Annotated in this window: 45 protein-coding genes (1 of these 45 running past the window's edge); 6 read left to right on the forward strand and 39 right to left on the reverse strand. The window is 48.6% G+C overall.

Annotated features, from left to right (window positions below; genetic code table 11):
* Positions 1-338: 338 nt before the first annotated feature.
* Positions 339-1,340, reverse strand: coding sequence for a LacI family DNA-binding transcriptional regulator (locus A7K91_RS10130; protein WP_068682270.1), 1,002 nt, complete (start codon positions 1,338-1,340; stop codon positions 339-341).
* A gap of 237 nt (positions 1,341-1,577) precedes the next feature.
* Here A7K91_RS10130 and A7K91_RS10135 point away from each other — a divergent pair, with 237 nt between their 5' ends.
* Positions 1,578-3,731: an EAL domain-containing protein gene (locus A7K91_RS10135; protein ID WP_068682272.1), complete on the forward strand. Its 2,154-nt coding sequence runs from the start codon at positions 1,578-1,580 to the stop codon at positions 3,729-3,731.
* A 104-nt stretch (positions 3,732-3,835) separates the two neighbouring features.
* Here the strand turns inward: A7K91_RS10135 and A7K91_RS10140 are convergent, their stop codons facing one another.
* From A7K91_RS10140 to A7K91_RS10160, 5 genes are all read right to left on the reverse strand, one after another.
* A complete protein-coding gene (locus A7K91_RS10140) occupies positions 3,836-4,717 on the reverse strand; it encodes an alpha/beta fold hydrolase (protein WP_068682274.1) in 882 nt (293 codons plus the stop codon).
* A 38-nt stretch (positions 4,718-4,755) separates the two neighbouring features.
* Positions 4,756-5,448, reverse strand: a complete 693-nt coding sequence (locus A7K91_RS10145; RefSeq protein WP_068682276.1) for an aspartate/glutamate racemase family protein — start codon at positions 5,446-5,448, stop codon at positions 4,756-4,758.
* A 72-nt stretch (positions 5,449-5,520) separates the two neighbouring features.
* A complete protein-coding gene (locus A7K91_RS10150; protein WP_068682278.1) occupies positions 5,521-6,507 on the reverse strand; it encodes a phosphotransferase enzyme family protein in 987 nt (328 codons plus the stop codon).
* Between the two features lie 214 nt (positions 6,508-6,721).
* Positions 6,722-7,594 (reverse strand): DegV family protein, encoded by an 873-nt coding sequence (locus tag A7K91_RS10155; protein ID WP_169833392.1) that lies wholly within the window; start codon positions 7,592-7,594, stop codon positions 6,722-6,724.
* A gap of 211 nt (positions 7,595-7,805) precedes the next feature.
* A complete protein-coding gene (locus A7K91_RS10160) occupies positions 7,806-8,672 on the reverse strand; it encodes a helix-turn-helix transcriptional regulator (RefSeq protein WP_068682282.1) in 867 nt (288 codons plus the stop codon).
* A gap of 200 nt (positions 8,673-8,872) precedes the next feature.
* Here A7K91_RS10160 and A7K91_RS10165 point away from each other — a divergent pair, with 200 nt between their 5' ends.
* Together A7K91_RS10165 and A7K91_RS10170 are read left to right on the forward strand one after the other, a co-directional pair.
* The gene (locus tag A7K91_RS10165; protein WP_068682434.1) at positions 8,873-10,891 is read left to right on the forward strand and encodes a beta-galactosidase; all 2,019 of its coding nucleotides are present in this window, start codon (positions 8,873-8,875) and stop codon (positions 10,889-10,891) included.
* Positions 10,892-11,813: 922 nt separating this feature from the next.
* Positions 11,814-12,623 carry an alpha/beta fold hydrolase gene (locus tag A7K91_RS10170; protein ID WP_068682284.1) on the forward strand — a complete coding sequence of 270 codons (810 nt, stop codon included), beginning with the start codon at positions 11,814-11,816 and terminating at the stop codon, positions 12,621-12,623.
* Positions 12,624-12,770: 147 nt separating this feature from the next.
* On the opposite strand, the gene A7K91_RS27270 is transcribed toward A7K91_RS10170, so the two are convergent.
* From A7K91_RS27270 to A7K91_RS26405, 15 genes are all read right to left on the reverse strand, one after another.
* On the reverse strand, positions 12,771-12,899 hold the full coding sequence (locus A7K91_RS27270) for a hypothetical protein (RefSeq protein ID WP_281198614.1): 129 nt from the start codon (positions 12,897-12,899) through the stop codon (positions 12,771-12,773).
* A 71-nt stretch (positions 12,900-12,970) separates the two neighbouring features.
* On the reverse strand, positions 12,971-14,794 hold the full coding sequence (locus A7K91_RS10175) for a family 43 glycosylhydrolase (RefSeq protein WP_068682286.1): 1,824 nt from the start codon (positions 14,792-14,794) through the stop codon (positions 12,971-12,973).
* Between the two features lie 148 nt (positions 14,795-14,942).
* Complete coding sequence (locus tag A7K91_RS10180) at positions 14,943-16,223, reverse strand: glycoside hydrolase family 27 protein (RefSeq protein WP_068682288.1); 1,281 nt, start codon at positions 16,221-16,223, stop codon at positions 14,943-14,945.
* 147 nt (positions 16,224-16,370) lie between these two features.
* On the reverse strand, positions 16,371-17,252 hold the full coding sequence (locus tag A7K91_RS10185; RefSeq protein ID WP_068682290.1) for an AraC family transcriptional regulator: 882 nt from the start codon (positions 17,250-17,252) through the stop codon (positions 16,371-16,373).
* A 293-nt stretch (positions 17,253-17,545) separates the two neighbouring features.
* On the reverse strand, positions 17,546-19,015 hold the full coding sequence (gtfA, locus tag A7K91_RS10190) for a sucrose phosphorylase (protein WP_068682292.1): 1,470 nt from the start codon (positions 19,013-19,015) through the stop codon (positions 17,546-17,548).
* 12 nt (positions 19,016-19,027) lie between these two features.
* Positions 19,028-19,984, reverse strand: a complete 957-nt coding sequence (locus A7K91_RS10195; protein WP_068682294.1) for a carbohydrate kinase family protein — start codon at positions 19,982-19,984, stop codon at positions 19,028-19,030.
* A 32-nt stretch (positions 19,985-20,016) separates the two neighbouring features.
* Positions 20,017-20,991 (reverse strand): LacI family DNA-binding transcriptional regulator, encoded by a 975-nt coding sequence (locus A7K91_RS10200; protein ID WP_068682296.1) that lies wholly within the window; start codon positions 20,989-20,991, stop codon positions 20,017-20,019.
* 135 nt (positions 20,992-21,126) lie between these two features.
* The gene (locus A7K91_RS10205) at positions 21,127-21,945 is read right to left on the reverse strand and encodes a carbohydrate ABC transporter permease (protein ID WP_068682298.1); all 819 of its coding nucleotides are present in this window, start codon (positions 21,943-21,945) and stop codon (positions 21,127-21,129) included.
* The gene (locus A7K91_RS10210) at positions 21,945-22,823 is read right to left on the reverse strand and encodes a carbohydrate ABC transporter permease (protein WP_068682300.1); all 879 of its coding nucleotides are present in this window, start codon (positions 22,821-22,823) and stop codon (positions 21,945-21,947) included. Before A7K91_RS10210 ends, A7K91_RS10205 begins: the two co-directional genes overlap by 1 nt.
* A 111-nt stretch (positions 22,824-22,934) precedes the next feature.
* Positions 22,935-24,296: an ABC transporter substrate-binding protein gene (locus tag A7K91_RS10215; RefSeq protein ID WP_245697388.1), complete on the reverse strand. Its 1,362-nt coding sequence runs from the start codon at positions 24,294-24,296 to the stop codon at positions 22,935-22,937.
* Between the two features lie 247 nt (positions 24,297-24,543).
* Complete coding sequence (locus tag A7K91_RS26400) at positions 24,544-24,720, reverse strand: hypothetical protein (RefSeq protein ID WP_156739453.1); 177 nt, start codon at positions 24,718-24,720, stop codon at positions 24,544-24,546.
* Between the two features lie 87 nt (positions 24,721-24,807).
* Entirely contained in the window at positions 24,808-25,614 is an 807-nt protein-coding gene (locus A7K91_RS10220) for a DUF2268 domain-containing putative Zn-dependent protease (protein ID WP_169833393.1), read from the reverse strand.
* A gap of 582 nt (positions 25,615-26,196) precedes the next feature.
* Positions 26,197-27,609, reverse strand: coding sequence for an MFS transporter (locus A7K91_RS10225; protein ID WP_169833394.1), 1,413 nt, complete (start codon positions 27,607-27,609; stop codon positions 26,197-26,199).
* On the reverse strand, positions 27,602-28,087 hold the full coding sequence (locus tag A7K91_RS10230) for a MarR family winged helix-turn-helix transcriptional regulator (protein WP_068682304.1): 486 nt from the start codon (positions 28,085-28,087) through the stop codon (positions 27,602-27,604). Before A7K91_RS10230 ends, A7K91_RS10225 begins: the two co-directional genes overlap by 8 nt.
* A 108-nt stretch (positions 28,088-28,195) precedes the next feature.
* The gene (locus A7K91_RS26405) at positions 28,196-28,471 is read right to left on the reverse strand and encodes an amidase family protein (protein WP_169833395.1); all 276 of its coding nucleotides are present in this window, start codon (positions 28,469-28,471) and stop codon (positions 28,196-28,198) included.
* Between the two features lie 398 nt (positions 28,472-28,869).
* Between A7K91_RS26405 and A7K91_RS10240 the strand changes: the two genes are divergently transcribed.
* Positions 28,870-30,573 carry an RICIN domain-containing protein gene (locus A7K91_RS10240; protein ID WP_245697390.1) on the forward strand — a complete coding sequence of 568 codons (1,704 nt, stop codon included), beginning with the start codon at positions 28,870-28,872 and terminating at the stop codon, positions 30,571-30,573.
* A gap of 152 nt (positions 30,574-30,725) precedes the next feature.
* Here the strand turns inward: A7K91_RS10240 and A7K91_RS10245 are convergent, their stop codons facing one another.
* The 3 genes from A7K91_RS10245 to A7K91_RS10255 form a co-directional block, all read right to left on the reverse strand.
* Positions 30,726-31,535 (reverse strand): alpha/beta hydrolase, encoded by an 810-nt coding sequence (locus A7K91_RS10245; RefSeq protein WP_068682309.1) that lies wholly within the window; start codon positions 31,533-31,535, stop codon positions 30,726-30,728.
* A 108-nt stretch (positions 31,536-31,643) separates the two neighbouring features.
* The gene (locus A7K91_RS10250) at positions 31,644-33,161 is read right to left on the reverse strand and encodes a glycoside hydrolase family 43 protein (RefSeq protein WP_068682310.1); all 1,518 of its coding nucleotides are present in this window, start codon (positions 33,159-33,161) and stop codon (positions 31,644-31,646) included.
* Between the two features lie 20 nt (positions 33,162-33,181).
* The gene (locus tag A7K91_RS10255; protein WP_068682312.1) at positions 33,182-34,180 is read right to left on the reverse strand and encodes an endo-1,4-beta-xylanase; all 999 of its coding nucleotides are present in this window, start codon (positions 34,178-34,180) and stop codon (positions 33,182-33,184) included.
* 212 nt (positions 34,181-34,392) lie between these two features.
* Between A7K91_RS10255 and A7K91_RS10260 the strand changes: the two genes are divergently transcribed.
* Positions 34,393-36,105, forward strand: a complete 1,713-nt coding sequence (locus tag A7K91_RS10260) for an SGNH/GDSL hydrolase family protein (RefSeq protein ID WP_245697391.1) — start codon at positions 34,393-34,395, stop codon at positions 36,103-36,105.
* A 229-nt stretch (positions 36,106-36,334) separates the two neighbouring features.
* On the opposite strand, the gene A7K91_RS10265 is transcribed toward A7K91_RS10260, so the two are convergent.
* The 11 genes from A7K91_RS10265 to A7K91_RS10315 form a co-directional block, all read right to left on the reverse strand.
* A complete protein-coding gene (locus tag A7K91_RS10265) occupies positions 36,335-38,632 on the reverse strand; it encodes a glycoside hydrolase family 95 protein (protein WP_068682314.1) in 2,298 nt (765 codons plus the stop codon).
* Between the two features lie 145 nt (positions 38,633-38,777).
* Positions 38,778-40,079 (reverse strand): glycoside hydrolase family 10 protein, encoded by a 1,302-nt coding sequence (locus A7K91_RS10270; protein WP_245697393.1) that lies wholly within the window; start codon positions 40,077-40,079, stop codon positions 38,778-38,780.
* Between the two features lie 88 nt (positions 40,080-40,167).
* Entirely contained in the window at positions 40,168-41,112 is a 945-nt protein-coding gene (locus A7K91_RS10275; protein ID WP_068682315.1) for a carbohydrate ABC transporter permease, read from the reverse strand.
* Between the two features lie 16 nt (positions 41,113-41,128).
* Positions 41,129-42,076 carry a carbohydrate ABC transporter permease gene (locus A7K91_RS10280; RefSeq protein WP_082967359.1) on the reverse strand — a complete coding sequence of 316 codons (948 nt, stop codon included), beginning with the start codon at positions 42,074-42,076 and terminating at the stop codon, positions 41,129-41,131.
* Entirely contained in the window at positions 42,073-44,628 is a 2,556-nt protein-coding gene (locus A7K91_RS10285) for a DUF5696 domain-containing protein (RefSeq protein ID WP_068682319.1), read from the reverse strand. Before A7K91_RS10285 ends, A7K91_RS10280 begins: the two co-directional genes overlap by 4 nt.
* Before the next feature lie 16 nt (positions 44,629-44,644).
* Positions 44,645-45,271: a YIP1 family protein gene (locus tag A7K91_RS10290; protein ID WP_068682322.1), complete on the reverse strand. Its 627-nt coding sequence runs from the start codon at positions 45,269-45,271 to the stop codon at positions 44,645-44,647.
* Complete coding sequence (locus tag A7K91_RS10295) at positions 45,268-46,725, reverse strand: NHL repeat-containing protein (RefSeq protein WP_068682324.1); 1,458 nt, start codon at positions 46,723-46,725, stop codon at positions 45,268-45,270. Before A7K91_RS10295 ends, A7K91_RS10290 begins: the two co-directional genes overlap by 4 nt.
* Before the next feature lie 12 nt (positions 46,726-46,737).
* Positions 46,738-47,613 carry a carbohydrate ABC transporter permease gene (locus A7K91_RS10300; protein WP_425415655.1) on the reverse strand — a complete coding sequence of 292 codons (876 nt, stop codon included), beginning with the start codon at positions 47,611-47,613 and terminating at the stop codon, positions 46,738-46,740.
* Between the two features lie 2 nt (positions 47,614-47,615).
* Positions 47,616-48,572, reverse strand: a complete 957-nt coding sequence (locus A7K91_RS10305) for a carbohydrate ABC transporter permease (RefSeq protein WP_068682326.1) — start codon at positions 48,570-48,572, stop codon at positions 47,616-47,618.
* Between the two features lie 17 nt (positions 48,573-48,589).
* The gene (locus A7K91_RS10310) at positions 48,590-51,478 is read right to left on the reverse strand and encodes an extracellular solute-binding protein (protein WP_156739459.1); all 2,889 of its coding nucleotides are present in this window, start codon (positions 51,476-51,478) and stop codon (positions 48,590-48,592) included.
* 167 nt (positions 51,479-51,645) lie between these two features.
* A complete protein-coding gene (locus A7K91_RS10315) occupies positions 51,646-53,022 on the reverse strand; it encodes an ABC transporter substrate-binding protein (RefSeq protein ID WP_068682328.1) in 1,377 nt (458 codons plus the stop codon).
* 277 nt (positions 53,023-53,299) lie between these two features.
* On the opposite strand from A7K91_RS10315, the gene A7K91_RS10320 reads away from it, so the two are divergent.
* Positions 53,300-54,118, forward strand: coding sequence for a helix-turn-helix domain-containing protein (locus A7K91_RS10320; protein ID WP_169833396.1), 819 nt, complete (start codon positions 53,300-53,302; stop codon positions 54,116-54,118).
* An 89-nt stretch (positions 54,119-54,207) separates the two neighbouring features.
* On the opposite strand, the gene A7K91_RS10325 is transcribed toward A7K91_RS10320, so the two are convergent.
* The 4 genes from A7K91_RS10325 to A7K91_RS10340 form a co-directional block, all read right to left on the reverse strand.
* Positions 54,208-55,056 (reverse strand): MauE/DoxX family redox-associated membrane protein, encoded by an 849-nt coding sequence (locus A7K91_RS10325; RefSeq protein WP_068682330.1) that lies wholly within the window; start codon positions 55,054-55,056, stop codon positions 54,208-54,210.
* A gap of 10 nt (positions 55,057-55,066) precedes the next feature.
* Positions 55,067-55,297, reverse strand: a complete 231-nt coding sequence (locus A7K91_RS27440; protein ID WP_068682332.1) for a helix-turn-helix transcriptional regulator — start codon at positions 55,295-55,297, stop codon at positions 55,067-55,069.
* A 221-nt stretch (positions 55,298-55,518) separates the two neighbouring features.
* Complete coding sequence (locus A7K91_RS10335; RefSeq protein ID WP_068682334.1) at positions 55,519-56,829, reverse strand: ABC transporter substrate-binding protein; 1,311 nt, start codon at positions 56,827-56,829, stop codon at positions 55,519-55,521.
* A gap of 1 nt (position 56,830) precedes the next feature.
* Positions 56,831-57,671: the 3' portion of an extracellular solute-binding protein gene (locus A7K91_RS10340; protein WP_169833397.1), read on the reverse strand. It continues 548 nt past the right edge of the window; only the last 841 of its 1,389 coding nucleotides appear in the window; the start codon falls outside the window, past its right edge; it ends in the stop codon at positions 56,831-56,833.

The following is a 57,671-nucleotide window of genomic DNA, read 5'->3' on the forward strand; positions in this document are numbered from 1 at the left end:
CATAACGGAGAGAACCTTCGTTGGGTAGCTATGTTTTCAACATCCAGTTTTTTGGAAGCATTGTGGGTCAAGCATAGTCACCGGTGTCCTTTAGCGTTCCAATGTGGTGCATACGGGCAGGGTTTTAGCAGGGTAACGGACGTCAATGTCCACTACCCATTTAGTTTCCGCCGAAAATAGCTCCTAACGGTCATTTTTGTCCGCAGGAATGAATCTGCCGCAACACAAACAAATTTACACGTGTAAATTTCTAGCGAAAGAAATATCTATATAAGCTGAACTTATTAAGTTGAGCTTATATAGTAAAAGAATAGCCCGCCGGCTCCGGGCAGATGCCATTATACGGAGCCGCGAACCATAAGCTCGGCGTCGAGCTCGCCGTCAGGGGGCTTTATTGTTGAATCGCCGGATATCATGCCAATGAACAAAGCCGTTCCCCGGCTGCCCAACTCTTCGCGCGGATAGAGAAGCGTCGTGAGCGGAGGCGACGTTTCCCCCGACATTAAGATGCCTTCACACCCCGCTACAGCAAGCTGCACTGGAACGTTAACGCCCATTTTGCGGCAAGCGGACAATATGCCCAAAGCCATCAAGTCGTTGACGGCAACAATAGCCGTGTAGGGAAGCGCCGCTCCCTGGTCGTATTTCTTTAACTCTTCAGCCATAGCAGCGCTTGCGTGCTCGAAGGTCCCGCCTCCAAACAGCGTCATTTCGTCGCTGCAGATCAAGCCTTCGGCTTCTGCGGCAGCCTGGAAGGCGTTTGCGCGGGAGCTGGCATAATGACGCAGCGAGCCGTGGGTCATCAGCGCTACCCTCTGATGTCCTCGTTCCTTAAGATGCGCGGCCAGCTTAATCATCGCTTTACTCCAGTCCAAATCCAAGGAACCTACATCCTGATGATGGAGCGCGGGCGCCATCAGCGAAAAAATCGGAGTGCCTGTAGACAGAAAATGCTGAATGGTATCCTCTCGCAACGATTGCCCCAGAAGCATAATACCGTCTACCCGCCCATGGAGCAGCTCCTTCAGCTCTTCCTCGCTTTGTTCGCTATAGGAGTGAAAAAATACGGCATATCCATGCCGCTGAGCCGTTTGCTCCACATGCAGCAGAACTCCCGCTTCAAAAGGGTTGCCGAGTGAACCAACAAGCACGGCGATTTGCCTGCTTTGCTTCATCTTCAGGCCGCGGGCCATCATATTAGGCCTATATCCAAGCTGCTGAATAGCCTCCAGCACTTTAAGGCGGGTCGCCTCCTTGACGATCGGCTTGTTGTGCAGTACATAAGATACAACCGCCTCCGATACTCCAGCCAGCTCAGCTACCTGTTTTCGTGTTGCCATACATCGCCTCCTCCATATAATTTACTCGTGTAAATTGATTATATGACGCAATCTCCCCTTTTGCAACCGTTTTTTTCCGTATTTAATAAGATGCTTGCTTGCGAAAGTGTCTGTCGGATGTTTGAACCTTTTTTGACATGATGAAAATAGGAGGAAAACTATGTAATTGGCAATAGCGTTTCATTCGCTGGAAGAGTATGATAGAAGTGATAAATTTAGGACAACCGGGAGCAGCTTATGACGAAAGTGACAGGTTTTAAAGGTTTATTCGCAAAACTACATCAACACCTGCAAAACAACTTGGCCTTGACCGCAATACGGCACGGCTTGCTTTATTTGATCCCCATTTTGTTCATCGGATCAATTGCCCTTGTGCTGGCCGGATTGCCTATACCCATCTATCAGCATTTGATAGGGAGGGGACTCGGCGAGGACTGGCAAAACGCGCTGCTGGCCATCAGCAACGGCACCTTTGGCATACTTGCAATCCTTATGCTGCTTGGCATCAGCTATGCCTTTACCGTAGAATTTAATGCCCGTAATAATAAAACCGTCAGCCCCATCATCGTTTGCGTGGTTGCGCTGGCTTCTTTAATAACGCTAACGGGGCAAACCTCACCTGATATGACCTTTTCCAAGTTCGGAGCCATGAATGTTTTTTTCGCGGTAACCACTGCCCTGATTTCCAGCTATATGTTTCTGAAGCTTTCAGGGATGCCTCTTTTTTTGTTAAAAACGTTCAGCCAAGGCGCCAACGCCCAATACATAGAAGCTTTATCCTGGCTGTTTCCCACCGTCATAACCATTGGATTTTTCGGCGCAACCAACGCCGCTTTGGCTTCATGGTGGGATATTACCAATATTTCCTTATGGTTTTCCGATATGCTGGTCTCCATGTTCTCCTGGATTCAATCCAAAGAGATTGCTTCCTTGCTGTTTGTCCTTCTTATCCATGCCTTCTGGCTGCTCGGCATCCACGGAAACAAGATTCTGGAGCCGGTCAATCAACAGCTGTTCGGACACGATTCCATTGCTGGCCAGCAATTACTGCTTGCTAGCCAGGACGGAGCCGAAATTTTTTCCCGCTCCTTTTTTAATGTATTTTTGTTCATGGGAGGCTGCGGCTGCGCCATGTCGCTGATGCTTGCCATCTTATTGTTCAGCAGGCAAAAAACGGACAAAAACGTTGCCAGGCTCTCCATGCTGCCGACCACCTTCAACATGAACGAGCTTTTATTGTTTGGCCTTCCCATTGTCCTCAATCCGATCTATGCCATTCCTTTTGTGGCTGTGCCGCTCATTATCGGTCTTATTTCTTATGCCGCCACCATCGCAGGCTGGGTCCCGATAGCCAGTAATTATGTGGGGTGGACCACGCCTATATTTTTGAGCGGATACGCGGCGACGGGCTCCATAAGGGGAAGCTTTCTTCAGCTGTTCAACCTGATCGTCGGCATTATCATTTATATGCCGTTTGTGCGCTGGTCGGATGCCATCTCCAAAGAACGTATGAAGAGCAGCCTCGAAAAGCTATACATTTTGTTTAAACCGTTCGAGCGGCAAGGTTCGATATCCCTGCTTACACGCTCCGACGAGGTAGGGATTTTGGCCAGAAAGCTGGCGGATGATCTGAGGGATGATCTTCAGCAGGGAAAACTGACCTTGTTTTATCAGCCGCAGGTGAATGCCCGAAAAGAGGTTTTTGGCATGGAGGCGCTGCTGAGATGGAGACATCCTGAGTTTGGCTTGATTTATCCCCCGCTTGTCATCGCGCTTGCGGAGGAGGCGGGATTAATGGAGAAGCTGGGTTATTGGATTACGGACACCGCATGCGGAGAGCTAAAACGGCTGGAAACGCTCAGCAGCAAAAAACTGACGATGTCCGTCAATATTTCCGGCATCCAGCTGGAGAACAAGGAGCTTCTGCAGGAGCTGGATGAAATTCTGGCGCGTTATCGCCTGTCCCCTTGCCAGCTCGAAATTGAAATGACGGAGCAAATTGCACTCACCTCCAGTCAAGCCATTACGGATCGGATTCAGGAGCTGAAAAAACGTGGCGTCAAGCTGGCGATGGATGATTTTGGAATGGGACGCAGCTCTCTGCTTTATTTAAAGGAATATGATTTTGATACGGTCAAGCTGGACGGCTCGCTCGTTCGTGAAATTCTGGATAATCAGAATTGCAGAGAAATTATTTCATCTATTGTTTATTTAAGCTCGTCGTTAGGCTTTTCCGTTCTTGCGGAGTTTGTGGAATACGAGGCTCAAGCCAGCATCCTGGAGGAAATCGGATGCACCCGGTATCAAGGGTATCTGTACAGCAAACCGCTGCCCCCGGAGGAGCTGCATCAATATTTGGAGGCGATGGAAGCAGAAGCGCCTGCGTCCTGACTGAACAATCCCCCTCTTCAAAAAAAAGACCGCAGCCCAGGATTTTAATCCAGGCAAGCGGACCCTGATCTTTTGCTATGCTCCTGTGGTCAAGCTTGGTTTCATTATACGTTATGCGCACTCCCAGCCATTCGCAGCACTTCATCAACGATAAGCCCAGGCTCGGTGAACATGACCATATGTCCGGATTCCCGCGCGTCGATAAAACGCCCATTTTCCAGAGTAGAAATCATTTTTCGATGCGCTTCGCCGATGGCGATTCGAATTTTTTTCTCCATAAAGGCTGGTTTGGAGCCCGAGATAAGGCTTACCTCAAGCTTTCCCAATTGAATTGGATTTTTGCGCAGCTCTGCCAGATCATTCAGAAACGGAGTCATTTCCGCAACTGCGGTCCGTGCCGCCCGGACGCTAAAATCCTCCCTGACATGATCCTCCGCAACATCCTTTGGCTGAACCATACCCGGCTTGGCGCCCAACAAACGGGTTAAGCCCAGCTTTGCCATGCCGGGAGCCAGCTTGCGGGACATGTCAAACTGAAACGCCACGGAGCGTGTAAAATACAGATCGGCATTTTCGTCGGAAGGGTCGACTAAAATAATCCCTCTCAAGCATGACGGCTCGGTCTCCAGCAGCTTTTCCGCCGCTTTGCGGACAATCGGTCCTCCCCAGCTATGGCCAACCAATATGAAAGGCCCCGGTCCCAAAGCATTCAATAATAATAAAAGGTCCTCCACCATTCTTGCCAGCGTGCGCGGCGCGGCATCATCATCGCTGAGACCCATTCCTGCACGGTCGTATACGACAGCGCACATCTTATCTGCAACGACTGGCTGCACCAACCCCCAGGAAGAGCGCGAGCGGCCCATGCCGGATTCAAACACAACAGTTGGCGAACCCGTCCCCTTGACCATGTAATGAAGCCTTCGCCCATTTCCAGCGTCCACATATTTGCTTATTCCATATGAATGAGCGTTCGGCTGTTTCATCCTGATCTCCTCTCCAAAAATCCCTTCAAAATAATGCTTTACTCCGCAAGCGCCAGCTTGACTGCGCTCTCCGCATGGATACGGGCCGTATCAAATACAGGCAGCGCGCACGTGGCGGGATCGATCAGCAAAGCAATTTCCGTGCATCCAAAAATAACGCCTTCCGCTCCCCGAGCCGCCAAACCGTTAACGATATCCATCATGGCCGCATGGGAATCCTCCTTGATTACATCCCTGCACAATTCCTCAAAAATAATGCTGTTTACAGAATTTCTGTCCTCTGCCTCCGGCACGATAATATCCAGCCCATGTTGAACCAGCCGTTCCTTCAGGAAATCCTGCTCCATCGTATAACGAGTGCCGAGCAAGCCGATTTTGGTCAAGCCTTGGCTCTTGATCGCTTCGGCGGTAACGTCGGCAATATGAATGAGGGGCGCATTCAGGTCGCGCGCGACCCTGTCCGCAACCTTATGCATCGTATTGGTGCAAATCAAAATCATGTCCGCTCCCGCCCGCTCCAGGCTTTGCGCCGCTTCCGCAAGCAATTGTCCTGCCGTTTCCCAGTCGCCTTGCTTCTGCAGCTTCTCAACCTCGGCGAAATTCAGACTTTGCAGCAAAATTTTACCGGAATTCAGACCTCCCAGCGATTCTGCCACCTTTTCATTGATAATGCGGTAATATTCAACCGTTGAAGTCCAGCTCATGCCGCCCAATAGTCCAATCGTTTTCATTATGTCAAACATCCCTTATGCCAGATTGAGATTCCCTATGGACACTCTTCCTTAAAGCTAACATAGCCCGTCCTATAATTCAATGCTGCCGTTTCTTTCATGCTCATTCAACCAGTTGACACGTTCAATCAACTGGTCGGCAATATAGGAAAAAGGGATGGATATATCCTTGCCCGCTGCATGCTGCCCAATATAGATATGGAGAACAGCGACATGATATAAACGGGTTAACGCCTGCAGCTGGCCCCATTCCTCAGCCGAAAAGGTGCGGAAGGTCTGATAGCCTTTAATGAATGCCGCGGCCATTTCGCTGGAACCGCCGGACATCTGGAGAACATGATTAAAGCTGATAACGAACTCCAGAAAGGAAATGTCCATGGCAAGGAAATCAAAATCCAGAACCGCTGTTATGTTTCCATTAACAGACAACAGATTGTAGATCAGAATATCGTGATGCACCAATTGCCGCGGCAGCGCCAATAGGACTTCACGCTTTGCTGTAACATGAGCCAACGCTTCATCATAGGATCGTTTTTGTTCATCAGTAACGTGAAAAGGCTGATTTTCCCAAAATAAAGCTATCTGTTCCGCGTCAGCAAGAGGATGCAGTCGAAACAAATCGGTAAATGGAATGCCGGCATTTTGTATCGTAGCTGAAGGCTTGTATGAACTTAGTTTTGCGCCAAGCTCGCCAACAACACGACCTAATGCAAAGGCATCATCAGGGTCTTGAAGGGAAGGAGCTGTTCCCGGAATATAGGACATAAGTGCGCCTATCGTGCCATCAGGCAAGGTTACAAACGGCTCGCCTGCTTGTGTTGGCAGAAAAGCCGGGATTGTAAAGGATAGTCCGGAGGCAAGCAGATAGGAGGACACCTCCAGCTCTAGCTGCAAGCTTTCTTGAGATTTCGTATAGCGGTTGTAGTGGCGCACCACATACCTGTCACCGTTAACGGTAACGAAGCAGGTTGTGTTCGTAAGCCCAAAGGGAACGGGCGAAATGACAGTATTCTCTGAAAAAAAATAGTGGCTGATAATTTCCTGCAATTCATTTGCCATAAAATAGACCTCACCTCTCCCCCTACATTATATTAGACACCGTACAGAATCAAAAAGCCACATCACAAAAAAATAATCGTTGCAGAAGCAGGCGATAGCAAAAAAACTCCAATCCTGTACGTACAAGGAGTGGAGTTTTACGTAAATAGAATTTTTTAAGCCTTATTTTTAGGCCTCGATAGCTTATAGTGGACTGTCCCAAGGGCTTTATTGGTTAAGCCTCCTTCACTTCACAGCCTGGCTTGACGAAATAGGCAACCCCTAGCGCATGGGGTCCGGTATGAGAGCAAATGACGCAGCCTGCGTCGATAATCGCAACCTCTTTGACAGAAGCACGCTCCATCAAACCGTTGCGCAGCGACTCCGCATTGCTGGTGGACATAGTCTGGACGATAATAACCAGCTCCGCATCAATGCTGCTTATGTTCTCCACCATTTTTTCCAAAATGTTGCCAACCGCTTTGTCCATCTTCCCTCTGTGTTTCCGGCTCGCCAGGATCATACCATCCTTTACGATAAGCTGGGGACGTATATTCAGAAGGCTTCCCAGCATATTTTGGAGGCCGCTTACTCTGCCGCCTTTATGCAAATAGTCCATCTTGTTTACTACCACGTCAAAATGAATATGCGGAATGCTTTCCTTCACATCCTCAACAATACGAGCCAATGGCTCGCCGTGCTGAATGGCCCTGGCTGCCTGGATAAGCAGCATGGACGCTCCCGCCGACAGATTTTTGGAATCAATGACGGTTATGCGGTCTGCTGGAATATCATCAGCTGCAATAACGGCATTTTGATAAGAGGAAGAAATCAATGAAGAAATACTGATATGCAATATATTGTAGCCTTGTTCGATGTAAGGCGCGTAAGCTAAGCTGTAATCGGAAGGAGCAGGCGCGGCCGTCCTCGGGTATCCGCCCTTTTCTTCAACCTTTTTATACATCATCTCGGGCGTAATTTCAGCCTGATCCTTTAGTGTTTCTTCGCCAATGGTAACATACGCATGAACGACGCCGATATCGTATTCTTTTATCCAGGTTTGCGAGGGGTCGGCGATACTATCCGTAAACAATTTGATGGGGCGCAAGGTCATCACTCCTGTATCTGGGTGTTATTGCCCCCATTATACCGTCAGGATAAAATACGCGATATTTACACTTGTCATATCTTTTGCATGAAAATTCGCCATTCCTGGGATGATTCACATTTTAGCCATTTTTTACGACAGCTTCAAAATGGACGCAGCAGGGGGCGGAAAGGCGGTGCAAGATGACCTCAAGCGGGTTTTCAGACACGCCCTAGTCGATTTTTTGCTGTTTGACATATTGCTTGGGTGTTTGTCCGTAGGTTCGTTTGAACATGCGGATAAAATAACTCGCGTCCATACCAAGCTGCTGCGCGACTTTTTCCACGCTTACGCCCGGCTGCTCTCCGAATAGCTGAATGCTCCGCCGCATGCGCAGATCAAGCAAATATTGCTGCGGCGTTACCCCATAGGCAGCAACGAACAGCCGGTGAAAATGCTGAACCGAATACCCCGCTGCCCTCGCTACATTAGCAAGCAGCAAACGATCCTGGTAGTGATCGTGAATGAGCTGCACCGCCATGGCGAGCGCCGCCTGCGGCGTTTGCGGAGCCGGACTTCTGCCGCCTGACAGACTTCTTCGCTCAGAGCGCCCAACCCCCGAAATATCCTGCAGCGTAAACAGCAGCATGTCATACATCAGCCGCGATGCTTCCCAATAAGCCTGATCGCTATTGCGGTTAATGAGATGCCAGATCGTCTCAAGCTGCTCCCAAAGCCGGGAAAACTGCGGTGCCTTGACGGGCTTCAGCAAAGCAGCCTCCAGCGACTCCGCCATGGCAAGCGCCGCCTTCCCTTGAAAAGCAACAAAACCAAGATCCCATAATTGTTGAGATTGCTCGGGATAATAGGAATGCGGCGTATTGGCGGGAAGCACCAGCAGGCTGCCCTCAGACAACACGATGGTATGATTGTCCTCAAAGCGGAAAATGCCCGAGCCTGAGCGGCACAAAAAAATCTGGTGGGCGGGAAAGCCCTGCGGCCGCTCCAGCTCCTTCTGCTCATGGCTTCCAACACAATAAACATATAGCGGAATCCGATTTTCGAGACTGGCTATTTGCGCTATCAGAAAAGGCATCATGGCGGGCGTAGCTCCTTCATGTTAAGATCCGACGATTTTTCGCTGTGTCTGTTCTATGATTATAAATTAAAGTTAAGCTATGATCAAAGCATGGATAGAGAAGGTTCATTTAGTCGAAAAAAGAACTTACGAATAATAAACAGGAGTGATTAATCGTGGCAAAAAAACATTTACCCGTTAGCCCCAAGCTGCCCGTTCTGATGCACGGCGCCGATTATAATCCGGAGCAATGGCTCAAATATCCGGAGGTTTTAAAAGAGGATATTCGCCTAATGAAGCTGGCTGGCTGCAATGTTATGGCAGTGGGCATTTTCTCCTGGGCAGCTCTTGAGCCTGCCGAAGGCGTATTTAATTTTGAATGGATGGACAACCTGTTGAACACGTTTGCCGAAAACGGTATTTATGCCTGGCTGGCAACGCCAAGCGGCGCGCGTCCGGCATGGATGTCGCAAAAATACAAGGAAGTATTGCGGGTAGAATATAACCGTGTTCGCAATCTGCACGGCATGCGCCATAACCATTGCTACACCTCTCCGGTTTACCGCGAAAAAATTACGATCATGAACAACAAGCTGGCGGAACGCTACGCAAGCCACCCTGCCGTCATCGGCTGGCATATCTCCAATGAATTCGGCGGCGACTGCCATTGCGATCTTTGTCAGGACGCTTTCCGCGCTTGGGTCAAAAACAAATACAAAACGCTGGATGAGCTGAACCATGCCTGGTGGACGCATTTCTGGGCGCATACCTACACCGATTGGAGCCAGGTAGAATCTCCCGCTCCGCATGGCGAAAACGCCGTGCACGGCCACAATCTGGACTGGCGCCGTTTCGTTTCGGAGCAAATCATCGATTACATCAACGTGGAGGTTGCTGCCGTTCGCGATGCCAACCCGGAATTGCCTGTAACAACAAATATGCACGCAATTGATGGACTGGATTATCGCAAAATGGCAAAAGCGCTGGACGTTATCTCGTGGGATTCTTATCCGACCTGGCATGACCAGAAGGACGACAGCCAGCAAGCGGCAATGGTTGCCTTCTATCATGACCTGTACCGCTCGCTGCAAAAGAAACCTTTTGTCCTGATGGAAAGCACGCCAAGCAGCACAAACTGGCAAGCCGCAAGCAAGCTGAAGCAGCCGGGCATGCACAAGCTTTCCTCGCTGCAGGCCGTTGCCCATGGCGCGGATTCCGTGCAGTATTTCCAATGGCGGAAAAGTAGGGGCTCCAGCGAAAAGCTGCATGGCGCGGTCGTTGACCATGCAGGCCATGAAAACACCCGCGTTTTCCAGGATGTAGCAGAGCTTGGCCGCACGTTGTCCAGCCTGCCTCAATTGGTTGGTACGGATACGCCTTCGGAGGCGGCTATCATTTTTGATTGGGATAACCGTTGGGCTGTCAAGGACTCCCAAGGACCGCGCAACTGCGGCATCGGCTATGAATCCACCGTTTACGCTCATCATCGCGCGTTCTGGGAGCAAGGGGTTCCCGTCGATATTATCGGCTCCGAGGATTCCTTCGACGGCTACAAGCTGATTGTTGCCCCGATGCTGTATCTGTGCAGCGAAGAAACAGGCAAAAAGCTGGAGCAGTTTGTGAAAAAAGGAGGCACATTAGTGACGACTTATTGGTCCGGCATCGTTGGTGAAACCGACAATGCTCACCTGGGCGGCTTCCCTGGCCCGCTTCGCAAGACGCTTGGCATCTGGGCCGAGGAAATCGATGGCCTGTTTGATTACGAGCGCAACGGACTGGCGCTTGAGGGCGGCAACCGTCTGGGCCTCAAAGGGACCTATGAAGCACGCGAGCTTTGCGAGCTGGTCCATCTCGAAGGCGCGGAGTCGCTAGGCGTTTACACTGACGATTTCTACGCCGGACGTCCAGCTTTGACGGTTAACAGCTTGGGCAAAGGCCGCGCATACCATATGGCAACCCGCCTTGGCGCGGATTTCCTGCTGGACTTCTATAGCAGCCTGTTTGCCGAAACCGGCGTGTACAAGGCCCTCGACAGCGAGCTTCCTGCAGGCGTAACCGCGCAGGTGCGCACCGATGGCGAACACGACTACCTGTTCGTTATGAACTTCAGCGGCCAGGCTGCCGAGCTGGAGCTGGACGGCGCTGTATACACCGATCTGGAAAGCGGCGAAGCCGGAGTAACCAAGCTGGCTTTGCCGGTTAACGGCATCCGCCTGCTCAGCCGGCCTGCACAGGCTTAATACGCCCCGTGAGGCGCGCGCTCATGCAGATGGCTATGCCTGTGCCATGCAATGGCCGCCCAATGGGGTGCGCCATCACAAGGACTATGCAGTGCCGCGCAATAGGTGCGCCATCGCAAGGACTGTGCAAATGAAGTACTGCTTGCTAGCTGATTCTTTATAACGGTCACAAATGGCCGTCAGAGTCGAATAAACGTGGAATTCGTATAGCTAGTGGACAAAAATGGCCGTTGTAGATGATTTTCGTTAAATTTTCTATGATTTTTGACCTGTAACGGTCATCCGCGTCCACTAGAATATGGTATTACTTAATTTTTGAGGTCTAACGGACATTTTTGTCCGGAAGGCCTCTTTTTTTTGCCTGACAGTTTCCGGGAAACCTCTTTTTTTGTCTGGCAGGTTACGGGAAACCTCTTTTTTGTCTGGCACTCTGGCAGGCCAAGAGCAATGTGCCAGGGTAACCAATAAAACACACATGTTCCACACTCCGGCAAGATATAAATGATATATGGAAAGCAATTTGCATAGCTCGGAGCGAGTATGAGTAAGTAGTAAGTATATGTAGAAGAAACAAAAACAAATGAGCAAGTTTTGAATAAGTGGAGTGAACTGTGTGCGTCCAGCAGTCCAGTCAGTTGAGGGCGTTGTGTAAGTGGAATACTTATGTGTTCAATAAATTCAGCCAGTTGAGTGAGTTCAGTAATTAGAGTAGTTATGTCCGCTAAGTGATTTGAGTAAGTTGGAGTAAGAAGAGTGTGCTATATGCGTTCAGTGAGCTAAGTCAGTTTGAGTAAGTGGAGTGTGTGCTGTATGGCATTCAGTAGGTTGAGCAAGTGGAGTAAGTGGAGTAGTTGTGTGCGTCAGTAAGTTGTGCGTGTGCAGCAAATAGGAATCGGTATCAACCATTGAGGAGGGATTGGCTGTGGAATATTGGGTCAGAGTAGCGCCGGATGTGAGGATTTACGTTAACGATATAAACCCGGGAGGCCGTAATCCGATTTTATTTATTCATGGCTGGCCTGCTAATCACAGGATGTTTGAGTACCAATACAATGCCCTGCTTGGAGCAGGCATTCGGTGTATCGGCATCGATATGAGGGGGTACGGCCTGTCCGACAAACCAGTGTGGGGATATGACTATAACACGCTCGCCGATGACGTCAGAGGAGTTATCGATGCTTTAGGCTTGCGGGGCATTACTCTTTCCGGCCATTCCACAGGCGGAGCCGTTGCGATACGCTATATGGCGCGGCATCAAGGACATGGCGTCTCCAAGCTGGCTCTTTTTGCGGCTGCGGCGCCAAGCCTTATCCAGCGCCCCAACTTTCCCTATGGATTAAAGCTAAGCGATGTGGAGGAAATTATTAATGCCGCTCATGCCGATAGGCCGCAGATGTTATGGGATTTTGGCGAAAAGCTCTTTTACAAAAAGGTTACTGCTCCTTTTTCGGAATGGTTTTTCCAATTAGGCCTTCAGGCGGCCAGCTGGTCAACCATAGCTATTGCGCATTCTTGGATTTCCGAGCAGCTATTTCAGGATTTGGGGCAAATCCGGGTGCCAACGCTGATTCTGCATGGCATTCACGATCAGGTATGCCTCTACCCGCTGGCGCTTGCCCAAAACCAGGGCATCGCCCACTCCAAGCTAGTGCCGATGGAGGAAAGCGGGCACGGTTTATTCTACGACCAGCGAGAAGACTTCAACCGTGAGCTGCTTGGCTTTATCCGTTAGAGAATTAACAATGTGGAAATTATTCTGCCATCTAGGGCGTGTCTGAATCCTCCGTGTGGAAACAGCGAGTTTTCAGACACGCCCAAAAAAAAGCAAACACGAGGAACTCCGATTATTTGGCATTCCTCCAAGTTTGCTTTTTGTCCGCTACTTCTGAAGCCTCAGCTGGAATTGAAACGAATCCCGATAATCCCATCCGTCCCGGTCGCGGTAACAATAAAAAGCTGAAATATCTTCGTCACTCAATACCAACATAGATCCTTCAACGACTTTCATCCGTATACCTCCCCGTTTGCTGTCTGGAGCAGGTAAGTAAGTATAAAAGTACAGTAAGTATCGGCCTGTTTTTACCGATAGTCCGGCTTAATGGTAACCGTGGCGGTAACCTCGGCCAGCTCTTTGTTTAAATCACGCTCCGGCGTCATGTCAAGGACAGGATATCCCTCTGCATCAAAATGAACTCGCCGCAGCCCAGAGCTGCGCGGAGCGTCCAAGCCTGCTTTGGCATGGTACACATTCCAAACCACTCCGTCATCATCCGTAACATAGGAGTTATGCCCCGGTCCGAATTCTCCCGGCACATTCCGTGAGGTGAGCAGCGGATAGTTGCCTTTAACCCAGTTGGCGGGATTCAGCATATCGGCGCCATTTTCGATTGTGAGCAGTCCCACGCAATAAGTGGCATCCGTCGCCGCGCTGGAAAAGGTCAGGAACAGCTTGTGTTCTCCATACAGAGGAAAAGGTCCTTCATCCACAAAGGTTTTGTTGTTGGCCCAGCCATAATCCGGCTTGGAGAGGAGAATAGGTTCGCTTGCCAGCCTCCACGGCTCCTTTGTATCCAGCTTGGCCAGATATAGCCATGCTCCGAGATCGTCCGGGAGGAACTGGCGCTCCGACCATGCCGCATAGATGTCGCCTTCCCAATGGATAACCGTCATATCCAGGGATATCGTTTTTCCCGCTTCGCACAGGTCCGAGCCGTCCATCCGCACCACGCGCCTCGGCTCCGACCAGTCTCCGGCGTTTAACGGATTCCCGTCTTTTTTCAGCTTCATGACATGGGCTTCCTCTTCAAAAAACTCCTTTGGCGTCGCCGCATGAAAAATATACAGCTCATCTTCTATAATATGGAATTCCGGGGCCCATAACAATCCGCCGATATGACTATAGGTTTCCGAATCCAGAATTTGCACCTCTGGAGCAGAAACAAGCTCATCCAAGGTTTCGGCCTCGCGAACGGAGAAGGATTTTTGCCCGTCGGCATCGTTTGTAGCTATAAAATAATACTTGCCCTTCCATCTGGCAATGTTGGGATCGGCCCGATGGGATGCAAAAGGAAAGTCAAAAAACGTCTGGCGCAGCGTTCCCTTTATTTCATAGGTTCCTTCGCCTGACCAGTCCAAGCCTTCCAAATCCCAATCCACATCCTTCGGCGAAGACGTGCCGTCGCTATATAAAGCTATGGCCTTTACCTTACGCAGCTGCTCCTTGCCGGAAACCGTAATCGCTCCCGGCCCTTGGCTTTCTGTGTGATGAGGCGAGGTCAGCTTACTGACAACACGATCAGCGAGCTCCTTCGGCACGGCTATAAAATTCCGTGCTTGAATCCCTTCAATCTCCGCCGAAACGGGGCTCAGAGCCGAAGTTTTCGCCGGTACGGGCTCCGAAACTTCGGACAACCCCAACATATCCCCAATAATATTTTCATAACTATTACCCGATTCATCCGTCCATATGATCACGTATCCGTTATGCTCCTCGCTGTAACGACAGGCCACATCCTGTACAAAAGCATTGCCTTTTAAATTCAGAAGGCCGATTTCCCGATACTGAAGCAAATCCTGCGTAACGGCCAAAAGAACGCTGCCTTTGCTTGACTCGTCATTTGCGCCATCCGCTTCCGTACGGATTGCCAATACGCCAAAGCCGCCTTCCTTCATCGCAAACAGAAAAGGCTGCTTCAAGCTTTTAGCAGTAAGCGTGCCATTGGCGTTGTCCGTGGCCTTGGCAAAAAATACGCCGGAGTTGTTGTTAAGCGCCCGGAAAGCACAGCCGTCCTCGCTATATGCCAGATGCATGCTGTACGCCAGCTTTGGCGCATATATCAATTCCTCTTGCGGCAAGCGTGTATAACAAAGAATATGGCCCTGCTTGAACTCATTCGTCGACATTATATTTCATCCCTTCTTCTCAATTATGGAAATCTCTATTATGGAATGGATGATGAACGCGTGGTGTAAAAAGCGCCTTGCTCAGCCTTCGGGCTAAAACAAGGCGCAGTCACTGCAGCCAGCGGCCGTTTCTTATTAGAGCACGTTATCAGCCCAAACGATACAAGGCTGCTCCATGCGGCGGCACAGTTGCTTGCAGCTTGCCGCCTGCGATCTTCTCGGATGCTCCGCTCCACAATTCCTTGGTTTCAACGCCGGCCGTTCCGGCAAGGCCCAGCTCCGACAGCGAAACCGTCACTTCTCCCGGCTCGTCATTTGTATTAAACAACGCAGCGTACACTTCGCCGTCCGGCCCTTGCGCCGTCCATACGACCTTGCCCTCCGCGCGGCTGACCTTTCTCGCCCCGGAGCTATAGCGATGCATGTGAAGCACATCCTTATTGGTCAAAAGCGACAGCGTCCACTCGTCATTGTCGCGCATTTCTCCGCCAAACATCAGCGGTGAACGGAAAATGCTCCACAACGTCATCATCGTAAGCTGCTCATCCTTGGTAAATCGGGTCCAGCGGTCTCCGGAATGACTCCGAACGCCGATTCGTCCAAGCGGAAGCATGTCGCAATCCGGCCAGCACCCTGGCTTTGGCCTGCCCTCCCATGTTTCGCACCGGTCGAACATGTCCAACAGAAGCGGCCATTTGTCCCAGAAGTCGTCCGTCATTCTCCACAGGTTGGCGTTGGCCTCAAAAAAGTCTGCATGCTTGATGGGAGCAGGTCCCGGCGACAAGCTGAGCACCATGGGCCGTCCGGCATGATCTATTGCTTTTCGGATCAGTTCAATTTCGCCCAGATGCGTTCCGCCATGCAGCCAGGAATCCGCTATATCATCAACCTTGATGTAATCGACGCCCCATTCCGCATACATTTCAAATAACGAGTTGTAATAGTCCTGAGCGCCTGCCTTGAAGGCGTCTACACCGTACATATCCGTATTCCAGCCGCAGAAGGAGCAGGTATGCGCGATATCGCGCGCGGTCCGGTTCGTTCCTTTAATCGGCGTATTGTCATGAACGGCTTGACGCGGAATACCCCGCATAATGTGAATGCCAAACTTCAGGCCAAGTCCATGGATGTAATCGCCAAGCGGCTTAAAGCCCTGACCGCCCTCAGCCGATGGAAAGCGGTTTACTGCAGGAATCAACCGGGAATAATCATCCATCTCCAGCCGGACGAATGGCCGATAGGCATCTGAAACCGCTCCCGGCTCGGACCATTGAATATCAACGACAATATATTCCCAGCCGTGCTCCTTCAGGTTTTGAGCCATATAATCGGCATTGCCGCGAACCTCGGACTCCGTCACGCTGGCCCCGTAGCAGTCCCAGCTATTCCAGCCAAGCGGCGGAGTAGGAGCAAACTGATGATGATTCATGAAAAAAACCTCCCTATGTACGTTGAATAGTCATTTATTGCAGATATACCCTAATCATATATCCTTAAAAAAGGCTATTCCACCGTAATTTTTTCTCATGAATAGCACTAAATTGCTGTATCGCATATCACTTTTCCGCGCCGCTTTCTAATCAAAAAAAAGCCTGCTGTAAGGAAGCTCTCTCGACGAGCGGAAACGGGCCGGCGTCTGGCCCGTCAGCTTGCGAAACACCTTAATGAAATAGCTGCCGCTGGAATACCCGACCGAAGCGGCCACCTCATCAATGCTGAGATTGCTTTGCCGCAGCAGCGATATCGCTTTTTCAATGCGGACCCGGCTTAAATATTCGCCCGGAGTCATTCCCGTAAACGCAGCAAAGGTACGCAAAAAATGATATTTGGACACGCCAAGCTCCTGCGCGAGCTGCTCCTGTCCCACCATCCCGCTGTAGTTGCTCTCCATATATTGAACCGCGGCTTTAACGGTTGGCGGCCATGCGGCCCCTGATGCTCCTTTGTTCAATGAAAACCGGGCAAGCTCCATCATAAAACGGTAGGTATGCGCAGATGCCGTGTAGAGGTCCGTGATTTTTCCTGTAAGCGCTTCCCGATAAATGTCGTTCAAAGCTGCAATCGGCCCGCTTCCTAGCGGCAAAAAGGGGGTTTCGCCAATTCTGTCCTTGATCTCCTCCCATATGCCCATAACGGGGTGAGGCCTCAGCAATATATATAGAAACTCCCACTCTTCCGTATCGTCCGGCAGCCAATAGCGATGAGCTCCGGGTATTTCAACAAGAAAGGCTTGTCCGCGCTCCATCCGGTAATGTCTACCCTCTACCTCCAGCTCGCCGCAGCCCTCCAGCGTATACTGAAATAACAGAAGCGGTCCGTCGCTTCTCGTTAGGCCATTCCAATTGTATGTATGACTGCGTTCCTGTTCAAAGCCGATCGCAAACAAACCGCAAAGAGGGAGGCCGGGCTGCTCGGCAAAGCGGAATCCGTAGGTGCCTCTATGCTGCTCTAGCGACATCTCTCATCGCCTCTTTCCAGCTTACTTTTTATTGAAAACAAGATATATATCACTCCGCAAACCAGATCCTATTCCCATGGAAGGTCATTTATAGAATACTCAAAGCTTGTGTTCTAAACAAGTTTCGCGGGTCATTCCAATAAAAAAACGGGGCTGTCCGAAAAGTCAAGTAGAACGAATAATTACTATTCAGCAAAGGGAACCGGGAGGAACCGGTTTCGCTGAATAATGATTCACCGTTACAGACTTTTCGGACAGTCCCAGTTCGACTGATGATATCTGTCCTTCTTTTATTAAATCAAAAAGCTATCGACATTCCCGTTCATATCCGTGTAAGTAATCATAGAGATTGATGATTTCAGGTTAATAAACAACAGGCAATATTGCTCGTCCTTGCGCCAGATCAGCTTCACCTCATCGTCATCAGAAGCCACCACTTCAAAGCGTCCCTGAAAAGCAATGTGCTCGTTACGGAACGCGATCAATTTCAATAGACGTTTAACCACTGCTTTCTCCAGCGATTGTTCAATTTCTTCAAAGCTGTAGTTATGTCTATTAATTTCTCTTCCGTCTCCATTTTTTTTCACAGCTTGGAAGTCGTTTTCACCAGCCAGCAATCCGACGTAATAAACTTGGGGAATCCCAGGTGTGAAAAACTGAATAGCTCGCGCAGCCAAATAGTCATCGTCATTGTGATTCAGCGCCGAATAATAGGTGCATCTGATTTGATGAACGTCAAAGCCATCATCCGATTTATGATCATCGGACAGAATCAAGCTGAGATTGGCTCCCCGCTCTACACAAAGGTCAGTTAATTGCTTCGCTTTTTTGGTATTAATCAGCCCGTCCAGATCCGGTTTGACCGGGATGCCGTCATGGCAATCCAGCATCGTAAACTGGTTATGTGGACGAGTTTTCAAATAATACAGAAGCTCTTTGCTATTTTTGTTCACTAAGGTATCAAGGATTCGATAAGGCAAGATGAAGTCATATATCCAAAAGCCGCGTTCAGCGAGCTTATATTGCGTTGTATAATGAGCATGCACTTCTGGTAAAAGCTCAATTTCCATTGACTTCGCCATCTCCATCACCCAGTCAAGAAACGGATAGATGTCAGGCTCAACAAAGAAACAACTGGTGCCCAGCTTTTTAATCACATAACCAACGGCATCCAGGCGTACAATTTTTACATTGTTATTTTTAAAGTTGGTAAAAAATGCGGTTAAAAGCTCCTTGACTTTATCGGAATGAATATCCAGATCAATTTGTTCCGAAGGATCTGTTTTGCCAAAAGTTGTCCACACCGTTTCTTGCTTCCCTGTTTCTTCGATTGTAAAGGTCGAGTACGGAAGCGGGCGTCGTAAAAACATCTTATCGATATCACCTTGCTGGGGCTGCCCGTCCGGCCAGAGCTTATCTAATGTAATAAAAAGATCCGCATATTCCGATTCCCGCCCCTTAGCCAAAAAATCCTGAAAATAAGGAGAACGTTGAGAGATGTGGTTTACCATTAAGTCAACCAAAACATCATATTTGGACCCGATTGCTTTTAAATCTTCCCATGTGCCAAATTCAGGCTCTATCTCAAGGTAGGTCAAGGGCGCAAAGCCCCGATCTCCGGAAGAGGGAAATGGCGGCAGGATATGTACCCCGCCCTTGAATATATCACCAAAGTAATAATCCATAACATGAAGAAGAGACTTGAGATCTCCACCAAGAGAGTCAGGGTATGTGATTAATTGAACTTGGTTTTTCAATCCCATTCCAGCAGCCTCCTAAATACCATATATTTTTTTGATGTTATCTAATATCGGAAGGTCTACAACAGCCCCCGTATGTTTAAGCTTAAATGCGCTTACGGCAAAGCCAAGATTCAGTGACTCTTTCAGAGGATAGCCCTGTACCAAAGCCGAATAAAATCCGGACCAGAACGCATCGCCGGCTCCTGTCGTATCCTCAACCTCGGTGGCCATTGTTGGCAAAACAAGCCTTTCCCGTCCATTGGATACTATAGCGCCATCTTTGCCCAAAGTCATAATGACCAGCTTTGCGCCTAAGCTCAAAAACTTATCAATTTGATTGAGAGGAGAATCCGCCCCAAACAGTCGTTCTGCATCATCATCTGAAGGCTTCACGATATCCACTTTGCCTATAATGCTTTTGATGTATGCCCTGCCATCCTCGCCTTTTGTCCATAACATAGGGTGGTAATTGGGATCAAAGCCAACCAGGATGTTATGCTTGGCAGCCATATCAAGTGCCTGCTCTATTGTTTCTCTGGCAGGCTGCATCGAGATAGGCCACGAGGAAAAATGAAATATTTTGGATTGAAGAAGCGTATTCTTTAGCCCTTGGGTCATAACAAGCTGGTAATCCGCGCTTCTATAAAAAATCGGAATTGGGCTTGCCTTGCTTTTTGTCAGCAGAACCATACTGGTCGCAGCGTCCACTCTTTCTACGAGCTCGGGTTCGATGCCTTCGTTCATTAAGCGCTGGATCAAGGAGTCGCCCAGATGATCTCTTCCTACAGCTGCGGCAATTTGTGATTGTATCCCCAGTTTTCTGGTGTTCATGGCAATATTCGCGGGCGCACCGCCAAAATACTTGCGATATGCACTCTCTTGGTCATTCCCGTCATAATTCTCAGCGATCAAATCAACAAGCAGTTCGCCTGCCGTCAATAGATCATACTTTTTTTTCTCAAAATGCAGCGATTCATTAAATTCAAACACTCGGGTTCCTCCCGGAACATAGATTTCATCATTTATGTTGTGCTTCTCTCTACTAATTGCACAGGAAGAATGGTATCCAACGGCGGGTTCTGTCCCTCAATCAGGTCTGCCAAATATTGAACAGAAAGCTTGCCCATTTCTTTGATTGGCTGCCTTATTGTAGTCAGCTCATCCATTTCGCTTATCAAAATACCGTCATAACCGACCACTTTAACCTGACCAGGCACTTTTTTTCCCCTTCGTCTGCATTCCCTGATGACTTGAAGAGCAAGCATATCGCTGCTGGCAAATACACCATCTATATCGGGATGCTCGCTAAAGAGCTCCGCCACCAGTTCCTCATATTCCTTATAATTAAATCCGTTCAAATTGGTTTGCTTGATTACATGCTCCACCTTTTCAAGGGTCACTAAATCGACGAAGGCATCATATCGCTGCTTCGCTAGCATATTCAGGCGCAGATTGCCGCTAAGATACGCAATTTTTTTGCATTTTTTTTGAAACAGCAATTGGGTCGCCATTTCACCACCCCTGTAATTATCAGATGAAATACAAGGAATGGTAGAGGATATTTTTCGATCAATCGTTATAAGAGGCAACTTAATAGACATATAATCATTAACGCTCATTGTATGGCTTCCCATTATAATGCCATCCACCTGGCTAGCTCTAAGCAAATCAATATATTCTCGCTCCTTATCCTTGTCCAGCAAGGAATTACAGAGCATTAGCTTATAGCCTTTCTTGTATGCGTAATACTCGATATGCTTTGTTAGCTCTGCAAAAAAGGGATGGGAAATATCCGGAATAATAAGACCGATAACATTAGACTTGCTTCGGGATAAAGACCTTGCGAGCTCATTCGGCTGGTAATTAAGCTCCTCCATCGCTTGATGCACTCTTGTCTTAAGGCTGTCGCTCAGATACCCTCTGTTGTTTAATACGCGGGAAACCGTTGTAACGGACACACCTACCTTCTCCGCAATATCTTTTATCGTTATAGCCATTATTTATCCTCCTTGCATAATCCTCCCTCTCATTTTCATCTGGAAAGGTAGTTAGATCATTCATTTATATTTCGGAAAGACATACAGATATCAGCCAAGTATAAACTAGAATGCCAACTTTTTCAGCTGATTCACTTATTTAAGCGCACCTTCCGTAATCCCTTTAATAATTTGCTTTTGCAGGAAAAGGTATAACACAAGCACTGGAATAATGGTCATAATTAATCCGGCCATCAAGGGAGAATAATCTACGGAATATGAACTGAAAAATGCAAATGTCGACAATGGAAGAGTACGATGCTCCGGCGAAAGCAATACAAGACTTGGCAGCAAATAATCATTCCAAATCCATAACACATCCAATACAACAAGCGTGACAATGACTGGCTTTAACAGCGGCAAAATAATTCGAAAAAATGTATTGAATCGTGAGCTGCCCTCAATAAACGCCGATTCCTCCAATTCATATGGAACTCCTTTAATGAATCCATGAAACGTAAAGACGCCAAACGGAATCCCAAAACCTGTATACATAAACAATAGAATTGTTTTTGTGTTTAACAGACCCATATTGCCATAAATCATGACAAGAGGAATCATAATGACCTGAAACGGAATCGTCATCGAAGCCAGCATGACATAAAATAAAACGTTATTTACCTTCCATTTGAAACGAACCAGCAGATACCCTGTCATGGATGAAAACAGAATAATAATCAAAACGGAAATAACGGTAATGAGCAGAGAATTAACAAAGGCTTGAGGGAACTGCATGCTTTTAAAGGCGCTTATATAATTATCAAAGCTAAAGCTGGTTGGAAAAGCTAATGGATTATCAACAAAATATTGCGTTTTCTTAAAGGAGTTCATCACAATCAAAAGAAACGGAAACAGGAATGCAAGGAGAAGCAAATAAAGAGAAATGGATTTAATCCATGATTGTCTTTCTACCATTACGATTCCACCTCCATTTTCTTAAGAAGATAAGACTGGGTGAGGGCCACAATAGCAACGACCGCAAACAACACCACGGCCTCCGCCTGACCAATACCATATTGGTTGGACAAAAATGCCTTTTTGACAATGTGATAGGAAGCAAGCTCGGTAGAATTAAACGGTCCGCCCTTGGTTAACGCCAGGTTAATGTCGTAGGTCAAGAACGCACGTGAAATCGAGATAAAGATACAAATGACGATAGCTGGAACGGAGAGCGGCAAAATAACTTTTTTGACAATTGTTGATCTTTTGGCGCCATCAATACTCGCGGCTTCCAGTACATCATGTGGAACTCCCGAAAATCCTGCAATATAAATAATCATTAAATAGCCTACAAGCTGCCACGATGTCGCAATAACAAGCGCCCAGAAGGCACTGCCCGTGCTGGTTAGCCAGGACGTTTCAAACAAGGTCCATCCATACTTTTCTCCCAGGTAAGGCAATACCTGTGAAAAAAGCATCTGCCACAAGTAACCCAGTACAATTCCTCCAATGAGGTTAGGCGTAAAAAATCCAGTACGAATCCATTGCTCGCCCTTAATCCCGCTCGTTAGAGCTAATGCAACAAAAAAGGCGATCAGATTAGAAATGAGGACGGTGAAAAAAACATATTTAATGGTAAACCACAGCTGCCCCAAATAAATTTTATCATGAAATACATCTACGTAATTGGAAAACCCAATAAGGCTGCCATCATTCGTTGCAACATCCCAGTTGGTAAAGGTCAAATAGAGACCAACAATAAAAGGAATAAGAACAACTGCCGTAAACGCAAATGTGGATGGGCCTCCGAACAACAGAAATGTCCCTACATTTTTAAGAGTATTCTTTTTCATCACTCTGCTGCCCCTTTTCATACAACGTCATCTTCCATCAAATGTTGTGACAACCGCTTGGCACCATGTGCGTGCAGCGGTTGTCACGACAACAAAATCATTACAAGCTAGTTATTTGCCAGCATAGGACTTCCAATATGCTTCAATCTCATCCACAAGGCCTTGACGATCGATTTTTCCTACCAAATATTTCTGCATGGATGCGCCCGTCTTGGCCCAATAGTCCTGTGGCAGATAATTAATAACGCCGATATTCATAGCATTACCATTATCTACATATTGTGTTACGGCTTCCGAAATGATGTTGCTTCCCTGAACAGCAACCTCCTTATACGGCATAGATAGTCCCATCTCAGACACAATTGCCGTTTGTCCCTTTTCACTCGTTACCAGCCATTCCAGGAAGGCCTTGGCTGCTTCTTGCTGCTCGGGAGTCGAACCTGAATTATCAATCGCAAGCAATTTAGGCTCACTATAAGCCACTTGTGCATTGCCATAATCAGATGCATTGTTGCTCACAGGTACGGGAATAATGCCAAACTCCTGATCTCGGCCTTCAAGTCCGCCGATAACAGCCCAGGTCCAGTCGCCCATAAAATAGAAGGCAGCGTTTCCGTTGGCAAAGTCAGCGCTATCCTTGTTGTAATCTGCAACAAGCGGATCTTTTTTCCTTGCGTTGTATTTAATAAGCAAATCAAATGTATCCATCAAACCAGTGAATTGAGGATTTTCAGACAATTTAACATTTCCATTCTTCAGCTCCTCAACAAAAGCGCGATTGCTATCTACACTTTCTGATTGAAGAGAGTAAGTTAATCCCAGGTAGTGAGCGCCCAGCGACCAGTCTGCGCCATGCAGCATGACAGGCGCTGTTCCTGCTGCTTCGATCTTGGCGAACAAGGCTGCCAAATCATCACGTGTTTTTATTGAAGCCGGGTCAAACGTACCGCCAATCGCCTCTTCCACAACTCGTTTGTTGTAGAGCAGTCCATAACCTTGAGCTGTCCAAGGTATGCCAAGAAACTTGCCATCCAATAAAGCGCCGTCAATCGCACCCGGTTTGGTCAGCGCTTCATACTTGGCTTTGTCTGCCTCCAGATCTAGAAACTTGTCTTTAAATTGCAGAATCGTGCCGGCATCCAGGTTTGCAATAGTTGCAGGGCTGTTCGATGCCAGCAAAGATTGAAATTTCTCAAGCTGTGCGCCGCCAATAGGAGTTGGAATCAGCTCGATGGTGACATTCGGATTTAGTTCGTGATAGCTTTTAAAGAGCTCTTCAAACACCGTGTTAACTTCTGCCGAAGTGTTGAAAAAGGTCAGCTTAACATCTTTCTTTGCACTGCCTTGCCCTTCCTCGCTTCCCCCTGCATTACTTGCCGGCGGGTTTGAGGTATTAGCATTAGAGCATGCGGCCAACACAGAGAATACCAGAAGCATACAAATACCCAAAACTACATTTTTTTTGAAATTCACTGAATTTCCCCCTTTAACCTATTAGAAAGCGCATACATTTTGCTTTCATCAATATGATAACCGGTTAACATACGATATGTCAACCGGTTATCATATCTGCACAAATCAAAACGGGGCTTTCCAAAAAGTCTGTTACGGTGACTGATGATTCAGCAAAACCGAAGACACCCTTTCCCCTCCGGTCCTCTCTGCTGAATCATTATTCGTTCCGCTTGACTTTTAAGACAGCCCCGCTTTTAATAGATAATTACATAGAAAACACTGCGCCATGCCTTATTCCTTTTGGCAGCTTCACCTGATCCCCGATATTCTTCCAGGACTTCAGATCTGTTGACCGATAAGCGCTATAATAATGCTCTTGAAAACCGTCTTCACTTTGCGCCAAATAAAGATGTTCGCCATCTTCCTTAAAGTAACTCAGCATGAGGATGATGTTCGTCTCCTGTCCTCTTGTTGATGGAGCGATTGCAAGGCTATCTATATTATACTCCCTGCCAAACGTCACATGGCGTTACTGCAGAAAGTCGCCGTACTGACTGCCTTGAACAATTTCCGTATAGTGGAGTCTTGTCCATTCGTCTATGGTCATGTCGGGATTATTTGTCAGGAAGCTTTGCATAATGGTATAGCCTATTTTATAGTTCGCCCATCTCGGAATACCATTATTATAGTTTCCATCAAACAAATCGCCAAATAGTACGGCAGTAGGAGAACCGCGATGGCCTTTTATTTCATCCAAAACGATTTGTTCGGCTTCAGCTGACATAGGCTCCAGCCAAGCCACCTTTTTTTCGGGATAAAGGATTCCTGCAAATGAATCGGCTTTCCCCTCCATTATAACAAACGATAATATGGAATAATCCCTTCCGCCGCTTTCCATAGCAATCGCATGATTATATTCATGCGCCACCGTGTATTTCAGCGCCTCCTCGGAAAAGGAAGGATCAAGCAGCAGCAAGATTACATTTTCGTTTAACGTCCCTCCAGATACACCTTCCATATCATTAATTATAGATGGTTGATCCGGGTTAAAGGGCAGAACAAAAATAGTCTTGTCCCCGCCTGATATCCATTCTGCGGAGGTCACGATTGCTTTCTGTATGAGCTCATTAATCTGTTTTTGATTGCGGAGCAATTCATTTGTGTTGTCCTCTAATCGTTGCTCCAGCAGTGTTGGCGCAAAAAATGGATGATAGCCGTCTACCTCCAATTTTTTACCCTTGGCCAGATTATAAAACGGCATAATCACCTTTTCATTATATACGACCTTGTTATCGAGCGAAGAATCACTTTTTATTTGGGCTGTGTACTGCAGCACCTCCTCATAAAGAGAAATGATTTCAAATTTCTGATTATTATGGGAAAATTCAAATATAGAGCTCTGGTCTTCCGATCGATTCGCACAGCTTGCCAACACAAAAGTTAAGATTAGACAACTAAATAATACGATGAGTATACGCTTCATTTTAACCTCCTCTATATAAGTTCAACTAATGATTATCAGCAGGAGTCCGCCGTGGAAATGGTTCTTCCGATCGCAATTGTTTCCAAATTTCTTGATTACATATCGGTTAATGGTGAAATTCAGAAACACAAGCGAACGCTTTAAACGTTCTGGAAGAACGTTGCTACGTAAGCATAGGCTTTTCTCCAGAACCATTCCCACTCTGTCCTTTTTCTGCCGATTCTTAAGTTGAATTAATATAGCATATTGAAACTATCAGCCAATAAACGATTTACCTTTTGGAAGTTTCAACATACATTATACTACAATATGGAATTTTTTCGCAAATAAACCTCCTAGTAAAAAGCAGTTCCGCTTCTTACTAGGAGGTTTTATTGGTTAAGACTATATCGTTTTATAGCTTTTTTATTCTAGCCCTATCATAGGAATGCAGCCCTATGACGCGGCAGCCGCGGCTGCTTTTCCGCGTAACACAAACTGAACAACAGCCATCTGCAGGAGCAGGGCGCACGCCATTGCCAGCAGCACTGCCGGAAAGGCAGCGCCCCAATCCAGCGCCGTTGTTGCTACTGCGCCGCCAATCGCTCCTGACAAAAAGTTGGTCATGCTGAAAACACCCATTCCTGCACCCAATTGTGCAGGAGGCAGCAGCAGGGATACAAGCTTCGACATGGAGGATTGGATAAATACAGAACCAATATTGGGCAAAATTAATGCAATTGCCACTACCCAGGCTCCTATCCACGAAAGCCCGGCAAGCAATACAAAACCGCCGATCATCAGCAACGCAGCCAACAGCAATATCGGTATGCTGCCAAAGCGGTCAGTCCAGCGCCCGCCAATTCGTCCCATAAACGCTGCTGCAATTGCCGCCGGAAACAAAACCAGTCCTATTTTGTCCGCTCCTAGTCCAAACGACGCCTTTAGCATAAGAGGAATAACAAGCATCATGCTGAACCCGGCCACTGATGATAAAAAGATGGCCAAAATCGCATAACGAAACGGACCTTTCGCAAATAACGATAATGAAATAAATGGCTCCTTCGAACGATGAGTGCGCACTATAAATCCGCCCGCCAAAATGATGCAGAACGCACCATACAATAAAGCTGTCATTGCGCCAAAGCTCGTGATGGTTAACATCAATAAAGCAACGGCGCCTGCAAGCAGCACTGCGCCAACGATATCAATCCGCCCTGACCGGCGTGTTTCTGTGGGCAAGGAACGGCGAAGAAATGGAAGGACAACCAAGGTCCCTAAGGATAAAAGAAATAAATATTTCCAATGAAGCTCGCCCGCTACAAATCCGCCGACAATGGGGCCAATGCCTGCAGAAAGCGCAATAAAGGAAGCGATCGAACCCATTACCGCTCCGCGCTTATCAGGCGCAAAATAACGCGCCGGGACCATCATAGCTAACGCCGGAATGCAGGAAGCCCCCGCCGATTGCACAATCCGGCCAGCCAATAGCCATATGTAGCCTTCTGACAGGAAGCCAATAATCGACCCAAAGGCAAATATGATAATGCCTATTGTCATCAGCCGCTTCAATGGAAAAATATCTGCAAGCTTGCCATATAGCAAGGCTCCAATTGCATAAACCATGGCGTAGCCTGTACTGACCCAACCCGCAAGCGAGGAGGAAATTTGAAGATCCCTTGAAATATCGGGCAATGCAATATTAAATACACTTACATTCATAACCGAAAACAGCAGGAGACAACCCAGCAAATAGATAATGCTTTTTCCAGGCTGCGAGCTGTCAATATTCGAGCTGCCGGTACGCGAGCTAGCCGTTTGCGGGCCTTTATTAACCGGAGCAAAAGAGGGGGCCGAAGCCTTATCCATTAGCTTTCTCCTCCTCTTTGTGCAGCGCCAGCGCATGAATATTATGAAGCATTCGTTTACTCAGGAGCAGGAACAGCTCATACTCCTCGTCGCTAAAGCCCTTGCGGCCCATCAGCATTAGCTTGTATAAACGTTCCCTTACCTCGGGCACTACTGTTTTGCCGCCCTCCGTCAGATAAAGCTGGTTGCATCGCTGGTCCTCGGGCGAGGGAACGCGCTTGACATATCCTTCCGCTTCCAATTTGTTAATGGCTTTGGCGGTCGTTGTTTTATCAATAAGCAGCAGCTCGCTTAACGCTTTTTGCGTAATCCCTTGCCTTTCCGCAATTTCCAGCAAAAATATAAATTGCCCGCTTCCTATTTTGAATTCAGCCAGCTCATCGGAAATAATAATTTGGAGATGCCGATAAATGGCTGACACATATTTATTTGCTGATTCAAAAACAAGCGGCTTCCCTTTATTCTCGTCCAGTTCCATTTTAACCCTCCTTATGCCTGAATAAATTAGTATGTCATTGCAACTAATTCGATGCAAAAGGAGTATAACAAAAAATATAATGCTATTGCAACTATTTTTATTTGCGCCTCAACTGCTCTGTTGGAGAAGCTGAGCGATTCGGACAGCATGGTGCAGCAGCATTTCATCCTGCCCAAACTCCGCAATACATTGAAAACCAAGCGGCATTCCTTCCGCTTGCCCGCCGGGAAGGCTAAGGGTCGGCAAACCGGCATAGGTCCAGATGGCCGTCATGCCGGGCCAGCCCGTACGTTCACCATGTGGCGGGGCAACGTCGCCTTGAGAGGGTGAAATCCAGAGATCAATTCCTTGTGAACGGCGGAACTCCGCCAGCTTATGCCGCAAGGGCAATTGTCCCTTGCGATAACGATCCAGCTCCTCTTCGCTAATTGTTTTTCCCTGCAGGATTTAATTAGTGGCTGACGCTTTATCTTCTGTCAGTCGGTTGGGCTATTTATACACAAAATTACTGGTTTATTATTACATTTAACCTAGAATTGAACAGGCATTAAACTAGATTCAGACAGGTTGTCCCTTCCCTCTGCCAAATAGTAAACTCATTTATGAAAGCGCATACAAAACTATTTTAAACACTACCCCACATTTTACTTCCATTCACCCTTACTCTTTCAATTATGTGCTTTTCCTTCCTGCTTTCTGACAAGCTGCTGCTCTTTTCCTTTACCTGCGGACTCCATGAATGACACATAAAAACCAATATTAAAAAGGAGCTGGTAATGAAGATGAGGTTGAAAAGAAGTCTGACGGTAAAGCTTTTGCTGCTTGTGGCGCTGTTGTTGTCGCCAATGACGTTAACCGGAACCCCGGTCGACGCATGGGTGGGCATGCCGATGTCCAAGCTGCACGTAAGCGGCAATCAGCTGGTCAACAGCAGCGGACAGCCGGTTTTGCTAAGCGGATGGCATCAGCCCTCCGGAGCGTATTGGACATATCAGAGCAGCAACTATTATCTGAATCAGCACGGGGGTAACCGTCACGCAGCCACCCTGGCGTATTTGAAAGATATTACCGACACCTTCACAAGCACGTCCCCCAAATACGGAAACAATCACGGCTGGTATATGAATCAGGTCCGCCTGTTTATCGACCGTGAAGATATGGGCGATGTTGCCGCTGGCACCTACAACTTCAACGGCTTGAAAACCGTCACGCAAAACGTCATTATTCCATACATTGCCTATGCCAAAACAAAAGGCCTTTACGTTACGCTTGGTCTGGACTTCACGCTGGCCAACGATCGGGCGACAACGCCTGACAACCTTGCCAAATTCAATGAAATTTGGGGATATCTCGCCAGCCAGCCGGAAATTAAAAGCGCGGACAACGTCATGTTCGAGCTGATCAACGAGCCTGTCCTCTCGGACGTAAACGGCGTATGGGGCGGACATCCCTCCCAGCCCAATTTCGCAGCGTATTGGAACTCGCTCAAAAACTTTCAAAATTCACTCATCTCGACCATCCGCAGCAAAGGCGCTGATAATGTGATTTGGGCAGCAGGACTTGGCTGGGATCAATATTACCAGCTTTGTGCAACCTATCCGCTGACCGACCCGCTGAACAATATCGGTTACTCCGTTCACTGGTACCCGGGCTACGGAGCAGGCGACAACTTCGCGACCTTGCAGCAGCAATGGGATACCAATATCAAACCTTGCGCAGACAACTACCCGATCAACATTACCGAAACAACCTGGTTCAAAACGCTTCCAGGCGATTCCTCCTATTGGAACTTATTTAACGGCTCCAATGAAGGCTTCGGAAAAAATACAAAAGCTATATTTACGGCTGCCGGAAATGTCAGCATCGCGGTTCATATGAACGGGTTTTTATTGCAGCCGGGACCAAGAAGCTCGTTTGCAGACCCGACGGCAGGGCTGCTGTATGACGGAAATGCGGCCAGGGACGGCATGGCTCGGTTTATTTTTGAATGGTATTATGAGCGCGCTCAATTCAATCCGTGGAACGGCATATGGAACGGCATTTCCTCAGGCTCCACCTACAAGCTTATAAACCGCGCAACGGGGAAAGCAATTGATGTTCCGGGCGGACAAAACACAAACAACCTGCAGCTTCAGCAATGGCCGGATAATAACGCATCGGCGCAGCAATGGGTTGTGACGGACCAAGGCACTTATTCAAACTATTACAAGCTGACCAGCGTCAGCTCCAATGACGGCAAGGTCATGGATGTGCGAAACGGAACAAAAAATAACGGCGAAGCCATTCAGCTTATGACCGATTTTTCCAATACGGCCCAGCAGTTCAGGCTTATCCGGCTAAGCAACGGGTACTGGAGCATCCTGAATGTAAACAGCAATAAGGCGGTTGAGGTTGCCGGAGCTTCCACAGCGGATGGCGCTAAACTCCAGCAAAATATGTATCGCGGCGACAATCATCAGCAATGGAGCCTTGTTTCGGTTAACTAGGGCTGTCTGAACATCCGAAAAACTAATCCACTCTTATCCAGCAAAAAAACGGCATCCCTGCGGCTCGAAAAGCCATTAAGGGATGCCGTTTTTATCCGGCAGCAAATCAGTTGGAGCGCATTTTCACCCCAAAGGATGTCTTCGCCGCGCCATTAGCCTTGCGGCTCGTTTGGCTTCGAGTCTGCAGCTTGCTTGAACCACTCCAGCGCATCGGCAATTTTTTCGTTCCAGAAGTCCCAGCTATGATTGCCGGGTGATTCACGGTACGTATGATGTACGGCTTCATCCTTCAGGAATTGCCCTAGCCGCCGATTGACTTCCAGCAGGAAATCCTCGGTACCGCAGGCCATATAAATATCCGGAACAGGCGCGTCCTTGGCCTTTAATTGCCGGATCAGCTCCTCCGGGTCTTTGTCGCTGCCCAGCACGTTGTCCAAATCACCGAACACGGCTCTGTAATAGCTGTACCCCGCAATGCCATTGTGGGTGCCGGGTTTGATATCTCCGACATGATAAGGCAGCAGGGCAGATGACAAAGCAATGATTCCGCCAAAGGTATCCCCATAATACAGGCCGTTCCTAAGCGCGCCGTAGCCGCCCATGGACAAGCCGCCAATCAGCGTATCCTCGCGCCGATGGCTGATTGGAAACATCCTTCTCGTAAACTCGACAAGCTCCTTGCCTACAAATTCGCCATACAGAGCTTCCCTTTCCACATCATCCAGGTAAAAATGATTTTCGCCGGATGGCATAAAAACGGCGATCTGATAGCGGTTCGACAACTCCCTAATACGCGAATGGGTAAGCCATTCGGTATAGCTGCTGGTATAGCCGTGCAGCAAATAAACCGCCTTGATAGGCGGCGCATCGTCGGGACGCGGCCCGTCAAGCGGCAGCAAAGCATTAATCGTTGTTTCCCTCTTCAGACTTTTGGAAAAAAAACTGATTTGAAGCAATGCCATTAACACTCATCTCCGTTCAAAATAAAGAATGAATAACCTCAGCCGCGGACTTTCTAGGGCGTAGCGGGTTTTCAGACACGTATTAGGCTGAGTGCCCAATCCCCCTCTTTATTCCCCCAATAGCTTTGAATAACGGAAATAGTGAAAGTCGGCGCTTCCGCCTGTGGCCGCTGTTGCATATTGGAACAGTCCGATCCGGTAGCCCATAAAGTGGTCCAGCGTATATCTCATCTCCAGCTTTTCGCCCAAAGCTTGCCATTCACTGCCGTCGACCGAATACCAAAAGGTGGCGATATCCGCGCTATCCTTAAAGTTAAAATGAATCCTTAAATCCACGACTGCTGCGTCTAAAGGAACGGAGGCAAGCTCCTTTTCATCCCCTTCTCCTCCATTTACGCACATGGTTATTGCCGCTTCGCCGTTTTCGCCCTTTTTAACTCCTATTGTGCCAAAGCCGCTTTGCAGCGCAACAAGCCCTGCATGGTCGCCAGGCTTCATAAGTGCCGTATCCAGCCGGACGGCGGCTTCGCATGCCGGACCTTCCGTCCGCTGGGTCAACGTATTGCGCGCTTGAAGCACACTGCTCGCCAGGCTTCCCGCAGTCAGTCTCAAAAAGCCGGGACGTTCGGTAACGGACCAAAAACGGTTGTCGGGATTATGGTTCCACTGCCAGTTCAAGGCAAGGCGGTTTATTGAATAGTTGAACTCGTCGCTGATGACAAGCGGCCCTGTCGGGGCGGGAGGCAAATTAACCTCAAAGCGCTCCGGCACCTTGCCGTCAATCCCGAAGACCGGCCAATCCTCCTGCCAAGCTACCGGCACCAGACACGGTATGCGCCCAACGGCGTCATGATCCTGAAAAAGCATGGCGTACCATTCATTTTGCGGCGTATCGAAAATGCCGCCTTGAGCCACCCCTTTATTCCGGTAGCCCAAATCGTCGTCCAAAACGATCTTGCGCTCGTAAGGTCCCAGCAGCTCCCGCGAGCGATAGCAAATTTGTCTGCGCCGTCCATGACCGGTACGCGGCCATTCAATGAAAAACAGATAATAATAACCGTTGATGCTATAGGCATGACAGCCCTCGCATCGGAGGCCGATTCCTTCGCTCTCCGTTTGAAACAGCAGCTGGTTGATGCCCCCGTCCTTTACAGCCGAAGCGTCGGATGTCAGCTCCGTTATGTAAATGTCTCCGTTGCCATAAAAAACGTAAGTCCGGTCCCCGTCAAACAGCAGCGCGGGATCATGGCGCAGCCCCGGAATGACGCTGCGCGTCCACGGCCCTTGCTCGATATTGTCCGTTGTGTACACGTAAAAGGATTGCGTGTCGTTGCTGGAGAAGCAAACGTAGAAACGGCCGTTATGATGCTTCAGGCTGGCAGCCCATGAGCCCTTGCTGTAAATGTGCCGGCCGTTGCTCAGGTTATGCGCGTCATTGTCCTCAAAGGTTTCATAGAGATACCCCGCAATTTCCCAGTTCATCAAATCCTTGGACTTCATAATGGGACAACCCGGCATGGAATGCATGCTCGTGCTGACCATATAATACGTATCCCCAACCCGGATGGGATCAACATCCGGCACGTCGCTCCACATAATAGGGTTGGTTACTATTGTTTTCGCCACCGTCCAGGCCTCCTGCATCATTATTTAATTACTTTCCAGAACGATTCCTTGGGTTGTCCTTGTCCGTCAAACAGGAACGGCCAGTTTTTGCGTCCGCGAACCGGGAAGCCGTCGAGCCATGTATAGCGGTCGCATGCCCCCCAGAAGGTTACGGACGTCACGTTGGCGCTATATTCACGGAACAGGGAGAAAAATTGCTCGTACCGCTCCGCTTGCTTTTCCATCATTTCGCTTGTTGGCTCAGTCAGATCCGTCCGGCGGTCTTCATGCAGGAAAACGGATACATCCAGCTCCGTAATATGGAGCTGCAAGCCAAGGCTCGCGTATCTTTCAATCGCCTGCCGAATATGGTCAATGGAAGGAAGCTCCAGATTCCAGTGCGCCTGCAGGCCAACTCCGTGGATCGGAACCTCCTGCTCCTTCAGCGATTTGACGAGTGAATAGATTTTTTCTCTTTTTTCAGGAACGGATTCGTTATAATCGTTATAGAACAACAACGCATCAGGGTCCGCTTCATGGGCGTATTGAAACGCTTTTGCGATAAAATCATCCCCTACGATGTCCAGCCACCGTGAAGAGCGGAGCACCTCCGGACCGCTGTCGGACACCGCTTCGTTTACGACATCCCATGCGTAAATATCGCCCTTGTAGCGGGTAACGACGGTATTGATATGCTCCTTCATTCTCGCAAGCAGCGTTACTCGATCCGCGTCGCCGCCGGAAGCATTGCGGAAAACCCAATCCGGCGTTTGATTATGCCATACCAGAGTATGGCCCCTTACTCCCATTCCATGCTCCTTGGCAAATGCAATCAATTGATCTCCATGCTGGAACGTATAACGATTTTCCTCAGGATGGAGACTTTCAAATTTCATTTCGTTTTCTGCGGTCAAGCTGTTGAAGTGCTTGACCAGCAAATCCCGTTCGCCCGCCAATATGCCGGGATTTACAGCCGCTCCTATACGGAATTGATCCTTAAATACCTCATGCAGACTGGGTATGGAACGTTCATTAGACATGTCTGTTGTCCTCCTCTATTTGGGTGGCTTTGCAACCCGCTTTGCCCTCAGTTTAGCGCCATAGCGGGGCAGCGGCAACCTGCCGAAAGCTGGCTTATTCTCTATGCCGGAGCCGGTTTTTCATTACCTTCATCTACCACTCGTTGACAGGTTTTCTTGCCCCATGGTTTATAGTAAAATATGCAAATCAATTCCAGAGGAGGCAAGCCATTTTGAACAATAACGCAAGCAAGGAACTTAATGAAGCCGGCACGGAGTCCGGATTTTACGTTTATCTCGCTACCGAAGTGGAAGGCATGGCGCGCGATAACGGCTTTTTCTCGCAGCCCTTTCCTCTAGAGGGGCCGGTTTTGAAGGAACGGGCCGGGTGGACTGGCGGCCTTCAGGACAGCAGCATCGTGGAGCTGCTTGACAGCGGCTCCGGCATCATGAAGCTGGTGCGCAGCATCGGAATCATTGTCCATGCCCCAGACGCCAGCGCATCTGAATATATGGCGGTTCTGGAAAAACGCGCCTGGTCGGAGACGATCACTGAACAAAACCGGATTTCCTTTGCCTGCCGGACCGATGGCACCGAAACAAGGCTGGAGACGGAGCTTTTGCCCTGGATGAAGGATGGCTCCATGACGCTGGGACAGCTTTCCTTTACCCTGCCCCGTGCCGGAGCGGCAGGAACGGTAACGGTTATCTTTTATACGCATGAAGGATTTCAGCTTCCCGCTTTGGTTCCGGATTCTCCAGTTGACTTTCAAAGCCCTCTATACGACAAAATGATTGCTCGCTCTCTGCTAGCTAGCGGCAATAATTACCGGCTGAAGCGAACCATTCAAAAGGCCCGAAACGGCGAACCCGTTGTTATCGCTTATATAGGCGGCAGTATTACGCATGGCGCTAACGCAAAGCCCATCCATCATAATTGCTATGCCTATTTGTCCTATCTGAAGTTTAAGGACATGTATGGCAAGGATGGCGGCGACTCCATTTCCTTTATTAAAGCAGGCGTTGGCGGAACGCCTTCGGAGCTTGGCATGATCCGATATGAACGCGATGTGCTCAGAGACGGAGCCGTTCAGCCGGATATCGTCATCATTGAATTTGCGGTCAACGACGCAGATGATGAAACGGAAGGCAAATGTTATGAAAGCCTCGTTTTGAAAGCGCTGTCCGGCGAGAAGTCTCCAGCTGTCATTTTACTGTTCAGCGTATTTGTTAACGACTGGAATCTTCAGGACCGGCTTGCGCCAGTAGGCGCTCATTACGGCTTGCCAATGGTTAGCATCAAGGATGCCGTTACGCCTCAATTCCCCCTAACCAGAGAAGATGGCGGAGTTATAGCGCGGCGGCAGTTTTTTGACGATATCTACCATCCAACTAATGCTGGTCACGTCATCATGGCGGATTGCCTTGCTCATCTATTTGCCAGTGCAGGCGAGGCTGACACAGACCCGGAGGACATTGATTTGTCCAAAGCGCCGCTTATTGGCAATGAATTTCTTAATGTCGCTTTGCTGGATCGCTCCAACGCGGCGGCAATGGCGCATATATCGGAAGGCAGCTTTCAGGACACAGACAAGGAGCTTCAGATGGCCGAATTTGACGACAGCCCCATTGCTACACCGCTGTTTCCATACAATTGGATGCATAAAGCGGATAACGGCGGCATGCCCTTCACCATGTCCCTCCGCTGCAAAAGGCTGCTTCTGATCTTCAAGGATTCCGGCAGCAGTGCATTCGGGACCGCCACTATTAAGGTAGACGGCAAGCTTGTGAAAACAGCTGATCCGCAGCTCATTAAATGGACGCATTGTCACGCTTCTATTCTGTTCAGCGAGCCGGAGTCGTCGCTCCATACGATAGAAATTGCAATGGCTGACGGACATAGCGACAAATGCTTTACTATTTTGGGTTTTGGCGTTGTAGAATAAAACGAACGCTTAGGAACGAAGAGGCTGCGGCTTGCTTTTTGAAGACCATTCAGGCTCGGTCTGCTTGCTAGGTCGAAGCCTGTACGGTCAGCGTTTTGGCTTGTCTGCTACGCCGCAGCCACAACGTTCAGCTATTTGCCATGCCCTCTATCCGCAGTCACACACATCCAGCCAACTTGCCATTACCTCTGTGCGCAGCCCTGCATCTTCATCCATCACCAGCTTCTGGCTACACTGGCTTCAGCACGTACTCTATCCCTTGCTCCGCAAGCCATTCCATCGCCCCAGCAACTTGGCGAACATCCGTTTGATGCGCGCCGCCTGCAAATACGGTCAAGGCGGAAGCCCCGCTAACCCGGCAAATCCCGTCGCGGGAAGGTCGTAAACGGGCCTCTTGCAGCCTTCCCTCATTCCAGCTTATATCCACTTCATAGCCGCCCCTTGCCCGCAAGCCCTTAATAGCTCCGCTTCTCCAGTCCTTAGGCAAAGCAGGCAGCAAATGAATATACCCCGAATGGCTTTGAAGCAGCATTTCAGCTATACCCGCAGTACCGCCGAAATTGCCGTCGATCTGAAAGGGCGGGTGATTATCCAGCAGATTGGGCAAGGTGGAATGCGCAAGCAGCTCCCGGATATGAGCGGAGGCCATCTCGCCGTCCTCCAGCCTGGCCCAGAAATTAATAATCCAGGCGCGGCTCCACCCCGTATGGCCGCCGCCGTTGGCAAGGCGCCGCTCAAGCGTCACTCTTGCCGCTTTTGCCAGCTCCGGCGTTTGACTGACAGAAATTTGCCGGCCGGGATGAAGGGCGAACAAATGAGAAATATGGCGATGGCCCGGCTCAGCCTCCTCGTAATCCTCCAGCCACTCCTGAATTTGTCCGTGCCTTCCAATTAGCGGCTTAGGCAGCTTTTCCAATAGCTTGGCCCATGTGAGTCTTAGCGCCGGGTCACAGCCAAGCACAGCCGAAGCCTCCAGACACGCGTTGAACAGCTCGTTTAATATTTGCGCGTCCATAGATGGAGCAATACATAACGTGCCTGATTCACCGCTAGGCAGCATGTAGGTGTTCTCCGGTGAAACGGATGGGGAGGTGACCATCACCCCGTCGCCGTTTTCCTGCAGAAAATCGACGAAAAAGGCCGCTGCGTCCCGAAGGAGCGGATACGCCGTTTCCAAAAAGGCGCGATCTAGCCCGTATTCGTAATGCTCCCATAAATGCAGGCATAACCAAGCCGCGCCCATAGGCCAGAAGGTGGCCGGCGGGTATTTGTCCTGCGGCGCCGTGTCGCCCCAAATATCCGTATTGTGATGGGCGACAAAGCCGCCGCAGCCATACATGCTCCGGGCGGTAACTCCGCCCGGCTCCCGCATACGCGCGATTAGATCAAACAGCGGTTCATGCAGCTCGGGAAGATTACAGACCTCGGCCGGCCAATAGTTCATCTGGGCATTAATGTTGATCGTATATTTGCTGTCCCAGGGCGGAAGCATATGCTCGTTCCATATCCCCTGCAAATTAGCGGGAAGCGAGCCAGGACGGCTGCTGGCTATGAGCAGATAACGCCCGAATTGAAAATAAAGAGGAACAAGACCGTTATCCTTTTGCCCATCCTTAAGCCTTTGCAGGCGTTTGTCGGTCGGCAACACTGCCATTTCGCCAGGCGGATGATCCAACTCAAAGGATACACGCCCGAACAAGCTTCTGTAATCGGCGATATGACGAGCCTTTAACGTCTCATAGTTCAGCCTGGAAGCGGCTTCAAGCCTGTCGGCGATAACAGACTCGGGGAACTCATGCCGAAAGGTGGTAGCAGCCGCAACGAGCAACACAACGCTATCCGCGTCTTCCACGAGCACATGCTCCCCCAGCACGCGTACCCGTCCGCCATAGGCAATAACCTTTACCGCGCAAGCAAAGTCCATTCCGTCAGACCCGCCGCAGCGCCCCTTCATCATCACCGTATTGTCGTCGAGCTTGACAAAGGCATCCACATAACGGCTATTCCCTCGGTCCAATCTCGCTTTAAAAGACAAGCTGCCTGGACTGTTGTTCGCGATCCGCGTAACCAGCACCTGATCGGGATGACTGGCAAACGTTTCCCTTGCGGACTCCACTCCGCCTATCCGGCAAGTAACGCTTGCTATCGCCTGATCAAGACACAGCTCCCTGACGTAGGATTCAGGTTCTCCTCCCGATTGAAAATAAATCAATAGGTCGCCAAGCGGCATGTAATGCCGCTGAGATTCCGGCACTCCCGCCAGAGCCAAAACTGATAGCTCCTGTGCTTCACGCAGCTTTCCCTCACGCAGCAAGCTGCGGATTTGCTCCAAATTGGACAATGCGTCCGGATTATTCCGGTCGCGCGGCCCCCCATACCATACGCTGTCCTCGTTCAGCGCAATGCGCTCCTCCGTGCAGCGGCCAAACACCATGCCCCCCAGCTTTCCGTTGCCAACCGGCAAAGCCTCGTTCCAATTCGCCGCCGGCCGGTCATACCAAAGCCTTGCTTTCTCTACAGCACTCAATGCCCATCACCTCAAGCAAGCCATGTATTTTGTGGATTCTTTATTGTTTATTTCCATATAGAGCAGGTCATTTCCTTCATTTCCTGGAAGGGTCAACAAGGCCTTCTTCCAGACCATCGTCCGGGTGAAGGCCTTTAGTGTTGACTTATTGGCGTTTGGACGGATCTACGACTGCCCAAAACGCTTCTTTCGCCTGATATTGACGGTCAAACAACAGGGGCGCGTTGGTCCGTGTAACCGGGAAACCGTTCAGCCAGGTATGGTCGTCCGATATGCCCCATAGCACAACTGCGCTTACGATTTCCTTATTGGCTTTTAGAGCATCAAACAGCTGGCCGTAACGATCGGCTTGCGCCTTCAGCACATGATCGGGGATTTGATCGCCGTAATCACTTTCATCATTCCATCTGTAAAGACTCATATCCAGCTCGGTCACCTGATTGTCCAGACCCAGCTCGGCAAACTTTTTCATAGAGTCAATAATGGAAGCTATCGTTGGCCCGTATACATCGATATGGGTCTGATGCCCTACGCCGTCGATAGGCACGCCTTGATCCAGCAGCCCTTTTACAAGCTCGTACAACCGGTCGCGCTTGCCGGGATTATCCGTTCCGTAATCGTTGATATAGAGACGGGCATCCGGTCCTCCAGCTTCCCGCGCCGCCTTGAATGCGGTGGCAATGAAGTCCGTACCCGTAATTTTGTACCACTCGCTCGCCCTCATGCCGTCCGGGTCTCCCGGCTCGATCACCTCATTCACTACATCCCAATCCCGAATATCGTCCTTGTAGCGCTCAACAATGGTTCGAACATGAGTGTCCAGACGCTCCAGCAGCAGCTCCTTATTGCGCTTCATTTTGTCAGGGTCCGTTTCGTCAACCATCGGCTGCCCGTCTGCATCCTTGAAAAACCACTGCCCAACCTGGCTATGCCAGACCAGCGTATGGAAGCGGAGAGCCATGCCGTTTTCCTTGGCAAATTTGACAATGCGATCGGCATTATCCCATTTGAAGATACCTTCGCTAGGCTGAATGGCGTCCATCTTCATTACATTTTCCGCAACAAGCATGTTGACGTGTTTCTTCAGCAGCTCAGCCTTCAAGCCGCCCGTTTGGGCCGGCTCTATCGCGGCTCCTATCGGAAAATAATCCGCAAAGGCGGCTGCCAGCGAAGGAATATCCTCCTGCACGGAAGGCTCCGCAGGCGGCGCAGAAGGGGCTGGCGTCTCCTCTGGAGCAGTGCTGCTTGTCTCCTCCGCCTCTTGTTCATCATCCATTGCGGGCGAGGGACTGGCTTCCGGCGTTGACATCGCCGTTTCAGTCGTTTCCGCAACCCCCTCTCCCGCTTCCTGTCCCTGACGGACTAGCAGAATAATGACTAATGCCAATAAAACGGCAGCAGATATGATAGCGATTACAATTTTCTTTTGTTTTATTCGATTTTCCAACCTTGCAGCCTCCTTTTTTGCTTTCATAGCAGCAACGTCCGGCGGGCGGAAAAACTCGCCGGCCGGACGCCGCATATTTTAAACCAGGTTAGCCTACAATACCCGTCCGTTCGATACTTTCAACAAAGTAACGCTGAACGAACAAATAAATGATGATAAGCGGGAGAATCGCCAGCAAAATACCGGTGTCCTGTACCATGCTCATATAAAACGGATCGGACTTGTTAATATCGCCGTTTAGTTGAATCGCCAGGTTGTAAGGCAGCGATGTCAGCTGGGTCGACATAACCTTGCTCGTTGTCAGGTACGTCGTCGTATAGAAGCTGTCGTTCCACTGCCAAACGAAGGAAAACAGCATGGTCGTCATAATCGCCGGCATGGCATTAGGCAGCATAATGCGAGTAAACGTCTGTCCGATGGATGCGCCGTCGATATAGGCGGCCTCCTCGACCTCCTTCGGAATCCCGCGGAAAAACTGGCGGAAAATAAAGATATACAGGCCCGCCTTCAATGAATTCGCCGTCAGCGCCGTCAAAATAAACGGCCAATAGGAATTAAGCAAATTCACCGATTTTCCCGTTAATAGAGGAATTAGACCCAGCAGCGTAAAATCCTTCAAATTCAAATAAATCGGGATCAAAATGGTCGTTGGCGGCACCAGAATGGTCAAAATAACGCCGGCAAACAACAGATTGCTGCCCTTGAATTTCAGTCGGGCAAAGCCGTACCCCGCAAACGCGCAGGAAGCGGCGGTGAGCAGCGTAGTGACAGACGACAAGGCAAAGGTATTGCCCAGCGTTTCCCAATAATCCATAATGCGAATGGCATCCTTGAAGTTTTCCAGCGTAAACGTTTTGGGAATCCACACGACAATGGGAGAATACAGGTCTGCCTTGTCTTTAATGGACGTCGAAATCTTCTGGAGGATGGGATACAAAATGACGAAGGATAATCCTATTATGAGCATCAGCCTGACGAAGGACCAGAGCCATGACTTCCAGTTCTCCAGTGACTTCAATCGAGTCAGCAGCATCTTCCATTCCTTCTTTCTAATCGTGGTAAAAGACTTTTTTGGACACTAAGTAAGAGCTGATGACCAGAATAATCGCGATACAGATAAAATAGATCCATGCCATCGCCGAGCTGAGGCCAAAGTTGAATTGGGCAAAGCCCGTTTCCCGGATCAGCGTGGTCATGTCATTGCGAGAAAACGAATCGATAATGGTATAAATCATATTGACCAGGATAAGCGGGCTGACCATCGGAAATGTAATTTTCCAGAAGGCCTCGTACCCCGTCGCTCCCTCCATCTTGGACGCCTCGTAGAGCGTAGGCGAAATCGTCTGAATACCGGCAAGGAAAATAAGGATTTGCACGCCGGATTGGCTGACAATTTGATAGATTCGATCAACCGCTCCGGTCAAATAAGAAACAATCGTTTCGCTTACGCCCGCCTGCTCCATCATACGAGCCAGCTCAAAGCTGCCCAGCATGTTCAGAACACCGCCGGAGCCCGCATTTTGCTCATTGATCGCATTGACCAGAGAGGAGCTTTCCAACGTCATAATGACGCCGGACGCTAGAATGACCGGCAGGAAAAAGATCGATCGGGCAACGCCCCGGCCAAAAAACTTCTGATTCAGCAATACGGCAAGAAAAAGGCTGAATATAACGATAAGCGGAACGTTTACGACCATGTTGATAATCGATTCCGTCAAGGTCCGGTTAAAGCTGGTGTTAACCGTCAGCGCATCCATAAAGTTTTTCATACCCACAAAGTTGACGCTTAAGCCGCCCGGCCCCGACTCTACCTTGCTGAAGCTGTATTGCAGGGACAAGAACAGCGGAATGAAAAAGAAAAACAAAAATCCAAGCAGCCAGGGCAACACATAAATAAAGCCCCAAACCGCTTTTTGCCCCTTGTAGGACAATCCTTTAGATCCGGTTTTTTTCACCGGCTCCACCGTTTCAACGTCAAGTTCATTTGCCGTCTTCATGATTGCACACCACCTGTCGCGTAACCTTCGGCTTCAATGCTTATACCGTTTACCGTCACGGGATGACGGTTGTAATTGACGATAACATATCCATTTTCATATACCGTTTGGTAGACGCCGTCATCCAGCTTTTTATGGTCAATGATCCGGTCATGACGAACCTTCTGAAGGAAGTCGTTAACCTCCTGCTGCAGCTCTGCCGCCTGGTTGATCCATTGATCATACTGTACGGCATACAAATCGGTGTATTCCGTATCCTTGATGCTGTGGTTTGGCGCATAAATCCATTTAAAGGAAACGCCTGAGCCATACTCCAGATTTTTCAGCACATAACGCTTTGCATCCGTATAAGAAGACAAATTATAGGGAGCGCCCGCGTAGTTCATATATCCGCGTACGACCATTTGATAGAAAGGAACGGCTTCATCCTCTATCTTGAATCCGCTGTTGCCCATCGGCATATTGACGATATCCGTCAGGTATGGCAGGGCGTAAGCATTGCCTCCCTCCGCCATCATGGCCAGCTCCGCGCCCGCTATTTTTTGCAGCGATTCAACCGAATACATCTTGGATGCAACCCGGTCTACTCCCTTGCCTGCGCGGAAGTCGGTGTTCAGCTTGTCGGCCAGATCGCGAAGCGCAATACCTCCAGTGTCGTATTTGGTAAAGTCCTTCAGCATGCTGTCCACATAATTCGGAACCAGCCTTGGCGAAATAACATAAGACGGCAATTTATTCCGGTCTCTCCGGTTGATAGCCAGATTGACGGGATACACCTCAGCCGCAACATCCCGCAGCGTTCTGGAGGCTTCACGCGTTTCATTAAAGCCCTTTGTAGTTTGGGCATTAACAACCGCTACGTCCGGAAATACCTTGATCCCCTCATTGTTGGCATAATCCATAAAATTGCGCAGACCCTTGCTGCCGCCAATGGCACTGTCAACTGAAATGCTCTTTGGCACTGTATGCCCAAGTCCGCCGTTAAACCAGCCGGAATAGCGAAGGCGGATGTCGGCTACGCCGCGCTCCTGCAGCTCCGTCAAAATCTCCTCAGCCTGCTCGAAGGTGGTAAGCGGCTCCAGCGTCTTATAAGGCACGCCTACAAAATGCTTCTTCTTGTCAATGCTTCCAACCAGCTCCAGATAAAAAGGCATTGCTTCGGAGGAGTCCGCAGACAGCTCCTGGGGCAAACCGCCCTCCTTCAGCAAATATTGCTGATAATACGAGGCCATACCCTGGTAGGAGGCCTGCGAACCATCCAGAAACACATAACGGACGGAAAAATCAGACTGAGTGGGCTTTTCCTGAAAACGCGGCAGCGATCTCTGCTGCTCGTTGGCAAACAAGGTTAAATCACCTTTATTCAGCACTGTAAAAATGGGGTGTACGTAGTTATAGCTGTTAAGGCGTCCGCTCACATCGGCATTAATGACCGCCGCGGCATCCCCTTCCTCAACAATGCCGAAAATCGCCCCTTTTTCCTTGATGATACCGAATACAGGGAGTCTGATCGTTTCGGAATTCACTACATTTTCAACCCGGTTGACCGTTTGGTCCGTGCCGTAAACAGGCTGCTGATACGCAGGATATCTTGTTTTCCCATTGTTGAAATGAATAAGCGCTCCCGAGCCGTCGGGTACAAATAGGGAACCGCTCTCATCCGTTCCTCCCGCTCCGAAATAGCTAAGCAGCGAAAGGGTGCCGATAGGATATTCCTCGGGATAAACGATACCGTCCTTTGGTACCCGGGCCACTAAAGCGTTTCCGTCGAGGGTGTACTGAATGGACGCCAGAAAAATACGCGGTTCAGGCTTTACCTGGCTCAAATTGTTTTCCTCGATATCAAAAAGCAGGTCTTCCTCCGTATAACCCGCATCCTCAAATGCTTTGAGGGCGCGATCCAGCTGCAATCCTTTCAGCGCTCCGTCGCTGCGGATATAAACCCCTTTTTCCTTATCCTCGGCATAAACAATTTTTAAGGCGCGTTGTCCCGTGTTGTCCAGCTTGCTCAGCAGCTTCTCCTCGAAGCGCTCCTTCTGGACCATCATGGGCAAATCGTCCATCGTTTTTTTGCTGGTGCCAAACATATACGATACCTGTACGCCGTCCGGAATCAGCTCCGTGCTAATCTGTCCGTAGGCCGCGCTGTCCGTATACGAATTAACTGAGTTAAGCTGTCCGAACGAATTGTAAAACTCCAGCTTCAGCTGCGAGGACAATACATCCTTGTTGATGCCGGCCGCCACGGTGTCGTTTTCCCGGTCCTGCGGACTGCTGCGCCATAGCTCTCCGCTTGTTTTGTCGAGCACCGCAATCGCCCCGCTGACGTCATCAACAAACAGCTTCAGCTTTTCGGATTCCGCAACGCCCTTCATGCCCTCTGCGCGATTGTCTGTAAACTTTGCAGCAATCGGGCTTCCTTTTTCAAAAGAAGATGCGATATATGCAGCAGTTTCGCCTTCCGGCGCTTGCTCTGTGTCCGAACATCCGGCCATAAGCAGCGCCGTCAGAACGCATGCCGCTAGAAGCGCCAATCTGGACGCCATGTTCATTCCAATTGCTCCTTCCTTATTTCCTCATAGCCAGCTCTTGATAGATGACGGTTATGAAGGCGACAATTTGCTGCATCAGACTAAAGAACAGCATACACAGAAACGCGATAAAGCCCATAGCCAGAATCGTCAGCAAGATGGTGCCGATCGTTTTGAGCGGCGAAAATTGATGCACGGTCATATTGCCGACAAACAGCAGGAACACAAACCAGATCACTGCGGCGCTGGTTGAGAAAAAATAAAACGTCGTTTCCTGCAGCGACAATAGGTTGCTTAGCCAAATCCAAGGAAAGTTTATTAACACTAGCGGTGTCAGCGCCAGGCAAGTCGAGGTGAAAATTTCGACGAACTTTCCTTCTCCGTCCATAAGCGTAGTCAGCGACCAGTTGGCAACGCACCAGAACAGGACAGGCACCACAACATACACAATTTCCATGACGCTGTTGAAATATCTTGAATCATAAATATTAACCAGGAACCCGCTGTACTGCCGGCCTAAAATGTTGGTCAGCGAAAGCAGCAGCAAAATGGCAAAGGATAAAATAACGCTTTGCTTTTGATCCCGGTCATACTTCAAATCCCAGAAACCGTTAAAAGGATGGAGGATCAGTCCAAGCGGATAGCGCACCCATTCCTTGCTCATACAGTCAGCCCCCTTCTCTTCACTGCTTTGCGATATCTGCGGAAGACAATCCAGCCAATTACTAGAACAGCCAGCGTAGTCATAATCAAGGTGAAATGCTCCCGCATGACTTGCTTGCGATACAGAAGGAAGGCTTTGGAGTAATTCCGCTGATCCATGCTCCGCTTGAACTGCTTCATGGCATCATTGTAATCGCCTTGTCTGACAAGAGCTTTTCCGATGCCGGCATAAGCAAACTCCAGATTGGCGTTTAAGCCGATTGTTTTGTTAAACCATTCGTAGGCAGCCTCGTCATCGCCGCGATAATAACTTCTGATTGCTTCATTCAAGGTCCGTCCATATTCGGTTGCGCGGAAACGCGTAATTTCTCCAAGCGCTTTGTCCAGCACGATAAAATCATCGCCAAGCCGGTCAATCGCCGTTGGCGTATTGAATTCGCCAAGCTGATTGCCAATACCGCCAAAAACGTACATAAAATGGCCGTCTCCGCTGTACGTAAACACTCTGCCGCGCTTGGAATCCAGCACCGAATAGATTTCGCTGTCCGTAACATCAATATCAATCAGCCTGGAGGGGCCAATATCGGAGGTATACACAAGATCGCCCTGGGGATCGTAATAGCCGGTCCGACGCAAAATGTCACTGCCTTGCGCGTTCAGCTTTTTGATGTTTTGTCCCCACTCATCGCCGTTGGTGGCATAAATAAAGCCTTCCTCGTCGATATCCAGATTGGTAAATTCCGTTGGCGTAAACATAATCATCTGGCTGCGCTGGGCTTTGGTTGAAATTTGCTTCCAGAAATAATCTACAGGATCAACATTAACCCGGTTTGCCCCGATAAAGGAGGAAAACTCTCCTTCAGCGTTAAACTCCATGAAGCCGTCGAATACCCCTGTTGCCATTACATAGACGCGCTGTGCATGATCCATAACAACCCGGATCGGCTGAAACTGGAAGGTTGCCGACAGCAGCTCCGATTCCGGAGCCTCCAATACGCTGATCAGCTCGTTTTTTTCATCCAGTATAACAACCCGCTTATGGCCGGTATCCGCAACGATAAGCTGCTTATCGCCAGAGACAAACAGACCTTGCGGATTCAGGAAGGTTTCCTGCTTCCCGTCCAGTAAAAAGGAATCGATGATTTGTTGAACCTTGAACTCTTCATTCAGCTTTAATATGCGGTTGTTGCCGGAGTCCAGCACATAAATTTGGCCATCCGCCGTCACATGCAGATCGGAGGGATCCTTCAACGCGCCGCTTCCCATATCCTCGCCCCGGTAAAGATCCGTCGGCATATAGGCGGGCGGAGCGTTAACCGCCGTTCCCCAATAGGAATAGTTATAAGAAGCGCCGTTTCCTTCCGCGCCAGCCAAATCCGCTCCCGCGCTAAGTCCAAGCAGACAGCATAACAGGGCAAGGAGGGAGGTTTTTGCCGTTACTATTTTTTTCAGCATCGTTTCTGCCCCCTAATCCTTCATCCCGGAGGTCGCCATCGTCTGCATGACGCTGCTCTGGGAAATGATGAAGAGCGTAATCGGAACGATCATCAGCAGCAAGGCTACCGCCGCTCCAACGCCAGCCCGCGCGATGCCGCCTTGCGTGATCTGCCCAAGCGCGTAGTGCAGCGTCTTCAGGTTTTCGCTATAAATAAAGCTGCCTCCGTCCGTTCCCCACAGTGCGGGAAACTGCAGAATCATCAGCGTCAGCCAGGCCGGCTTGACGTTAGGCATCACAATGCTCCAGTAAATACGCGCTTCGTTTGCTCCGTCGATTTTGGCCGCTTCCAGAAGGGCGTCCGGAATTTGCTCCATAAACTGCTTCATCAGGAACAGACCCAGCGGGAAAGCAAGCGCCGGAATAATGAGAGAAGCATGAGTATTGATCCAGCCCAGCCACGACATGACCATGTAGTTTGGCGTTGCCGTAACATGGGGCGAAAACATAAGGGAAAGCACAACGATCGTAAACAGCGCCTTCGAACCCATAAAGCGGTATTTGGCAAGCGGAAACGCCGCTGCCGAAGCCAGCAAAATATGGCCTACCGTGCCCACAATCGTAATGAGCAGCGTATTGGCGATATACCGTGACAGTGGCACCCATGAATTCCCCATCAAGGCGATAAGGTCAAAAAAATTGTCCATGGTGGGATTGTTGACAAAAAAGCGCGGCGGAAAAATAAACAGCTCATCCAGCGGCTTAAAGGCATTGTTGACGGCATAGATCAGCGGCAGCGCCATAAAGGCGCCAAAGCCGGCCAGCACGACAAAAAGCAGAAAGCTGACGGTAAAGGAACGATTGAGCTTTTTAGGACCCCGCAGCGACGCTATTCTTTTGATGACCAACGTCACTCACCTATCTTTCTGAGCATTTTTTGTACAAGGATGTTGGTCCCCAGCATCATGCCAAACAGAACAGTGGCAATGGTCGATGCATACCCCATCTCGAAGCGGATCGTTCCGAAGTCCATCAAATGGGTTACGACCGTATGCGCGGCATAGTTCACGCTTGGGAAGCCGGCCAGCGCTATCGAAATTTCCGCTACTGCAAAGGAAGCGGTAATTTGCATGACTGCGCCAAACATCAGCTGAGGCCGCATGGACGGAAGCGTAATAAACCATAGCTCCTGCCAGCGGTTGCGAATGCCGTCCACCGCACCGGCCTCAATCAATGTTTTGTCAATCGTTTGCAGGCCGGCGATAAAGGCAAGGAAGCTTGTGCCCAGGCTTAGCCACAGTTGAACCAGCATGACAATTGCCAAAATGTACTTCTCATCCAGCAGCCATTGAATAGGCTCCAGAATAAATCCGGCTTTCATCAGAAATCCGTTCAAATAGCCGTAGCTGTCTCCCGAAAAAACGATAAGCCAGATAAAAAATACGTTGCCGGAAATGGATGGCGCGTAAAAAATAAGCGTCATAACCGCGCGCACCTTCGGCGAAAGCTCGTTGATGATCCACGCGAACACAAAACAGGCAATATAGCTGACCGGCCCTGTAATAACGGCAAACAGCAGCGTGTTTTTCAAGGCGATCATAAAGATGTCGTCGTTTAAAAACAGTCTGGAATAGTTCTGCCACCCCACAAAGCGGGGAAACTCCAGCATATTGAAATAAAAGAAGCTGAGCAATAAAGAAAACAAGACGGGCAGCACAGTAAACAGGAAAAAAATCGTCATGTACGGCGCCATTAGCAGATATAATGTTTTATTTCGTTTGAGCTCGCTCGCGACATAAGCCAAACCGGCTTTTTTCTTCGGAGTAATGGAGCCTTTAACGGTTGATACGGTTGTTTCGCCTTGCATCGGTCTCCACCCCCTGGCTAATAAGGCAATCCGAATTCTTTGCGCTTGATTTCGATTTCGTCATTAATGTAAATAATGTAATCCGACAAGGCCTCACGCGGATTTTCCGCCGCATTGACCACTTTACGGAAGGCGTTGTCCAGATGACGGCCTGTGAAATAGCCCCCTGGAACCTGCGGAATGCCACGGACCCACTGCCATTGGCTCTCCAGATTTTTGTAATCCTTCACCGGCCACGGCAGCTCCTCGAGCGCCTCGATATTGGCGGTTGGATATCTCGCCGCTTCGCCCATCAGCCCTTCCATCTCGCGGCCGTAAGCGATTTGCGTATCCTTATCCGTCCACCATTTCATAAACTCCCAGGCTGCGTCCTTGCGTGTCGAATTTTCCAGCATCATAACACCTGTCGTATGGCTCGCCACCTCGTGGCTGATTGTTCCATCCGGCTGAGGCGTTCCCGGAACCATCGTGAAATCCCATAGTCCCTTAATTTCCGGCGCCATGACCGTCAGCATGTTATATGTGGTGTAGTCCACGATGCCAATCGGCATTTCTCCCGTACGGAACCGGTTCGGGAAGTCCGCAATTAACGGGAACTTGTAGCTGGTATAAAACTGCGTCCATCTTTTGAACGCCTGCATGGAGGTTTCGGAGTCCAGATCGCTTTTTTTGTCGTTGTCCTTATAAAAAACTCCGCCTGTCTGATACAGCAGCATAGCAAAGGTTGCGTTTGGCACCAGGCTTGCATTGGCTGCCTCAAGCGGCAAATAAAATTCCATATTGTGCTTCTGCAGGACGGAAATCATGTTGTAAATCTCCTGCCACGTTTTGGGCGGGGTCAGCTCCAGCTCCTCCAGAATATCCTTGCGGTAAAACAGCATCGGGAACGTTTGCTGCTCCGGCAATGCAAAGATGCCGCCGTCATACTTGTAAGGCTCCAGACCGCTGTCGCGGAAACGCTTCGCAACCTCGTCGAAGTCGCTGAATTGCTTCAGGTCGGCTGCCGCGCTGCGCATGGCGTAGTTGACGGGAACATCCTCGCCGATTTGCATAGCTACATCCGGCCCTTCATTGGCCAGCGTTGCGGGCAGCAAAATGTTGGGCTGCACAAGCCGGAGCTGTACGGATATATCGCTTTCCGGCGTAAAGGTATCGTCAATCAGCCCTTTGAGCACCTGAGCCTGATCTCGGCCCGTTGTTACCCATACGGTAATGCTTTCTCCTGCATCGCTTGTATTGCCGATGCTGTCGTAATCCTCGGTATAAGACGCCACATAAGCGCCAAGCTCGTGCTTCACAACCTGCAGGCCGCTTGCATCAGCGCGTGGCAGCTTGGCGTCCGGCGAGGAAACAACCAGATAATCCAGCGAAATCGGCTGCTCCCGCACAGTCAAAATCCAGGTGCCGAGACCGCCAACGTTGATTTTGTAGGTATCCAGCCGCTTAGGTGCGGTTTCCGGATATTTGACAAGCTCTCTCAGCTGTCTGACCATCGCATGCAGCACGGCTACCTTGTCGCTTCGTTCCCCCGTTGCCTGCTCCAAATAGTCCGCTACGCTTTCAATGGTATCTGCCTGTTCCCGGAATATGTCCACCATGCCGGGAATCCGTTTTTCAAGCTGATAATCACGGTATGGATCGGGCGTGTTGGATGTAATCATCAAAATTTTGCGGAACATCTCGTTTAATTGCAGCACGCTGGATTCGATTGTCCGAAGCAGCGGCGCCATATCGCCCAGCGACACCATCATGCGGATCGTGTGCTTGCCTTTTGTCAGATGAAACAGGTAAGGGTCCTCGCCCCCCAGCACGTCCATCTGCCAGTCTCTTGTATACTTGAACGTAATCCGCTTCATTTCCTCAAACGGATAATGACCGTCAATCATCAGACTTCTTGTTGCATAAATGCCCCGAAGCTGATTTTGCTTCTGCTTCAGCGCAATCTGATACAAGCCGTCCTCTTCTACTTCAAATTCCCATTCCACCCATTGTCCTGGCAGCTTCCAATTCAAGCCTCCGATAGTGTTAACTCTGATTTTGGACACATCATAAGGCGTTACCGTCGGACTGGACCGGTCGGAAACCGGATAAAGAGTTGGGGAGGATTTGCTCTTCGCGTCCTCCGCCTGAATGAGTATATATTGATCCTCTGCAGGCTTGATTCCGTTCGCCGTATATTGCTGCTTCAGCTCTTCATAGCTCGTTAAGCGCTCTTCCTGATAAAGTTCGATATAATCAATAGCCATCGGCTCCCTCAGAGAGGTCAGAGCCAATATATTCTCTCCCTTTTCCAGATAAAAGGAATATGGCTCCTCGTAATAGCCATAGCGATCATGAAAGGTTCCCATCTGCCATGCCGGTTTTTCGACTTGGCGCGGCCGCAGGTCATTGCCCCTGTCGTCCTGACGTATTTCTTCGTAGCGATTGCCCCATACCCGGTCAAACAATAAAATATCGGCGCCTTTAAAAGGAACCTCGCCGTTGATTTCAAATTGCCGTTCAATAGCCGAGCTTTTTCCCTCTAACGGGTAATAGTGAACGCGAAGATTGTAGAGGCCTGCCTGATCCACCGCTACCTTCCATTCAATGCTTCCATCTTCTGGCGTCAGAACGGCTTCTCCATCCAAACCCTCCAGCCCCTGCTCAACATGGAAACCATCGCCCGACGTCCGGAAAAACTGTTCGCCTTCAATGCGAATCGTGCCCGACGGACGCTCCTTGTTTCCGTATTTCTCCATGTACTCGTCATAACTGCCGCTGCCATTGCTACGGGTTACGGCGTCAAAATCCGACAACGCTCGCACATGCGTATTTTCCGTTTTACCCGAAGGCCAAAACGTCCAGACAGACATAAGGACGGCAATTACGAGCAGGACAAGCAAAAACTTTCTCTTTCTAATGGCCACCTGGCTTTCCCTCCCGCATCGCAAAATTACTATGAAAAGGAAATTCAAAAAGTTCACTTTCCGTTAAGAAAGCTGAACTTTTTGAACACAAACAATACATGCAACCTCGCTAATTAAGGCAGTCCCCGATTGGAATTGGTCCTAACGGGGACTGCTGGACAATTCAATTATTGGTTGTATACTTCGTCGATTGCGGCCTGGAAGGCTGTTTTATAGGTCTCGATAACGGTGGATACCGAAGTGCCGTTTACGAGTTCCCCGTTAAATGCCCAATAATCCAGGTTAGGGAAAGTACCATGATCAAGAACGATCAAATGGTCAGCGACTGTGCGAGCATTCGTAATGTCATCTTCATTCGAAAACGCTGTTTCCAAACCGGATTGGTTCGGGTAATCGTAGACGGAGTCAATGTCGTTGATTTTTTCCCAAATGTACATCAATTGCTCAGGGTTGCTAACCGATTTAGGGATGGCAAGCGCCTGGAAATCTGCCTCTACCGAATGATAGGTTGTAGCGTTTGGTCCTTTAGGGAACGGTACAAATCCGATATCGTAATCCGGCATATCCGTTTGGATGCCGCTAATTTCATAGTCGGCTCCCGCATACATCAGCGTGTTGCCTTGACGGAAGAACTGGGAAGGCTCTGTCCAGTCGCCGCCTTCAGTCGGACGGGCTACTTGCTCAGTTGCCAGACGGGATACAAAGTTAAGGGATTCAACCGTAGCCGGGTCCTCCAGGTTTTGCTTGTCTCCCTTGGTCAAAGAAGTATTGTTCGAGAACAGGGATTGCAGAAGCAATCCGGAGTTGGCAAGACCCCAATTATCCAGCTTGCCGTCATTGTTGGTGTCCTTGTTGGCTTCTTTGGCCACCTGAATGAAGGTATCCCAGTTCCAGTTGTCCTCGTTGACATACTCCTGAAGCGGCTTGAGGCCAAGCTGATTCATCAGAGTACGGTTATAGAAAATACCCATAATCAAATTGCCGCGGGTTTCGGAAAAGCCATAGCCTTTGCCATTATAAGAGAATGCAGCGGTTGCATCCTGAGAAAAAGCGCGCGAGTTTTTCGTATACTCGTCAATCGGCCAGAGCAGATCCTGCTTCACCAGCGTAGGAACGGTATAGTTTTTGCCCAGGCGCACGATATCGCCAACCGGCTCCCCGGCAAGCAGCGATGCTGTTACTTTATCGCGGTATTCGCCGAAATCAATGGCTACATATTCCACTTTAAAGTTATGTTTTTCCATCAAAGCTTCAAGATTTTTCTTTTTTTGAATATCGTCCGGATTGTTTTCTCCGATCGTCATGTCCCACCAGGAAGCAATTTTTATCGTTTTGCCACCCATGTCAAAATCCATTTCCGGCGTGCCTTCAACATCATCTGTTTCTTCAGGCGCGCTGGTTGGCGTCGCCTCTGCTCCGTTACCGGAGTTGTTGCTTCCCCCATTACCGGCATTTCCCGGATTGTTGCTTGGAGTACTGCCGCTGCAAGCTGCCAGCACAAGAGCCAGCGCACACAACAGCACCATCATTTTTGTAATCCGCATTCGTAATCCCCCTCGATAAATGATGAACACATGAAAAGTGTAGCGCTTACATTTTGAGGCAACAACCTGCTTAAAAAGAGATTGAAACCCGTCAGATTCTAGGTTTTTGGAGCGGCTCTGAAAAAAAAGTACGCGCGTACAGTCAAGAGGTAAAGAGATGGTGGCAATCCAAAAAAAAGCACATTGTGAAGCTGATGCTGATTTCTCATAATGTAAGCGTATCCTTTTTTTTGGTGAGCAGCGGCAGCGCCGCAGAACAAAAAAAATGGGGGGGAGCATGTTGCATAAAGTGATGTTGGTTGACTTGAGTCCTCATTCCATCGCTAATCAGACACATTCATTGGATTGGCGAAGATTGGGCTACTCACTGGGAGGATTCGCAAAGTCGCTGGGAGATGCGGTTTCCTTGTTTAGCAGGGAGCGCTTTTCGCTGGTTGTCATTCATATTCGCGATGCGCACGCGGAAGGCATTCGTTTGTGCGAGTTCATACGCGATAAGTGCAAGCGCATGCCGCTTATGCTTGTTGGCGGCCGGATGGATTTCCACTCTGCGCGGGAAGCGATGCATTATGGAGTCAACGATTATTTGCCTGCGCCGTTTACGCTGGAAGAAATGAAAGACAGCCTGCGAAACATGCGCGAAATGATAGGCGATGAATCCGATACGGCGGCAGCGTCCAGCCGCGGGGATATTCTCTATCAAGCTGGAGCTGGGGACGAAACCGGAGGAGAAACGGCGGAAAATGCTGCGGATGCCAGACTGCGGGACGTACACGTCATTGATCGGGTAAAGGCTTATGTTGAAGAAAGTCTGGATCAGGCCATTACATTAAAGGAAATATCGACGAGCATGCATTTCAATTGCTCCTATCTGGGCCAAAAATTCAAATATCACGAAAACATGACGTTTAACGAATATCTCCTTCAGCAGCGTATGGAAAAAGCCAAGTTTCTTCTGGAGCATACCGGACTTAGAATTTATGAAATCGCTAACAAAGTAGGCTACATCGAAATCGACTGGTTCTACAAAAAGTTCAAATCCTATACAGGCGTCAGCGCCAACGCATACCGCAAGATGCACTCCATCACCGCCTAAGACCTGCAGTTAAGAGCAACACCGATATAGGGAAAGCCCAAGAATGTTGATCTCACATCCCTGGGCTTACCTGCACTATCTCCGACTGTTCAACGAGGTACCGTTACCCTCCTCTTTGTTGCCAGATCATCCAAAAATGGAATGACTTGATCATAGCGGACTACTCTCTCATTTTTCTTTACAAATATAATTGGATCAGCCACTTCTAGCATTTCCGATTCAACCTTATCTGCTTTAATAGTAATAATATTGTGATTTAACCATAAAGCACTTTTCATTCGCTGTACATGCTCTGGCGCTTTAAATAGGATAGTAAATCCTTTTAATTGAACTAGATAATCATCAATTACAGATAAATACGGAGTTTTATAGTTAAAAACAATTAGCGTCAAATCAAATTTACTTTTACCAATAGTCATGTCTGCCATATTAAAGTAACGTAATTCCTCTAACTTATCCTTTCTTGTTGTTATGATCAACGTAGTAAGAACAATAATAATAGTACAGGAACTTAGTATAAAAAAATCTTGCCATCCTATATGCCGCGCGGGAAAAAAACAGAAACCAGCGAGAGCGATAGTAATAAGCATAGCATTCCTTGCAGTAGGGTATTTGTTAAGCAGTTTAGCTCTTCCAAAACAAGAGCAGTTATTTTTTTTCAATCGCCGGCCTCTGACCAACAATAAACCCGAAAAAAACACTAGAATAGTAGTTGCTAAAAGCCACCTCACATTGGGATACCCCGCTAAAAACATTATAGAAACAAGTAATTCCAATATCAGAACGCTTATTCCCATTGATTTAACTATTCTATTTGGAATAACTTTATATGATTTTATCTCTAAAAAAAAATCTTCTCTTGATTGAACTTTCATAAGTGCAGATATTAAAAATAAGCTGGCAAATATTAAATCAATAACATATGTAAAGATGATCATATGGACCCTCTCAATCAAACACAATTTTCAATAATAAAGACATCTTTGAATTCACATCCGTCTTTCTATAAATACTCTTAACTATGCTTCGAACCGTATGTTCACTAATAATTAGTTTCTGGGCTATTACACGATGATCATAATCCTGAAGCCATAACAACGCGACACTCTTTTCTCTTGAAGACAAACGAGTACATTGAACTTTCTGCTCCAAAATCAGTAATTTTGTTTCATTCAACATAAATCACCTCTTCGTTTTAAATACCCATTGATGGTTAAAATAACCATATGTTCTTTAAATTGTACCATTATCCTAATTTAGATACAACGATTCGTTGTTTATCTATTGTTTTCAAGGTCCCTAGCAACAAACAAAAGCAGACATTGATTTAATCAAGGCCTGCTCCCAAAAAATATTTTTTCACCCTAAGCGAACTTCTTTTCTTCTCATTGTCCTTACATTCACTTCTGTTGTTGTTGATTTGTCAGAAGGATTTGTTCAAGTTCAGCTTGTGTCATACTCAATGCTTCATCTACCTCAATATCGCCATCTAAAGCCTTCAGATAACCTTCTACCCTTATCTGATGCATCTTCCAGGGGAGATCATCCGGTATTTCCCAAAATCGGATAATCGGTTGGGGTTTATATGAAAGCTTGTAGAATGTCTCAATTACATCTCCTGTTTGCCCGCCACTTGGCTTCCACGACGGCAATTGCATTGCAACTTGCTTTATTGAAGCCTGACTAAGCTCGCTCACCAATCTCCATGCTGCTTCCGGGTTTTTGGCACTTGCGTTAACAGAGTAAATATACATGGGCGAAAGTGTGCCCTCCATTCGATTGTTGGGATCAACTGGCTGTGTCACTAGTCCCCATCGAATGCCAGTATTGGATTGAAGCAACGTTTTTACGGTATCGTAATTCACTGGCATTATCGCAATATTTCCTTCCAAGAACAACTCTACCGTACTTTTAGCAGCGGCTTTACCACCAGAATCGTTATCTCCATCCGTATGAATGATGCCGGAATGGTATGCATTCAGAGACATCTCGTATAGGTTATGCCAGGAATCCGTGTTGGTCGTAATAAGCTTTTTTTCCCAGTTTACATATTTCACATTTAAAGTATCTGCCATTTGATCAACCAATGCCAGCGGATCTGTATTTCTTCCCATAAAGTAACCATATACCGGATTATCAACAGTGTGATGTCCAGCAAACTGCTCCGCAGTAGTTAATATTTCTTCCCAGCTCATATAATCTTCCAGAATGGGAATATCGTATTTTTCAAATAAGTCATAGTTATATATAAGTGCTTCGCTCTGAAAATATGGAGCCAATCCATTAAGCAAGCCGTCACCGTTCTGAATAATCCAATCACGTACACCGGAATAAAGGTCATTGATCGGATAATTGCTCTGTTGGATGTATACATTTAGATCAGCTAATTTGTTCTGGCTAGAAAGCACGCCGAACGAAAAACGGTCAGTTATCACCACATCAGGCTGCTCACTCATAAATATCTCTTCTATTCTTTTGTACTTATCTAAAGGGTCACTGACCCTTTCGTTCAAATCAATAAATTCGACAGAAACTTCAGAGTTATTTTCCATAAAACTTCTCAATCCTATATGTTCAATTGTAACCCGATCATACATGGACAATATCTTCAAGGAAACGTTAGATTCGGTTTTCTTTCCAGTGAAACAACCGGATAAAAGCAATACAGAAATCATAAGGACAAGTGCGTTTCCTATTATTTTTTTGTACATATTATTCTCCCTCAAACAATTCGGCAGAAATGGATTCGAGCTTGACTTGAAGCTGTTCCAAAGCCTCTTCAACTGACAAGGATTCTTTCAGCACCTCTTCTATTAGCGAGAGGCTGCTCTCATAAATTGCAAGTGAAAGCACATCTGGTAGCGGTGATGCATCAAAATAGCTTTCCTGTGAAGAAGGCTGATTATAGAAAGGGGCTAGCGATCTGTTCAAATGCTGCTCTAACAAATCCATATGCATTGGAAAATTGGAGAACAACTGATTCGCGTCACCCGGCTTTGCAAGCAAAAAACGCTGGGTTTGTTCTGCACTCGATAAATAAGAGATCAGCTCCCAGGCTGCATCTTTATGCTCAGAGGACGGATTAATTAGCAGGGCTTCCGCTAATTGGGTAAACACCTGGTACGTACCGGGCTGGGGAGCAATTCCCCATTCAAAATCCAGTTCCTCTCTCTGAAGATAAAACAGCAATTCTGAATTGCCAAGCACAAAGGCCGCTCGCCCATCCGTAAAAGGTTTAAACCTGTGAACATCGTCCATACGCAAACTTTGCTCGTCATCCAATTGTTCTATAAACGGTTTAATATCTTCTGAAGAGCTGATTAACTTTTGATTAAACGCAGCAATAAACGTTTGCCATAATTTTTGCCAACTACTACTGTTAACGTATACATCCCCGTTATCTTTATTAATTGCTTGAAGATTCTCCGCTAGCGCCGCTATTCTTATAAGCGAAAACAGCTTATTTGCATCCGACTCATCCTCGCCGGTCTCAAGAAGACGGATAATAGCATTTCCTTGTCCATCCTCAGGGGGTACTATGGCCGCCAGCTGA

The sequence above is a fragment of the Paenibacillus oryzae genome (genome assembly GCF_001675045.1).
Lineage (GTDB): Bacteria > Bacillota > Bacilli > Paenibacillales > Paenibacillaceae > Pristimantibacillus > Pristimantibacillus oryzae.

Bases quoted from the DNA above. Each gene is read 5' to 3' on its own strand.
- A7K91_RS10130 (WP_068682270.1), bottom strand. From the start codon at position 1,340: ATGGCAACACGAAAACAGGTAGCTGAGCTGGCTGGAGTATCGGAGGCG.
- A7K91_RS10135 (WP_068682272.1), top strand. From the start codon at position 1,578: ATGACGAAAGTGACAGGTTTTAAAGGTTTATTCGCAAAACTACATCAA.
- A7K91_RS10140 (WP_068682274.1), bottom strand. From the start codon at position 4,717: ATGAAACAGCCGAACGCTCATTCATATGGAATAAGCAAATATGTGGAC.
- A7K91_RS10145 (WP_068682276.1), bottom strand. From the start codon at position 5,448: ATGAAAACGATTGGACTATTGGGCGGCATGAGCTGGACTTCAACGGTT.
- A7K91_RS10150 (WP_068682278.1), bottom strand. From the start codon at position 6,507: ATGGCAAATGAATTGCAGGAAATTATCAGCCACTATTTTTTTTCAGAG.
- A7K91_RS10160 (WP_068682282.1), bottom strand. From the start codon at position 8,672: ATGATGCCTTTTCTGATAGCGCAAATAGCCAGTCTCGAAAATCGGATT.
- A7K91_RS10165 (WP_068682434.1), top strand. From the start codon at position 8,873: ATGCACGGCGCCGATTATAATCCGGAGCAATGGCTCAAATATCCGGAG.
- A7K91_RS27270 (WP_281198614.1), bottom strand. From the start codon at position 12,899: ATGAAAGTCGTTGAAGGATCTATGTTGGTATTGAGTGACGAAGATATT.
- A7K91_RS10175 (WP_068682286.1), bottom strand. From the start codon at position 14,794: ATGTCGACGAATGAGTTCAAGCAGGGCCATATTCTTTGTTATACACGC.
- A7K91_RS10180 (WP_068682288.1), bottom strand. From the start codon at position 16,223: ATGAATCATCATCAGTTTGCTCCTACTCCGCCGCTTGGCTGGAATAGC.
- A7K91_RS10185 (WP_068682290.1), bottom strand. From the start codon at position 17,252: ATGTCGCTAGAGCAGCATAGAGGCACCTACGGATTCCGCTTTGCCGAG.
- gtfA (WP_068682292.1), bottom strand. From the start codon at position 19,015: ATGGGATTGAAAAACCAAGTTCAATTAATCACATACCCTGACTCTCTT.
- A7K91_RS10200 (WP_068682296.1), bottom strand. From the start codon at position 20,991: ATGGCTATAACGATAAAAGATATTGCGGAGAAGGTAGGTGTGTCCGTT.
- A7K91_RS10205 (WP_068682298.1), bottom strand. From the start codon at position 21,945: ATGGTAGAAAGACAATCATGGATTAAATCCATTTCTCTTTATTTGCTT.
- A7K91_RS10210 (WP_068682300.1), bottom strand. From the start codon at position 22,823: ATGAAAAAGAATACTCTTAAAAATGTAGGGACATTTCTGTTGTTCGGA.
- A7K91_RS26400 (WP_156739453.1), bottom strand. From the start codon at position 24,720: ATGCTGAGTTACTTTAAGGAAGATGGCGAACATCTTTATTTGGCGCAA.
- A7K91_RS10225 (WP_169833394.1), bottom strand. From the start codon at position 27,609: ATGGATAAGGCTTCGGCCCCCTCTTTTGCTCCGGTTAATAAAGGCCCG.
- A7K91_RS10230 (WP_068682304.1), bottom strand. From the start codon at position 28,087: ATGGAACTGGACGAGAATAAAGGGAAGCCGCTTGTTTTTGAATCAGCA.
- A7K91_RS10240 (WP_245697390.1), top strand. From the start codon at position 28,870: ATGAGGTTGAAAAGAAGTCTGACGGTAAAGCTTTTGCTGCTTGTGGCG.
- A7K91_RS10245 (WP_068682309.1), bottom strand. From the start codon at position 31,535: ATGGCATTGCTTCAAATCAGTTTTTTTTCCAAAAGTCTGAAGAGGGAA.
- A7K91_RS10255 (WP_068682312.1), bottom strand. From the start codon at position 34,180: ATGTCTAATGAACGTTCCATACCCAGTCTGCATGAGGTATTTAAGGAT.
- A7K91_RS10275 (WP_068682315.1), bottom strand. From the start codon at position 41,112: ATGCTGCTGACTCGATTGAAGTCACTGGAGAACTGGAAGTCATGGCTC.
- A7K91_RS10280 (WP_082967359.1), bottom strand. From the start codon at position 42,076: ATGAAGACGGCAAATGAACTTGACGTTGAAACGGTGGAGCCGGTGAAA.
- A7K91_RS10285 (WP_068682319.1), bottom strand. From the start codon at position 44,628: ATGAACATGGCGTCCAGATTGGCGCTTCTAGCGGCATGCGTTCTGACG.
- A7K91_RS10290 (WP_068682322.1), bottom strand. From the start codon at position 45,271: ATGAGCAAGGAATGGGTGCGCTATCCGCTTGGACTGATCCTCCATCCT.
- A7K91_RS10295 (WP_068682324.1), bottom strand. From the start codon at position 46,725: ATGCTGAAAAAAATAGTAACGGCAAAAACCTCCCTCCTTGCCCTGTTA.
- A7K91_RS10305 (WP_068682326.1), bottom strand. From the start codon at position 48,572: ATGCAAGGCGAAACAACCGTATCAACCGTTAAAGGCTCCATTACTCCG.
- A7K91_RS10315 (WP_068682328.1), bottom strand. From the start codon at position 53,022: ATGCGGATTACAAAAATGATGGTGCTGTTGTGTGCGCTGGCTCTTGTG.
- A7K91_RS10320 (WP_169833396.1), top strand. From the start codon at position 53,300: ATGTTGCATAAAGTGATGTTGGTTGACTTGAGTCCTCATTCCATCGCT.
- A7K91_RS10325 (WP_068682330.1), bottom strand. From the start codon at position 55,056: ATGATCATCTTTACATATGTTATTGATTTAATATTTGCCAGCTTATTT.
- A7K91_RS27440 (WP_068682332.1), bottom strand. From the start codon at position 55,297: ATGTTGAATGAAACAAAATTACTGATTTTGGAGCAGAAAGTTCAATGT.
- A7K91_RS10335 (WP_068682334.1), bottom strand. From the start codon at position 56,829: ATGTACAAAAAAATAATAGGAAACGCACTTGTCCTTATGATTTCTGTA.